This window comes from Shinella agrisoli, from assembly GCF_046557955.1.
Classification (GTDB): Bacteria; Pseudomonadota; Alphaproteobacteria; order Rhizobiales; family Rhizobiaceae; genus Shinella.
Genome location: NZ_JBJIEP010000005.1, coordinates 219,799 through 275,910, shown reverse-complemented (window position 1 = coordinate 275,910; position 56,112 = coordinate 219,799). Strand labels below are relative to the sequence as shown.

The window sequence follows — 56,112 nt, the reverse complement described above, 5'->3', positions numbered from 1 at the left end:
AAGTTGAGGATCCGACCGACGTCCACCAGCGGGCAAAACGAGTTGCGGATCGAGATGAGCCGCTGGGAGGCGCCGAAGGAATGGATGGCGGAGGCTTCCGGCTGGAGCGTCTCGACGATGGCCGTCAGCGGCACGACGAGCGTCTGGCCGGCGACCGTGACCACCATGCCGTCGAGCACGGCCAGCGTCAGCGGCAGGCTCATGGTGAAGACGGAGCCCTGGCCGGGTTTGGAGGAGATCGAGATGCGGCCGCCGAGCGCCTGGATCGAGCGCTTGACCACGTCCATGCCGACGCCGCGGCCGGAAAGGTCCGAGACCTTGTCGGCGGTGGAGAAGCCCGCATGGAAGATCAGGTTGTCGATCTCCTCGTCCGAGAGGTTCGCATCGGCCGCGATCAGGTCGTTGTCGATGGCCTTCTGGCGCACCTTCTCGCGGTTGATGCCCGCGCCGTCGTCGGCAAGCTCGATGACGATGCGGCCGGAACGGTGCTTCGCCGTCAGGCGGACCGTGCCTTCCGGGTTCTTGCCGAGAGCTTGGCGCTTCTCCGGCATTTCGAGGCCGTGGTCGACCGCGTTGCGGATCATGTGCGTCAGCGGCTCGGCGAGCTTGTCGATGACGGTCTTGTCGACTTCGGTGTTCTCGCCCTCCGTGATGAGGCGGACCGACTTGCCGGTGATGTCGGCGATTTCGCGGACGGTGCGGGCCATGCGCTGGAAGACCGGCTTTACCGGCTGCGCACGGATCGCCATCACCGAATCCTGGATCTCGCGGGTGAGCTGCTGGAGCTCTTCCAGGCCCATGTTGATGGAGGACGTGCCGTTCGTGTCGTTCTCCACGACGCTCTGCGAGAGCATCGCCTGGTTGATGACGAGCTCGCCGACGAGGTTGATCAGGCGGTCGACGCGGTCGAGGTCGACACGGATGGTCTGGCCGGCCGCCGCGGCCTGGTTGGCCTGCGCGCTGGCCGCCGATGCGGCAGACTTGGCGTTCTCGGCGGCGCGGCTTGCGGCCTGCGCCACCCTGCTGGCGGTTTCGGCCGCGGCCACGGCGGCAGCGGCGTCGCTTTCGCTGGCGACCGGCTCCTCGTCGGCCGACGCGGCAGGGCCGCTCTCGTCGAGCAGCGACAGGTCGAACGGCACGGGCTGCATCGGCAGTTCCTCGTCGTCCGTCGCCTCGCCGATCACTTCTTCCTCGATCGTGCGGATGTCGAGGTCGCAGTCCCACTCGGCGAATTCGAAGACGGCGCGAACGCCATCCTCGCCCCTGTCGGTCGTCACCGAGATCTTCCAGGAGAAGTAGGCCTCCTCCGGGTGCATCTTGTCGAGCGGCGGCAGGCTGTCCATGTCGCAGTAGACGCTCATCTCGCCGAGGCGGGAGAGGTCGCGCAGCAGGAGAACCGCCTCGTTGCCCTTGGCGTAAAGGTCCCTCTTCGGCTTGAAGACGACCTGGCAGGTCGGAACGTAGCGGGCGGCAGGCTCCTCGTCGAAATCGCCGAAGGAGAAGGGGATCGGCTGGAATCCCTCCTCGTTGACGGGCGGCTTTTCGATGGCCGGCGCCGGTGCGGCCGCCTTGGGAGCTGCGGCGGCGGGCTTGGGCGCGGGTGCTTCGGCGGCCGCGGGCGCCTCGCCGCTTGCCAGCGCTTCGAGCTCGCGGATCAGGGCGCGGCTGCGGGCCTCGTCGACGCTGCCGCCGTCACGCGCCGCGTTGGTCAGGTCCGCCAGGACGTCGGCGGACTTCAGCATGACCTTCAGGACGTCCTGGGTGGGCTCCAGCTTGTTGGATCGAACGCAATCCAGTGTCGTCTCGAACACGTGGGCGAAGGAGACGAGATCGTCGAGACCGAATGCACCGGCACCGCCCTTGATCGAATGCACGGCGCGGAACACGGCATTGACCGTTTCCGGGTCGCGGTCCCCGTCGTTCAGCTTCAAGAGACCGGATTCCAGTTCCGCGAGCTGTTCCTCGCACTCCTGGAAGAAGATCTCTTTGATTTCGTTCATATCCATCGGGAGAATCCTGGATTTAGGCGGTTACGCGCTCGATTGCGTCGATCAGCTTGGTCGGATCGAAGGGTTTCACGATCCAGCCCGTAGCGCCGGCCTGGCGGGCGCGGTTCTTCTTCTCGGCGTCGCTTTCGGTCGTCAGCACGAGGATCGGGATCGCGCGGTACTTCTCGTTGCGGCGCACGCCCTCGATGAAGCCGAAGCCGTCGAGGCGCGGCATGTTGATGTCGGTGACGATGACGTCCGGGTTGGCCGACTCCAGAACCTCAAGCCCCTCGACGCCGTCTTCCGCCTGGATGGTCTCGAAGCCTGCATTGTTGAGGGTGACCAGAAGCATGTTCCGGATCGTCCGGGAATCATCCACGGTCAGGACTTTTTTCTTCATTGCCTAGCCTCCTGTGCCAGCAAGTGATCGATGTTCACGCCGATGAGTTGCATTGTCTTCATGAAAGGCTCGGAGACCTTGCCGAAGGTGAAGGGCTGCCTGTCCTCCTGCCAGCTCCTGGCTCCAGCCATCAGGACCTGGGCGCAGAGCGCGCCGACCCGTTCGACCGCCGAGGCGTCGATGACGAGCGGATTGCCCTTGAGGCTCATCAGCTGCGCATGGAGCGCCGTCGCCTCGTTGAGGTCGAGAACGGGGGCAAGGCTTAAACTTTTCTGAGCGGCTTTCTTGCTCGCCATTACGATGTTCCTCGTCTGCGTCTGGGCAAAACCATGGTTGTGTTGCTTGGAGCGATCCTCGGCGCGCCTTCCTGCGAAAGCCGGCTGCGTGGCGTCGAGAACCAGTGCCGGGGCCGTCGGTTCGTCATCTCAGCCTCCAAAGCCCGCGGCGCGCGGGGACAGGAAATCGAGAGGAGAAGGCTGCGCTTGTTCGCGTTCGGCTGCCCCGCGCGGCTCTGCCGGTGCGGGGTGGGCCGGCCGGCGCAGCTCGCGCTGCGATGAAACGCGGAATTCCCGGATCGTGCGGCCGAGTTCGAGAATGACCGTTTGCAGGTCGCTGCCCGTCCCGCCGAGACGATCCGCATCCGCGGCGTCGGCCTCGAGCGCCCGGCCGGTGCGATCGATTTCTCCGGCAACCCCCTCCAGACCTTCCGCGTCGACCGCGCTCGCGCGCGCGATGCCCGTGATGGCCTCGTTGATGCCCTCAACCTGACGCACGATGTTGCCGATCGCGTCCTGGGTACGGTGGACATGTTCCACACCGGCCTCGACCTGCGCCTTGGTGCCGGTGACGAGCTGCTTGATCTCGCGCGCCGCGTCCGCCGAGCGCTGGGCGAGCGCACGCACTTCCTGCGCGACGACCGCGAAGCCGCGGCCGCTGTCGCCGGCACGGGCGGCCTCGATGCCGGCGTTGAGCGCGAGCAGGTTGGTCTGGAAGGCGATCTCGTCGATCACGCCGATGATCTGGCCGATCTTCTCGGCCGATGCCTCGATATCCGCCATGGCCGACATCGCTTCGCCGACGATGCTGCCGCTGAGGGCGACGGATTCCTGGGTGGAGGCGGCCGCGGACTGGGCCTTGCGGGTCTCGGCGAGCGTCTGGCGTACACGCTCGACGATGGCGCCGAGGGCATTCGCAGTCTCGATCAGGTTCGCCGATTGCTCCGCCGAACGGGCGGAAAGCGCATTGGCGCCGGAGGCCAGCCTGTCCACGAGGCGATCGCCTTCCGTTGCGCCGTCGGCGACGGCAAGGAGCCGCGACTGGATCTCGTCCAGGGCGCCGTTCAGCGTGTCGGCAAGCTCGCGCCAGGCCTCCGGCATCTCGCCGGAAACACGCGCCGACAGATCAAGCTGCGAGAGGCTGCGGATCGTATCGCCGAAGACGCGGTCGAGCTCGGCACGGTCCTCCCGGCGCTGCTCGCCGAGCGCCCGGTGGTGGGCATGGCGCAGTTCGTTGAAGCGCAGCGAGACGCCGATTTCCGCATCGACCATGGCCGTGCGCAGGAAGGCCGAGACGAGGTCGGTCAGTTCCTTGCGACGGGCCTTGCCGCCCGGCAGGATGGATTTCGGCCAGTATTCCTCGATGAGGCCATTGACCACCGTTTCGACGACGATCGAATGGCCGGCGATGCGCCAGCGCGGATCGAGGCCCATCTGGCTCTCGCTGTCGGAGAGGACCTTCACGCGCTCGGCATAGAGCCCGTCGAACCGCGCGTCGGTCAGCACGCTCCAGTGGGAGCTCTGGAGGTCGTGCAGGCGGTCGATCTGGCGCTCGCTCTGGAAGTGGCGCGCGGCGTCGGGAAAGGTCTGGAAACGTTGGAAGAGATCGCGAAGCGCCGTTTCGACATGCCGCTCCAGCGTCTGGCGGTGGCGGCGGAGCAGCTCGCCCTGGGCGCTTTCCACCCCGGCGAAGCGCAAACGGTCGCGCAGGCTGGCCGCCTGTCCCGTTCGAGCCTGTTCTGCCGGCATTTCCTGCACCAATCTGCTCCCAAACCAACGATGCCCGATCACCCGGGCGGGTGATCGACTGAATTCTCGCATGGAGGAGAGGTTGGCTGTCCGAGCCGTGCCCACGAGGCGGAGCGCTGCCGGCAGACCGGCATGCGGGGTGCCACCCGTCGATCCATGATCAAATTCGGTGAAACTCGAATACCGGCTCGGTTCCGGTACGGCGGTTCGGCATCATGCCTGGGTGAGAAACGGCGAATTTCCCATTCCGACGTGTAGAGCAATGTTTATGGTTAATTCCTTGCCTGAAGGTTAATAGTTCATGGCGTGCTTATGGCTTTGCTAAAATTAAAGCCGCCCGGCCGCGCGCAAGCTACGGGCAAGCTCGCGCGCGTAGGGTCGTGCCATGGACTGACAATGATGTCAGGAGGAACGGGCAATGATTGTTCTGGGACTGGGCGCCACGCTGATCGCTTCTGCAACGCTTGCCGCCATCTATCTTCTTCTCGATATCCAGGCGGAGCACGCCACGGCGAAAGCACGGGTTTTCTGAGCACGCACGCCGATATCCTCTTGCTTTCCCGAAATCGGCTGCCACATTCAGCACTGACAGAACGATACTGTCAAAGGGAGCACATCATGGGCATTGAAAGCATTCTCGTTTTCCTCATCGTCGGCGCCATTGCGGGCTGGCTTGCGGGCCTCATCGTTTCGGGCTTCGGCTTCGGCCTCGTCGGAAATATCGTCGTCGGCATCGTCGGCGCCTTCATCGCCGGTTTCCTCTTTCCGGCACTCGGCATCAGCCTCGGCAGCGGCATCGTCGCCGCCATCATCCATTCCACGATCGGCGCCGTGATCCTGCTCGTGCTCATCAAGGTCGTCAAACGCGCCTGACCGCGCGGCACGCCGCGGCGCCTGCCGCCGCGGCCTTCCCGTTTCAGTTGATGTCGACCGGCCTGGAGCGCATGCGCGAGACGGTCTCACGCTCGGCCCGCTTGCAGCGCATCGGCGGCAGGCCGCGGTCCATCAGCGCCATGTCCTCCAGCACCATGTCGCCCATCTTCTTGAAGGCGCTGTCGAGCGCGCCGGCGCGATGCGCCGAGCGCAGGAAGCCGGAAAGCCTGCGCACCGGATGGTCGAGCGGCAGCGGCTCCTCCGGATAGACGTCGCTCGCCGCGACGATGTGGCCGGACCGGACGGCGGCCATCAGCGCCGGGAAGTCGACGACATCGGCCCGGCTGAGCAGGATGAAGGCCGCCCCCTTGCGCATCGAAGCGAAGGCCTCCGCGCCGAGGAAACCCCTGTTTTCGCTCGTCACCGCCGCAACGACGAAGACGAAATCGCTCGTCGCCAGCACGTGCGGGAGCGAAGCCGGCTCGACGCCCGCCTCCCGCAGCATCGACGGCGGCAACCAGGGATCGAAGACGCGGATCCTCGCGCGGAAGCCGGAAAGCACGCGGTTCAGCGCCCGGCCGAGATCGCCGAAGCCGACGATGCCGACCTCGGAGCCGGACAGGAGTCGCGCCGAGCGGTTGCCCTCCCCGCCCCACAGCTCGCGCCCCTCGCGGAAGGCAAGATCCGCATCGACGATGCCGCGGGCAAGATTCAGCGCCATGGCGAGGCCCAGCTCGGCGACCGGCTCGGCAAAGACCTGACCCGTCGTCACGACATGAATGCCCCGCTCGAACAGAACCTCGTAGGGCATGTTGTTGAGAAGATTGCTCTCGACATTGAGAATCGCGCGCAGCTTCGGCATGCGCGCGAGCGTTTCGGCCGAAAGCGGCGGCTGGCCGATGATGTACCGCGCCTCGGCGAGCACCGCATCGCCGAGCCCGGCAATGTCTTGCGGGTCGGCCTCGACGACGCGATAGGTCCTGCGAAGCTCGGCTTCGGCGGCGGGCGTGAAGATGAGGTCGAGCGTTCGCGGCTCGGGCGCGCTGATCACCAGCGGCAGGGTTTCGTCGGTCATGGCTCCTCCGGATCGGCTACCACCAAGTGGTAGCACGGCGGCCGGAAGCCTGCGACTACCAGTCCAAGCCGCGCAGGGCGCGTTCGCTGGACGGCGGCAGGCGCGTGCTGCTCGTCGTTATGCCGTTGCGCTCGCAGACGTAGATGTTGCGCGGCATCCAGCGGGAATTGCTGCTGCGCGGGACGTGCACCCTCTGCTCGCAGACGACCGCATCCCTGCCGCTGTACTCCTCGGTGGCGTCGGAGGGGACGACGCCGGGAAGGTCCTTGAAAACCTGCGCCTGCCCGGCGGAGGCGGACATCAGGACTGCCAGGAGGGCGAGGACGGTTCGTGTCTTCATCGTCATTCCCGGCAAAGCCGGCCTTTCGCAATTCATAAAGAGATACCGCTGGCCGGAAACATGCGCTATAGGCCTGCGGATTATCCGACAGCTAGGACATAGATGGGGTTTTTCATGGCAAGTGCAATCCGGTATCACGAAGGCGACATCTCGGCAGCGGATGCTGCCCGCTATACCGGCGCGATCGCCATCGACACCGAGACGCTCGGCCTGATCCCGCGCCGCGACCGGCTCTGCGTGGTGCAGCTTTCGCCGGGCGACGGCACGGCGGACGTCATCCGCATCGCCGCCGGACAGAAGGAGGCGCCGAACCTCGTCGCCATGCTGGAGGATCCGTCCCGCCAGAAGATCTTCCACTACGGCCGCTTCGACATCGCCGTCCTGTTCCATACCTTCGGCGTCACCACAACGCCGGTCTTCTGCACCAAGATCGCCTCGCGGCTGACCCGCACCTACACGGACCGGCACGGCCTCAAGGACAACCTCAAGGAAATGCTCGACGTGGACATTTCCAAGCAGCAGCAGTCCTCCGACTGGGCGGCGGAAACGCTTTCGCCGGCGCAGCTCGAATATGCGGCCTCGGACGTTCTCCATCTCCACGCGCTGCGCGACAAGCTCATGGCCCGCCTCGTGCGCGACGGCCGGCTTGCCCATGCCGAGGCCTGCTTCGCCTTCCTGCCGACCCGCGCCAAGCTCGACCTGCTCGGCTGGGAAGAGACCGACATCTTCGCCCATAGCTGAGGCGAACCCCTCAAATCCGGCAGGGACAGGCTTAACGCCCGGTTAACGCCCCCGGCACTATCCTCCGCGAGACTGGAGGTTTGCCATGTTGACACCCCTGCAGAGCGCGCAGTCCACCGCCGCCGTCTCGGCAATGCAATCGATCGTCGACACGATCGAGGAGCGGCGCCGCGAGGACGAGGAGAAGGCGAGCGGCCGCAAGGACGACATCCTGCGGCGGGTGCACCTGCAGCCGGACGACACCGCGCGCCAGGCGAACACCCGCATCAACGAGCATTTCTTCGGCAGCAATGCCCGCAACGGAGACACGCTCGCCAAGCTGATCTCCCGCTTCAGCGAGACGCTCGGCGTCGCCCAGCAGGAGGGCGAATCCGCGCGTGCCTTCGCACAGCGTCTCGCCGACAAGCTCATCCTTGTCGACAGCGTCGCGCCTGCGGGCAAAGGCAGCACGCCCGGCGTCACGCTCCGCTCGCTCGGCACGACCCTCTCGGCCGTCAAGCAGGCGACGGGCGGCCCCTCGGACGACGCGGCCGCCAACCTTGTCGCCCGCCTTGCCCTCACGGCGGGCGTGTCGCAGGGCGAGAACGAAGCGGATGCAGACTTCGAGCAGCGCCTTTCGGCCATGCTGACACGCCAGCGCGGCGAACTGCCCGCCGACGTCGCGACCCTGGAGAAGACGTCGGGGCTCACCGACCTCGGGCTGGCCGCGACCGAGCTCATCGCCGCGATCCGCAATCCCTACGGATCGGAAGCCCAGCGCGTGAAGGACGCGCTGGCCGAGAAGGCGGACGCGGAGAAGGCGCTCACGCCCGAAATGCGGAAGGTCCTTGCCCGCCTGGAAGATGTGGCGGACCCGAAGTCGATCGAGGAGCTCAAGCTCGACCGCACCAGACGGGATCCGACACGCGTCGAGGATGCGGAAACCCGCAAGGAGCGCGAGGAAACGATCCGCAAGCTGGAAGCAGGCGAGAAGCTTGAGGACGTGGCGGAGCTTCAGAACGCCGTCGGCCGCGCCCGCGAGGAAGCGGCGAAAGGCAGCGCGGACGGCAAGGAACCGGGCGAACCACAAGGCGATGCGCTCGACACGATCCAGCTGCTCGCCGCCGGCGCCGAGGCGACCGCGTTTGCCGAAAAGGCACCGGCCAAGCCCGATGAGGCCCCGTTCAGGAACAAGGAGGCGCCGGCCGAAACCACCGGCGAGGCGGTCCGAAACCTCGACGCGGCAAGCACCCGCGAGCGGGACGAACGGGAAGAGGCGAAGAAGGAAATCTTCGCGTTGCGCATCGACGACAACGGCATCTACGACCTCATCACGCGCCAGCTCGTCGCCTGACGGCTACGCCTTCCGCCGCACGATGCCGAGCCTTGCCATGACCGCCGGCGGAATGCCGTAGCGGCGGATGGCGTCCTTCTGGCTGCGCAGGCCGCACATCTCCCGCTGGATGAAGAAGGCCCAGACCTTGTCCGCCGCATCGTCGAGGAGATTTTCCCGTTCCGCCTCGCCGCAGCCTGCGGCCATGCGCTCGGAAAGCAGCGCCAGCGCCTTTTCGACCTTCAAGCCGTGCCGGCCGAGCGAATCCGCCCGCTCGGACATCAGCTCGTATTCGAGGATGTTAAGGCCCGTTTCCCTGGTGGAGGAAGGGGCAAGCGCCTGCGGCGGACGAACCGTCATCTCCTGTCTCCCGTCATGGGACCAAGATGGAGCGGCGGATGCCTCGCTGCAAGGGGTCAGGCGGCGCGGGCGCGCACCTGGTCGAACGTCCAGTCGAAAAGGAGCTCGCCATCGCGCCAGACCGGCTGCAACAGGTTCTTGCGGCCCGCGAGCTGATCGATGCGGGCGGCCTCAAGGCCGATATAGCCCTCGACCACCGCCTGCCGGCCGGCCTTGGAGGCCTTGAGGTTCATGGTCGCCGGGCGCTTGTAGACGTCGTGCCAGGCCCCAGCCGCATCCTGGCGGGCATTGGCCTTCATGGCGAACGAATAGGTGTCGCGGTTGACGCGCTGGAGCAGGCCCGCGCCCATGCCGAAGGCTATGTTCTCCGCGGAGAAGCCGAAGGCTTCCAGCCTGCCGAGGATGAGGCCGATGTCGGCGGGCGAGATGCCGTCGCCCTGGATGACGCGCACGCTGTCGTCGAGCACCTTGTAGCCCTTGGCGTTGAGATGCGTGCCGAAGGCATAGGCGAGCTGGCGCACGACCTGCACCGGCGTTTCCACCGGATCGCCGCTGTCCGGCCTGACGACGAGCGTGCCGCCGGCCGTCTGCACCCGCTCCTTGAGCTGCTTGCCCCAGATCTCCGCGACGGCGTTGTTGATGTCGTAGCTGTCCGACACGACGGCATAGAGGCCCTTGCCGCCGAACCTGTCGATCATGTTGCCGTAGGCTTCCGCCTCGCGCTCCTGGCCCCAGGAGGTCATGGTCGAATGCTCGGAAGCCGGGATCGAGAAACCGGCCATCTGCGCGCCGTAGTAGCGGCGGGCGTAGAGCACCCCGCTCACCGTATCCGTGCCCATGAAGTTGACGAGGTGCGCGGCGCCGCCGATGCCCGCCTGCTCGAGGCTCGTCGTCCCGCGAGCGCCGAAATCGTGCAGGCGGAAGGGCAGGACGGCGGCGGGATCGTCGCAGGTCTTTTCGAGGATCGGCTGGATGATCTGCTTCACCTTGCGCGAATTGGAAGCGACCGTGCTCGGATACCAGATGGCGCGCAGAAGCGCCGTCTCGATGTAGGAGGTCAGCCAGAAGCAGGCCGGATCCGTGTTGACGACCTGGGCCACCGGAACACCGCGCCGCACGAGCGTGCCCTCCGGCAGTGCCTCGATCAGCAGCGGCAGGAAGCCGCCGTGCTTCTTGACGATATGCGTCCAGCCCTCGCGGTTGAACGGCAGGCCGTGCGCCGTCACGATCGCCTCGGCCTCGTCCACGTCCTCGATCGTCACCGGTTTCGACAGGTATTCCTTGAGGAACATCTGGAGACCGAAGAACAGCACTTCCGGATGGTCGGAATGGCCCCGCGCCTCCACGTAGGAGGAAATGGCGCAGGTTTCCGGCGGATATTGCAGGTAATGGCTGAACTTGTAGCTGTCGGTGTTGAGGATGAGGTTGGTGAGGTTCATCGCGAGGTCTCCGCCGCATCCGCGGCCCGCAAATACCCGGCGGCCGACAGTGCCGGCAAGATTTACGCGAGCCGAGCATAAGGGGCAAGGCCGTGATGAACGGATAATCCGGCCTGCCGATGCTGCATATGCGAAGGTTTCCCGCCCGTTAGCATTTCGTTAACCATAAGATGCCAATCGTAAGATCAGGCAAGTTGTTCGGAGTTCCGGGTTTCCCGTCCGGCACGGTCAGCGGTTCAGTGCTTCGCCGGTTTACCCGCCGCCTTCCGCATGAATGCCCGGCACCCCGGGCCGAAAGCTCATCATCTCGCAGCGTCGCGCATGATGCGCCATCCGACGGACGATGGAACATTGGCAGGCCTTGCGATGCGGGCAGCATCGGCGGCGAACAGGAGGCAGGCATGCTGCCGCGTGTGGCAACGACGACCGGGACATTGCAGCCGTCCCTCGCCCTTCAGGCGGGCGCACCGGTCGATGCCGCAGCCAAGCCGCAGCTTTCCGCAGCCGCGCTCGCCAATCTGCGGGCAGAGGTGCTGCTCCGCCTCATCGAGACCATGCTGAAGCACATGCCGCGCACCGGGGAGCCGAACCCGGGCCGCGACCTCCTGGAAACGCTCTTCGCCGCGCTGAAGGCGGTGCCGGGGCGGGAAGGCGACAATGCCCGCAGGCTGGCCGACATCATCGCAAAGCTGCCGCCGGAACTTCGCCCGAGCGTCGAGAAGCTGATCGGCACCGTGCTCTCGGCCATGCCGACGCGCAGTCTCGTCGAGATCGTGCGCAATCCGAACGGGCCGGAGGCCCAGAAGCTCGCCACCCTCCTGGCGACGAGCCTTCAGCTCGGCGACCTTCCCGCCACGGAGCGCCAGCAGAAACCCGTCGGTCTCACCGCCCAGCAGCTCGCCGCCGTCGGCCGCCATGGCGGCGCGCAGCACACCGCACAGGCGGCGCAGGTGCTCGGCGATGCCCGTCTCCTCCAGGTCGCGTTGAAACGCACCTTCGACATCGACGGCGGCAGCAAGTCCAAGCCCTCGAACAGCCAGCAGCCGGCCGAGGCGAGGACGCACCATCAGGCCTTTGCCGGACCGAGCCGTCTGCCAATCGGGACGAACGACGCCGCGCGTGCGGACGGGCGCCTTCCCAACCCGGCCGCCAAGGCCACCGACCAGCAGCCGATGAGGGTGGCCGACGCGGCGACCCGCCACAATGGCGATGCGGAGGAGGCACAAGCGGCGGCACCGGCCGCAAGACGGGAAGACATGCCCGTGAAGGCGCAGGTCGCCAACGCGGCCGGGCAGGCGCTCGCCCGCAGCGTGCTGCAGGCCGTGACGCGCGATGTAGCCCCTGGCCTGCTGGTGCAGGCTGTCGCACAGCTGATGGAAAACCTTTCGCCGGAAGAGGCGAATTTCCTCCGGGCACTCCTCGAACGGCCGCTCGATGCGGCGATGGAGAAGGAATTCGCACCCATCGTGCAAGAACAGTCCGAGGACGGCACGGAACGGATCGCCGATCCCGAGACCGCAGCGCAAACCGGCAAGGCCCGGCCCGAAACCGCCCAGCCGGCGTCGGTCTTGCAGCGTCCCGCCGAAACCCAGGACGATGCCCTCGCGATGCCGCAGGCGCGGGAGGCAGCGCAGCCCGCTGCCCTTGCCGATGCGGTGCCGGACAGGCTGCTTCCGGCCGCCACGCTGCGCGAGGGCGCACCGCTCGCCTTCGTGCCCTACCTGCCGGCCGAGGAAGACGCCGACTGGCCCGAGGCCCGCGAAGAGGAAAAGGACGAAGCGGAGGACGAGCCCTCCGCCGGCGGCGAGAACGAAGAAGGCGGCGACGCGCAGGCGCAAGCGGACGGCGAAGCTGGCGACGGGGAACCGGAAAGCGCCGACATGGCACGCCGGCGCGAGAAGACGGCGGAGATGGTCGGCGTCATGGAACCCGGCCTCGTCTTCTACCAGAAGCTCGGCGACTACTGGACCTGACCATCCCAAGAAAAAGCCCGCGGAGATCGCTCTCCGCGGGCCCTTCATTTCAAAAGCAAGCGAGGCTTACTCGGCGTTGTTGCGGTTCTTCAGGGCCGCGCCGAGGATGTCGCCGAGCGAAGCGCCCGAGTCGGACGAACCGAACTGTGCGACGGCTTCCTTCTCTTCGGCGATTTCGAGCGCCTTGATCGAAAGCTGGATCTTGCGATCCTTCTTGGAGAAGTTGACGACGCGGGCGTCGACGGTCTGGCCGACCGAGAAACGCTCCGGACGCTGCTCGTCACGGTCACGCGAAAGGTCCGCGCGGCGGATGAACGAGGTGATGTCCTCGTGGTTGACGAGCTTCACCTCGATGCCGCCATCGTTGATCGCGATGACTTCAGCCGAGACGACGGCGTTCTTGCGCAGGTCGCCGGAAGCGGCAGCTTCGCCGACCGAGTCGCGGCCGAGCTGCTTGATGCCGAGCGAGATGCGCTCCTTGTCGACGTCCACATCCAGAACGACGGCCTTGACGACGTCGCCCTTGTTGTACTCCTCGATGACCTGCTCGCCCGGACGGTTCCAGTCGAGGTCGGAGAGGTGCACCATGCCGTCCACGTCGCCGTCGAGGCCGATGAACAGGCCGAACTCGGTCTTGTTCTTGACTTCGCCTTCGACTTCCGTGCCGGCCGGGTGGCTGTGCGCGAAGGCCTGCCACGGGTTCTCGAGGGTCTGCTTGAGGCCGAGCGAGATGCGGCGCTTCGTCGGGTCGACTTCGAGAACGACCACGTCGACTTCCTGGCTCGTGGACAGGATCTTGCCGGGGTGAACGTTCTTCTTGGTCCAGGACATCTCGGAGATGTGGATCAGGCCTTCGATGCCCGGCTCCAGCTCGACGAACGCACCGTAGTCGGTGATGTTCGTGACGGTGCCGGAGATCTTCTTGCCGACCGGGTACTTCGTGCCGATGCCATCCCACGGATCCGACTCGAGCTGCTTCATGCCGAGCGAGATGCGGTGGGTTTCCTGGTTGATGCGGATGATCTGGACCTTGACCTGCTGGCCGATGGACAGGATCTCCGACGGATGGTTGACGCGGCGCCAGGCCATGTCGGTGACGTGCAGCAGGCCGTCGATGCCGCCGAGGTCGACGAACGCACCGTAGTCGGTGATGTTCTTGACGACGCCGTCGACGACCTGGCCTTCTTCGAGGTTCTGGACGATCTCGGAACGCTGCTCGGCGCGCGACTCTTCGAGGACCGTGCGGCGCGAGACGACGATGTTGCCGCGGCGCTTGTCCATCTTGAGGATTTCGAAGGGCTGCGGGTTGTGCATGAGCGGGGTGACGTCGCGGATCGGACGGATGTCGACCTGCGAACGCGGCAGGAAGGCGACGGCGCCGTCGAGATCGACGGTGAAGCCGCCCTTGACCTGGTTGAAGATGACGCCTTCGACGCGCTCGCCGGCCTCGAACTTGACTTCGAGCTTGGCCCAGCTTTCTTCGCGGCGCGCCTTCTCACGCGACAGGACGGCTTCGCCGAGTGCGTTCTCGATGCGCTCGACGTAGACTTCGACTTCGTCGCCGACCTTCAGCGAGCCGTCCTTCGACTTCGCGCCGAATTCCTTCAGCGGAACGCGGCCTTCAACCTTGAGGCCGACGTCGACGATGGCGACGTCCTTCTCGATGCCGGTCACGATGCCCTTGGCGACATAGCCTTCGGCGAGATCGTTAGCGGCGAAGGATTCCTGCAGAAGGGCTGCGAAATCTTCGCGCGTGGGGTTTGCTTGAGACATTGAAACTCCTGAATGTGCCTCTCGGGCACGGGCGCCGGGGGTTAGCGTTGATGATGAACGAGGCGATGTCCGCTGCCTTGTGAAGCAGCAAATCCGGCGCGGGGACAGGCCTTGCTCTTATGTCTTGCAGTTCCGGACGGAAAACCGCGTCCGCACTTTTCCTGGAACCGCTAGTGCTTAAGCGCGGCGTCGATGAACGACTTTGCCGCCGAAAACGCCGCCTCTATACTCATTTCCGAGGTATCGAGCAAGTGCGCATCGTCCGCAGGCTTCAGCGGGCTGTCCGCCCGGCCCATGTCACGCTCGTCGCGCCGGCGGATATCGTCGAGGATCGTTTCATAATCGGCCACCCCGCCGCCGGCGAGGATCTCGTCGTGGCGGCGCCTCGCGCGGACCTCCGGCGAGGCGGTGACATAGAGCTTCACGGGCGCATCGGGGCAGACGACCGTGCCGATGTCCCTCCCGTCGAGCACCGTGCCGGGCGCGCGCGCCGCAAAGCCGCGCTGCGCCTCCACCAGCGCCCGGCGCACCGAGGGCATGACCGCGATCTTCGAGGCCGCCTCGCCGATGGCATGGGCGGAAAGCACCGAACGGTCGAGCCCGGCGAGGTCGAGATTGCGGGCCACCTCGGCGGCCACCGCCTCGTCGTCGAGCGGCAGGCCGCGGTCGAGCAATGCCTTTGCCGTCGCCCGGTAGGTAAGGCCCGTATCGAGATGATGGAAGCCGTATTCCTCCGCGATGCGGCGCGAGAGCGTACCCTTGCCGGCAGCGGCGGGGCCGTCGATGGCGATGGTGAACGTCATCAGGCGGCCTTCGTGTCGGACAGGTCGATCTTCGCACCGAGGCCGGTCATGAGGTCCATGAACTCCGGAAAGCTCGTGGCGATCATCGTGGCGTCGTCGACGGTCACGGGATGTTCCGAGACGAGGCCCATGACGAGGAAGCTCATCGCGATGCGGTGGTCGAGATGCGTGGCGACGGCGGCGCCGGAAGCATTGCCGAGCCCCTTGCCGTCCGGGCGGCCGCGCACGACGAGCGAGGCCTCGCCCTCGTCGCAATCGACGCCGTTGAGCTTGAGGCCGTCGGCGACGGCGGAGAGGCGGTCGCTTTCCTTGACGCGCAACTCCTCGAGGCCGTTCATCACCGTCGCGCCCTCGGCGAAGGCGGCCGCCACGGCAAGCACCGGATATTCGTCAATCATCGACGGGGCGCGGTCTTCCGGCACCGTCACGCCCCTGAGCTCGGAGAAGCGCACGCGCAGGTCAGCCACATCCTCGCCGCCGGCAAGGCGCGGGTTCAGGATCTCGATATTCGCGCCCATTTCCTGCAGCGTCAGGATCAGGCCGGTGCGGGTCGGGTTCATCAGCACGTTGAGGATCGTCACGTCCGAGCCCGGCACGAGCAGCGCCGCGACCAGTGGGAAGGCGGTCGAGGACGGGTCGCCCGGCACGTCGATGACCTGGCCGGTGAGCCTGCCGCGGCCCTCCAGCCGGATGGTGCGGACGCCGTCGGCATCCGTATCCACGATGAGATTCGCGCCAAAACCCTGCAGCATCTTTTCCGTATGGTCGCGCGTCATGACCGGCTCGATGACGGTCGTGATACCGGGCGTGTTGAGGCCGGCGAGCAGAACGGCGGACTTCACCTGGGCCGAGGCCATCGGCACGCGATACGTGATCGGCGTCGGCGTCTTCGGTCCGCGCAGCGTCACCGGCAGCCGGTCGCCCTCGGCGGATGTCACCTGCACGCCCATTTCGCGCAGCGGATTGAGGACGCGGCCCATCGGACGCTTGGTGAGTGAGGCATCGCCAATGAAAGTGGAATCGAAATCGTAGACGCCGACGAGGCCCATGGTCAGGCGGCAGCCGGTGCCGGCATTGCCGAAATCGAGCGGCGCCTCGGGCACCAGCAGCGCGCCGTTGCCGACCCCGTCGATGATCCAGGTGTCGCCCTCCTTGCGGATCTTCGCGCCCATCGCCTGCATGGCCTTGCCCGTGTTGATGACGTCCTCGCCCTCGAGCAGGCCGGTGATGCGCGTCTGGCCGCTCGCAAGCCCGCCGAACATGAAAGAGCGGTGGGAAATCGACTTGTCGCCGGGAATGCGGACGGTCCCGGAAAGGCCGGAGGATTTGCGGGCGGTTGCGGGCCGGCTACTTGCGCCGTGCGACATGGGTGTCTTCCTTGTATATCCACGGCTCCCCGGCGGGATCGCCCGGGAGAACGCGGGCTTGCTATCATAAACGATTTAAAGCGTCATCATCCCGTCTGAAAACATTCGCCGGCGCGCCGCGGTCATGTCCCCCCGAAGTTAGGCTTTGACAGGATAGCCCAAGACGATTATGGGGACCGGCTAATCATTTTCCCCTTCAACGCGCCGGAACCCCGGCCCCGCCGGGAACAAACGGCACCTGAGAGGCTTTGACAGTGGCAAAACCGGAACTCGGAACCAAACGCATCGATCCGGAAACGGGCAGGAAGTTCTACGACCTGAACCGCGATCCGATCGTTTCCCCCTATACGGGCAAGTCCTACCCGCTCTCCTTCTTCGAGGAGACTTCGGCGGCTGCGGTGCTCGAAAAGGATGAGGACGAGGACGTCAACGAAGTCGATACGGAGAACACGGAAGTCGAACTCGTCTCGCTGGAAGATGCCGACGACGATGCGGCAGGCGGCGACGACCTGCCGGACCTCGGCGACGACGACGTGGAGATCGACGGCGACGACGACGATACGTTCCTGGAGCAGGACGAAGACGACGACGATGACGACATGAGCGATCTCATCGGCGTCACCGGCGACGAAGACGAAGCTTAAACCCTTGATTTTCCGGCCGGTTTCAAAAAAATCGGCCGGATGTCATTTTTCGGCTTGCCATCTTTCGGGACCGGAAGTAATAAGCCGCACACCGAACGGCAACACCGCTTCGGTTCCCGGAAACCGGCCTTGGCCGGACCCTTCATGGGGCTATAGCTCAGCTGGGAGAGCGCTTGCATGGCATGCAAGAGGTCAGCGGTTCGATCCCGCTTAGCTCCACCAAATCCCCTTGAGACAAACCGCAAAAAGCCGGTTCGGCTTCGACCTTGCGTCCTGCCGGAAGGCGCCGACGCGAAGAGACCGGCTTAAAACTTCACGCCGACGCTCAAACCTGCGTGGGTGAGCCCGTCGTTCGGGCCGTCGCAGAGATCGGCGCTCGACGAGTGGTCGACGGTCGCCATGACGCTGACGTTGTCGGTGACGCGCACGCCGAGCGCGGCGTGCTCGCGAAACAGGAAACGGCATCCGAGAAGCGGGCCGGGGCCGCTGTCCAGGCTGCCGTTGTGCACGGTGCCGCCGGCGCCGACCTCGGCAAAGAGGGTTTCTGTTATCGGCAGATGCCAGTTGAGGCCCAGATAGGCCTGGTCCGTTGCATCGGCGCCACCCGAAACGCCCACCTGCACCCGCGGCTCGAGCAGAACCTTTGCGAGGCCGGTCTGCGAGGACTGGAAGGGTGCGATATACACCTCGGCCGAGCCGACCACGCCCTTATCCTCGGAGGAGCCGCCGTTCAGGCCGCCGCTCACACCAACGCGAACCTCATCGATGAGGTCGCCGGCCGCGGCCGGCGAAGCGTGCAGGCCGATCGACACCGCCGCCAGCGCGGCTGCCAGAAAAATCTTCATCGCATCCCCCGAATCATCAAGGCGAGTGTCGGCACGCCAGCGCTTTTTGTACAGCCGCAAAATCGGCTGCACATCAAACTGTCCATCCGATGCCCGCCCCATGCGGGCGGGGCCTCTTCCACGCTAGGGCTGCTCGCGCGTGCCGGGCGCCGCTTCGCGCTGGTCGGCGTCTTCCAGATCGGTCTTGACGATGAACGTGTCGTTGTGCTGCCGGACGGCCTCGCGCAGGGCGGCGAGGTTCGGCTCGTCGTCGCCCTCGACCTCGCCGTCGCCCCGGTCGATTTCCCGCTCCGCCTGATACCAGTGGTCGTCCGGCTTGCCCTCGGGCGAGCCTTCCTGCTGCCAGAGTTCGTAGGCGCGCTTGCGGATGCGCTCTTCGCGTTCGTCGGTCATGGACGTGCTCCCTTCTTCACGCGCAATGAACGGGCATCCGGCACCGGATGTTCCCGGCATGCGCGGCCAAGTACCCCCCGCCGGCATTGCGCTTGCGGCGGGCATCCTCTATCTGCGGCGCGGCAGGACGGCGGCCCGGCGCCCGCACGGGCGTGACGACAGGATAAGGATGAGCGACGCGTGACCTTCTATATCTCGAAGATTTTCTGGCTTCTCGCCCAGCCGCTCTCGCTCGCCCTCCTTTTTCTCCTCGCCGGCCTCATCGCCGGCCTGCTGCGCTGGAACCGCCTCAGGACCTGGGCGAGCGTGACCTCCGCGCTCGTGCTCTTCCTGACGCTGTTCACCTCGACCGGCGCCGTGCTGCTGCAGGTCTTGGAAGACCGCATCGCCCGCGCCGAGCTTCCCGCCGGCGGGCCGGCCTGCATCATCACGCTCGGCGGCGGGTTCGAATCGGAGGTCGTCGCGGCGCGCGGCGGCTTCGAGATGACCCAGGCCGGCGACCGCTTCGTCGAGACCCTGCGCCTCGCGCAGCAGTTTCCGCAGGCCCGCATCCTGATCTCCGGCGGCGACGGCTCGCTGAGCGGTGCCTACAAGGGCGACGCGGTCGTCGGAGCGCGCTTCCTCGAGGCTTTCGGCGTTCCCGCCACGCGGCTGATCCGCGAAACGGAATCGCGCGACACGTTCGAGAATGCAGGAAACACACAGGCGCTTCTTGCGGCAAACGGTCTCGAACGCTGCCTGCTGGTGACCTCGGCGTTCCACATGCCGCGCTCGGTCGGCCTCTTCCGCAAGCTCGGCCTCGACGTGCTGCCCTGGCCGACGGACTACCGCACGACCAGCCGCGCGAGCCTTGCGCTCGACCTCACCCAGCCCTCCACGAACAGCCAGCTGATGACGACGGCGCTCCGGGAATGGACGGGGCTCCTGTTCTACTACCTGGCAGGCCGGACGCACGCCCTCTTCCCGCAATAGCGGGCAGATGTCATTTCCTGGAAATCGTCTCGAAGCGGGCACCGCGCACGCGGATCGTCATCGTGCAGTATTCGTCGTCGTCGCGTCCGCAGCTTGCGGCATTGGCCTTCAGTTCCAGCACCATGTTGCCGAAGCGCTTCTTCATGCCGTAGCCGTAAAGATCGGCATTCGCGGCGAGGAAATAGCCGCCCTCGGCCACCCGGATGTAGAATTCGTGCGGGCAGCCGACATTGCCGCACAGGCCGCCGGGCACGCCGTCGCAATTGACCGCGCCGAGATTGAAGATCGCATCGACGAGGCGGTCGTTGTTGAAATCGACATTGTCGGCAAAATCCTCGCCGTAGATCGCCGTCTTGCAGCGCTTCGCCACCTGCGCCTGAACGGTCGCCAGCGCATCCGGCACGATCTCCGCGGCCCGGGCGGGCAGCGCGGTCGAAACGAGGACAACGGAGAGGAGCGCGCGGAAACTCATGCGGATGGCCATCTCTCAAACCTTTCCATGGCAAGCGATTCGGTCATTATGCGGCCGGGGCGGCGAGCGGCATGATTCTGCCGGCGCGCGCATTCTACCGCGGCAAAGCTGTCGCGAGGCTTGGCCCGCAAGGGCCCCGTGAGGGAGGGAAACGCGTGTCGATCCTGGAACTGCTCGACTATACGGGCGTTGCGGTCTTCGCCGCGACCGGCGCGCTTTCGGCCTCGCGCAAGCAGCTCGACATCATCGGCTTCCTGTTCCTGGCCGCCGCGACGGGCATCGGCGGCGGCACGTTCCGCGACGTCATCCTCGGCGCGACGCCCGTCTTCTGGGTCGTGAACCCGACCTATCTCATCGTCTGCGTGGCGGTCGCGCTCGTCGTCTTCGTGCTCGCCCACCGCATCGAATCCCGCTACCGCCTGCTTCTCTGGCTCGATGCCATGGGGGTTTCGGCCTATTGCGTGATGGGAGCGGCCAAGGGCTTCGCCGCGACGGGCTCGCCGACCGTCGCCATAACCACCGGCGTCCTCACGGCAAGCTTCGGCGGAATCATACGCGATCTTCTCGCAAACGAACCTTCCGTGCTGCTGCGGCCGGAAATCTACGTCACGGCGGCGCTCATCGGCGCGGCGGCCTTCACCGCCGCAACGGTCGCCGGCATACCGCTCTGGGCGGCGTCGGCCATCGGCATCGGCGCGGCTTTCGTCGTGCGCGGCGGGGCGTTGCGATTCGGATGGCGCTTTCCGGTCTACAGGCCGCGGCCGGGACGGCATCCCGACGACGTGATGTAACGAGGGCTCAGCCCTTGCGCGGCCTAAGGCGGATGATCACATCAACGTGAGCGATCTCCATGCCTTCCGGCGGCTCCGGCAGGTTGCCGATCGCGATGTTGCTCACCGGAATGTCGAGCACGTGGTTCTCGCCCTCGACGAAGAAGTGGTGATGGTCGGAGATGTTGGTGTCGAAATAGGTCTTGGAACCCTCGACCGCCAGAACGCGGATGAGGCCGGCTTCGGTGAACTGGTGCAGCGTGTTGTAGACGGTTGCAAGCGAAACCGGAACGCCGGCAGTGACGGCTTCCTCGTGCAGTTCCTCCACCGTCAGGTGGCGATCGCCCTTGGCGAACAGAAGGTCGGCGAGTGCCACGCGCTGGCGCGTCGGGCGCAGGCCGGAATGGCGCAGGCGCTCTTCGATGGGCATCTCGTGTGCATGCGTCATGGGCGACGGATCCGCTTGTCTGGCCTTGAACAACAATCTTGAGCTTTCGATATAACTTTAGCGCTGCCGGGATTCAATAGGATTGCGGCAGTCCAAAGGCGTACAACATGCGGAAAACCGGGGCCTTGGGCCCTCCCACACCAATTTGCACTGGCTGTCACCGCGAGCATCATGTATGCGGACTGCTGAATTAACGTCTCGCCCGTGCCGGGTGCGGCGACAAAGGGAGGAGGCCCGGGGTGCTTCAATTCACGCCTCGCCTCCTCTAAATCTAACGCGGCAAGCGTTGTTCAAGACCGGGATGAGACATTCGATGACGACCAGGCAATCCAGCTACAACTACGAGGAAATTCTGGCCTGCGGCCGCGGCGAGCTGTTCGGTCCCGGCAACGCCCAGCTTCCTCTGCCGCCGATGCTGATGGTCCACCGCATCACCGACATTTCCGAGACGGGCGGCGCCTTCGACAAGGGCTATATCCGCGCCGAATACGACGTGAAGCCGGACGACTGGTACTTTCCCTGTCATTTCCAGGGCAATCCGATCATGCCGGGGTGCCTCGGCCTCGACGGCATGTGGCAGCTCACCGGCTTCTTCCTCGGCTGGCTCGGCGAGCCCGGCCGCGGCATGGCGCTCTCCACCGGCGAGGTGAAGTTCAAGGGCATGGTCCGCCCGGAGACGAAGCTCCTCGAATACGGCATCGACTTCAAGCGCGTCATGCGCGGCCGCCTCGTGCTCGGCACGGCGGACGGCTGGCTGAAGGCCGACGGCGAGACCATCTACCAGGCGACCGACCTGCGCGTCGGCCTGTCGAAGGACAAGGAAGCCTGAGGGCGGCGCGCCGCCCTCAAAACGAGACGTTCCAGAAAAGGTCAGGAATTATGAGACGGGTTGTTGTCACGGGTCTGGGGATCGTATCCTCCATCGGGAACAATGCTGACGAGGTGACGGCGTCGCTGCGCGACGCGCGCTCGGGCATCAGCTTCTCGCAGGACTTCGCCGACCACGGCTTCAAGTGCCAGGTCTGGGGTTCGCCGGACATCGACACCACCGACCTGGTCGATCGCCGCGCGGCCCGCTTCCTCTCGCAGGGCGGCGCGTGGAACCACGTCGCCATGAAGCAGGCGATCGCCGATTCCGGCCTTGAGGAATCCGACTACTCGGCCAATCCGCGCGCAGGTATCATCATGGGGTCCGGCGGCCCTTCCACCCGCACGCTGATAGAGGCGGCCGAGATCACCATCAAGAACAACTCACCCAAGCGCATCGGCCCGTTCGCCGTGCCGAAGGCGATGTCATCCACGGCCTCGGCGACGCTCGCCACCTGGTTCAAGATCCACGGCGTCAACTACTCGATCTCGTCCGCCTGCTCCACCTCGGCGCACTGCATCGGCAACGCCGCCGAAATGATCCAGTGGGGCAAGCAGGACCTCATGTTCGCCGGCGGCCACGAGGACCTCGACTGGACCATGTCGAACCTCTTCGACGCCATGGGCGCCATGTCCTCCAAGTACAACGACACGCCCGCCACCGCCTCGCGCGCCTATGACGTCAGCCGCGACGGCTTCGTCATCGCCGGCGGCGCGGGCGTGCTGGTGCTCGAGGAACTGGAGCGCGCCAAGGCCCGCGGCGCCAAGATCTACGCGGAAATCGTCGGCTACGGCGCGACCTCGGACGGCTACGACATGGTCGCCCCGTCCGGCGAAGGCGCGATCCGCTGCATGCGCCAGGCGCTTTCCACGGTGAAGGGCGACGTCGACTACATCAACACGCACGGCACCTCGACGCCCGTCGGCGACTCCAAGGAGATCGGCGCGATCCGCGAGGTCTTCGGCGAGAAGATCCCGCACATCCAGTCGACCAAGTCGCTGACCGGCCATTCGCTGGGCGCGGCCGGCGTGCAGGAATCGATCTACGGCCTCCTGATGATGCAGGCGGGCTTCATCGGCGAGAGCGCCCACATCACCGAGCTCGACCCTGAATTCGAAGGCGTTCCGATCGTGCGCAAGCGCATCGACAACGCCAAGATCGACACGGTTCTGTCCAATTCCTTCGGCTTCGGCGGCACGAACGCCACGCTGGTCTTCCAGCGCTACAACGGATGACACGCATGACGGGGATCATGAACGGCAAGCGCGGCCTCATCATGGGGGTCGCGAACAATCACTCCATCGCCTGGGGCATCGCCCAGAAACTCGCCGGTGCCGGCGCGGACCTCGCCTTCACCTACCAGGGCGAGGCGCTCGGCAAGCGCGTGAAGCCGCTGGCCGCCGAACTCGGCTCCGACTTCATCCTGCCCTGCGACGTGGAGGACATCGCCTCGGTCGATGCCACGATCGCGACGATCAAGGAAAGGTGGGGCACGCTCGATTTCGTCGTGCACGCCATCGGCTTCTCCGACAAGAACGAGCTGAAGGGCCTTTACGCCAACACCTCGCGCGAGAACTTCTCCCGCACGATGATCATCTCCTGCTTCTCCTTCACGGAGATCGCCAAGCGCGCGGCGGACCTGATGGCGGACGGCGGTGCGCTGCTGACGCTCACCTATGGCGGCTCGGTGCGCATCATGCCGAACTACAACGTCATGGGCGTCGCAAAGGCCGCGCTCGAAGCGTCCGTGCGCTATCTCGCCGGCGACTACGGCCCGCGCGGCATCCGCGTCAATGCGATCTCGGCCGGCCCGATCCGCACGCTGGCCGGCGCCGGCATCTCGGATGCGCGCGCCATGCTCTCCTGGCAGCAGAAGAACGCGCCGCTGCGCCGCACCGTCACCATCGAGGATGTCGGCAATTCGGCGCTCTACCTGCTCTCGGACCTTTCGAGCGGCGTCACCGGCGAAATCCACTACGTGGATGCCGGCTACAACATCACGTCCATGCCGACGCTCGAACGGCTGCGGAACGCCGACAGCGAGTAAATCGGCAAAAGCCCTCTTGCCGTGCCCTTCTCCTCCCTTTGCGGGAGAAGGACACGGCGGGGTAATGAGGCAATTTCCCTACAGCAATGCCAGAACGAGGAGCAACGCCGCCACCGCCGCCGCGACGGCGATGAGAAGGGCGCGCACCCGCGCATTCATCTCGAGCGGCTTGCCATCCGCGCCGCGTCTCAAGAAGGCAAGCGGCACCTCGGACGTCGGCGTATGCCCCTCCGCTTCCTTGACGTCCTTTGCGATGACTTCCGCCACGTCTTCCATCATCGGCGGTCTTGCAGGTCCAAAAGCCATTGCGGGTCTCCTGAACGAGAACGATCCGGTGATCGTGGACCCGTTTCAGGAAAATGGCAATGCGGTGCGGCAATGTGCCGGTGAGGCGGGCGGAAAACCTGTCAGCGCCTGCCCCAGAGAACCTTGAAACGGGCGTTGCGGCAGAGCTCGCCGCTCTCCTTGAACGCTTCCTTCAGCACCGGCTCGTAGGGCAGGCCCCGGTTGGCGACCATCAGCAGGCGGCCTCCGGCCTTCAGCGATCTTGCCGCCATGCGGATCATGCCCGCGCCGAGCGAGTGGTCGGCTGCGTGTCCTTCGTGGAACGGCGGGTTCATGACGATGAGGTCGTAGTGGTCGCGCGGCGTCTCGGCGGTGAGATCGAACCAGTAATAGCGTGCCGGGATGTCCGGGCAGTTCTCCGCCATGTTCTCCTTGGCGGCCTCCAGCGCCTCGTAATGCGCCTCGAAGAGGTCGATGCCCTTCACCTGCGGCGCGCGGCCGCCGAGCATGACCGAAAGATAGCCCCAGCCCGCGCCGAAATCGGCGGCATGGCCGTGGAAATCCTCCGGGATGCGGGTGGCGAGGAGTTCGGAGCCCTCGTCGATCCGGTCATGCGAGAACATGCCCGGTGCGGCGGTGAAGCGGCCGACGATGCGCACCGGCTTCGCCGCGAGCTTGGCGATAGCCCCGGCCGGGTCTTCCGGACGGGCGAACCAGATGGCAAGGCCATGATACTTCGGCATGGAACCGCCGGTGAGGCCGAGCTGGTCGAGGCGCTTGCGCATGGACTGCACGCCGTCCTCCTTGCCGCCCGCGACGACGATGAGGCCGCCCGTGCGCACGCGGCGCAACGCCTCGGCGATGCGGTTCTCGTTCTCGCCCTTGTGCTTGGTCATCAGGATGAGCGCGCCGTCGAAATCCTCGCCCTCGACGACCGGCCTTACCGGAGCGCGCGCGGCTTCCAGCCCGCGATAGAGCGAGCGCAGCGGCTGCACGGCCTCGATCGCCGCGTCGAAGCCTTCCGGCGGCCGGTGGCCGGCTTCCGCTCCGAGAAAGAGATAACGCTCCCCTTCGCCGGGCAGGCCGAGCGCGCTGGAGGCAAAGGGGTGGAACAGGGTCTTGAGGGCGTCGCGGGTCATGACTGGTTTCCGGTGTCCAAAAGAAAGGGGCGCGGAACATGCCGCTCCGCGCCCCTTCGATACGTAAGTACTTACTTATTCTGCAGCTTCGCCGTCGCCCTTCTTGTCGGCGGCGATTTCCTTGCCGGTCGCCTGGTCGACGACCTTCATGGACAGGCGCACCTTGCCGCGCTCGTCGAAGCCCATCAGCTTGACCCAAACCTTGTCGCCTTCCTTGACGACGTCGGAGGTCTTGGCGACGCGCTCCTGGGCGAGCTGCGAGATGTGCACGAGGCCGTCGCGCGGGCCGAAGAAGTTGACGAAGGCGCCGAAGTCGGCGGTCTTGACGACCGTGCCCTCGTAGATCTGGCCGACTTCCGGTTCCGCGACGATGGAGTGGATCCACTTGCGGGCGGCTTCGATCTCCTTCGCGGACGAGGAGGCGATCTTGATCGTGCCGTCGTCTTCGATGTTGATCTTCGCGCCGGTCTTCTCGACGATCTCGCGGATGACCTTGCCGCCGGTGCCGATGACTTCACGGATCTTGTCGACCGGGATGTTCATGACTTCGATGCGCGGAGCGAATTCGCCGAGGTGGCCGCGGCTTTCGGAGATGGCCTTGGCCATCTCGCCGAGGATGTGCAGGCGGCCGCCCTTGGCCTGATCCAGCGCGACCTTCATGATCTCTTCGGTGATGCCGTCGATCTTGATGTCCATCTGCAGCGAGGTGATGCCGGCGTCCGTGCCCGCGACCTTGAAGTCCATGTCGCCGAGGTGGTCCTCGTCACCCAGGATGTCGGAGAGAACGGCGAAGCGTTCGTCTTCCTTGATCAGGCCCATGGCGATACCGGCGACCGGCTTTGCCAGCGGCACGCCGGCGTCCATGAGGGCGAGCGAGGTGCCGCAGACGGTGGCCATGGAGGACGAACCGTTGGACTCGGTGATCTCCGAGACGACGCGCAGCGTATAGGGGAACTGCTCCGCCGTCGGCAGCATCGGACGGATGGCGCGCCAGGCGAGCTTGCCGTGGCCGATCTCGCGGCGGCCCGGGGAGCCCATGCGGCCCGTTTCACCGACCGAATAGGGCGGGAAGTTGTAGTGGAGCATGAAGCGCTCCTTGTACATGCCGGTCAGGCTGTCGACGAACTGCTCGTCTTCGCCGGTGCCCAGCGTGGCGACGACGATCGCCTGCGTCTCGCCGCGGGTGAAGAGGGCGGAACCGTGCGTGCGCGGCAGCAGGCCGACTTCGGCGACGATCGGACGAACCGTTTCAAGGTCGCGGCCGTCGATGCGGCTCTTGGTGTCGAGGATGTTCCAGCGGACGATCTTGGCCTGCAGGTGCTTGAAGACCGCGGCGATCTCCTCGGGGGTGTACTGCGGGTTTTCCACGCCTTCCGGCAGGAAATGCGCCTTGACCTTGGTCTTCACCGCGTCGACGGCGGCGTAACGCTCGGCCTTCTGCGTGATCTTATAGGCGGCGCGCAGTTCGGCCTCGGCAAGGCCGAGCATCTCGGTCTCGAGCGCGGAGAAGTCTTCCGGCTGGAAGTCGCGCGGTTCCTTCGCGGCGACTTCGGCGAGCTTGATGATCGCGTCGATAACCGGCTGGAAACCCTTCTGGCCGAAGACGACGGCGCCGAGCATGACGTCTTCCGGCAGTTCCTTGGCCTCGGACTCGACCATGAGCACGGCTTCCTGCGTGCCGGCCACGACGAGGTCCAGGCTCGATTCGTCCATCTCGTCGAGATGCGGATTGAGGACGTATTCACCGTTGATGTAGCCGACGCGCGCGCCGCCGATCGGGCCCATGAACGGGACGCCGGAAAGGGTGAGCGCTGCGGAAGCGGCGACCATCGACAGGATGTCCGGGTTGTTCTCGAGGTCGTGCTGGATGACGGTGACGACGACCTGCGTGTCGTTCTTGTAGCCTTCCGGGAAGAGCGGGCGGATCGGGCGGTCGATCAGGCGGGAGACGAGGGTCTCGTTCTCGCTCGGGCGGCCTTCGCGCTTGAAGTAGCCACCCGGGATCTTGCCGGCGGCGTAGGTCTTTTCCTGGTAGTTGACGGTGAGCGGGAAGAAATCCTGGCCCGGCTTCGGCGCCTTGGCCGAAACGACGGTGGCGAGAACGACGGTCTCGCCGTAGGTGGCGAGAACAGCGCCGTCAGCCTGACGGGCGATCTTGCCGGTTTCCAGCTTGAGCGGGCGGCCCGCCCATTCGATTTCGACCGTATGGGTATCGAACATATGTCTTGTCCTTCTTGGCGGATACGCGCACCGCCGCCGGAAGGCGCAGGTGGTCTATCCGCGTTCGTGACGCATCATGGGCAAGACAACGGGAGGCTTCAGGAAGGTGGCTCGCGATCCTGGCGGGCGGTTCGCCCGGCCGACGACAGGCGCGCGCCTGAAGCATCCTGCAATCCTGCCCCATGACAGGTCATCGGTTGGTTCCGCAGGACCGGCCCATCCGGCCTGCTGGAAATCCGTTTCGCGAGGCGGTCGCAACCGGCACATGCGAAACGTCTGGCGGAGCTTCTGCTCCGCGAAAGAAAGCGGCGGGCGCCCGCAAGGAACGCCCGCCGAAGTGGTTAGCGGCGAATGCCCAGCGAAGCGATCAGCTTCGTGTAGCGGGCTTCGTCCTTCTTCTTGAGATAGTCAAGAAGCGAGCGGCGGCTGGAGACCAGCGTCAGAAGGCCACGACGGGAGTGGTTGTCCTTCTTGTGGTCCTTGAAGTGGCCGGTCAGGTTGTTGATACGCTCGGTCAGGATCGCGACCTGAACTTCCGGAGAACCGGTATCGCCTTCCTTGGTGGCGTATTCCTTGATCAGCGCAGCCTTGCGCTCAGCAGTGATCGACATCGTATGTCCTTTCATGAATGGAGAACCGGTGTCGCCAAAAGCCGGGATGTCGTCCAGCGATGGCCGTGAAGGCAAGCGGGCAGACCCGCATTGCTGGCGGTGCCTATAAACCATTCGCTGCCGAAATGGAAGGGCCGTGATGAATGACAGAAAGGGCCGCCTAGCGCCGGTCCGCGGGCTGGCCCGGCGCCGCGTCGCGCGTGCCGCCCGCCTGCTTGCAGACGACATAGGCGCCGAAGACCCACCCCAGCCGCTCGCCTTCCCGCGAAACGAAAAGCCAGCGCTTCGTGCCGGTCTTCATCTCATCGACCACCTCGACCCGCGTGCCGTTCCGAAGCGTCGTCAGGACCGCTCCGTTCGGCGCGGAGCGCACGTTGAGCGGCGTGCCCGTCGGGTCGTCGATGAGGCATTCGCCGGCAGCGAGGGCGGGCAGAGCGGCAAAGGCGCTCGGAAGGAGGGCCAGGATCGCGGCCGCATGCCGATTGAACGTCATGAAATGCACCTGTCGCGATACGCGTGTCCGGAAAGAGCCGGCGCCGTCACTGCGCGGCACCCGGCTGATGGGCCTCCTCGTCGCGCAGCCGGGCGAGCGGGATCGTCACCCGCCACTCGATCCCGTCGTCATGCACGATGAAATCCAGCTTGGCATCGAGCGCCATCCCGAGCATGCGCTCCAGCACCACGCTGCCGAAGCCCTTGCGGCTTGCGGCGATGGCGTCCTTGTCGATCGTCGCCCGGCTTTCGCGCCAGACGAGGTTCAGGTTCTCGCCAGACGTCACCCAGCTCAGCGAGACGACGCCGGTCTCGTTGGCGAGCGCGCCGTATTTCGTGGCGTTGGTCGACAGTTCGTGCAGCGCCATGCCGAGCGTCTGCGAGGCCTGCGGGTCGAGCAGCACGGCCGGACCGGCAATGCGCACGCGCGTCGCGTCGTCCGGCGTGAAGGGTTTCAATTGGTTCCTGGCGAGCTCCGCAAGGTTCACGCCCTGCGTCGCATTGGCGATCATCAGGTCCGTCGAGCGGGCAAGGCCGGCGACGCGCTTGCGGAACGTTTCGGCGAACTCGCTGGCATTCTCCGCGCCCGCCGCCGACTGGTTGAGCATGGCCTGGATGACGGTGAGCTGGTTCTTCGAGCGGTGTGCCACCTCGCGCATCAGGAAGCGCACCTCGTTTTCCGATTTCACGCGCGCATCCGCCGCCTCGGCAAGCGCCCGGGATACGGTCTCCAGTTCGGATATGGCATAGGGACGCGGCGCGACCCGCTCGCCCTGGCCGAGGCGGCGCGCGTCATGGGCGAGCAGCCGCACGTCGCGCGAGAGCACGCGGGCGATGCCGACCGCGCTGACGGCGGCAAGCAGCGCGAAGACCGCGCCGCCGATCGTCAGCCACAGGAAGGAGGAGACGGCCGGGGCCTGCACATCCGACGACTTCGCCCAGGCGATCATGCGCCAGCCGGCAAGCGAGGAGAATTCGGTCACGACCTGATAATTGACGCCCTCGTGCCGCATCGCGCTGACGCCGAGGCGAAGCGCCGGCACGACGCGCAGGAAGAAGGGTTCGCCCGTCTTCTGGTTCTCGTCCGTCGAGACGATGACCGCACCCTCGGTGTCGAGCACCGCCGCATTCCAGCCGGGCGAAAGAATATCCGGGTTGACCGCCCGCCGAAGCGCCTCCGCGTTCTTCGTGAGCGTCAGCAGCACGTGCTGGCCATTGGCAAGGCGCATCGGCAGGTAGACGTTGAACACCCATTGCCGCGCGGTCCTGCCGAAGAAGAGGTTGGAGACCATGCGTTCGCCCCGCGCGAGCGCGAGGCCGGCGGAGACGGGCTCCGAGGCGGTATTGAGCGGCGTGCCGTAGGGCACCCGCGTGTTGAGCAGCTGGCGCATCGTCTGGTCGATGACGATGAAATAGATGTCCGTGCCCTCCAGCGCCTTCGTCGCCTGTCCATGCAGCGCCGCATAGTCGCCCTTCTGCAGGCTGTCGGAGGTCGACAGGAAGTTGAGCGTCGAGAACATGCCGGAGATTTCGCGCTCGACGGCGCGGTTGACGGCCCCCGTGGACGTGCGCAGCAGCGATTCGAAGATGCGCTCCTGCGCCTCGTTGGTGCGCTTCAGCACGACGATCGAGAAAAGGAAGGCGGGGATGACGATGACGAGGATGAGGCAGACGAGGTAGAAAACGACCGGATGATTCATGCGCCGGCGGGCCTGACCGGGGCTCGCCCCCATATCCGCATCCCCGGCGGATACCGTTCGGTCACTCGGCATGATTGTCAACGGCCAGCCCTTTCCACCCTTCGCACGGAGGCGGCCGCGACGGCCATGCGCCGCCCGGCCCGTCCTCGAACGAACCTCGCCGGCACATAAAGCCTGCAGCTTGTGGTGAAATCAAGTCGGCAGCGATTGGTTCCGCCCCGGGATGGTCAGCCTGCGAAGACCCGCTTCGGGCGGAATTCCCCGCCGCCGATCTCGCCGATGGCGACCAGCTTGCCGCGCGCCGTGGCATAGGCCTCGTCGGCCGCGACCGGGGCGTCGCGGCCGCGCAGGATGATCGGATTGCCCATGCGCAGCCGGTGCGCCTGGTCGTCGTTGACGACGATCTGCGGCAGGCTGGAAAGCGCTTCGCCCGTATCGATCAGGAACGCGTCGAGCGCCGCCAGCCGCTCGGCATCGTCCTCGATCGTCTCCAGCGCCGTCAGGTCGGCGAGCGGTACCATGTCGTCCTCGCCGAAGGGCGCGACGAAGGTGCGCCGCAGCGCCGAGACATGGCCGTAGCAGCCGAGCTCGCGCCCGAAGTCGCGGGCGAGCGCGCGCACATAGGTGCCCTTGCCGCATTCGACCTCGAACCGGGCCGTGTTCTCGTCCGGACAGCCGATCAGCGTGAGGCGATGGATCTCCACCTCGCGCGAAGGGATTTCCACCGTCTCGCCGTCGCGGGCGAGGTCGTAGGCGCGCTCGCCGTCGATCTTGATGGCGGAGAACTGCGGCGGGACCTGCCGGATGACGCCGGTATAGCCGCCGAGGATCGCCTCGATCGCGCCCTCGGACGGGCGCTCCTGCGAGGTGCGCGTCACTTCGCCCTCGAGGTCGTCCGTCGAGCGTTCCTCGCCCCAGGTCACGGTGAATTCGTAGATCTTCCGGCCGTCCATGACATAGGGAACGGTCTTGGTGGCATCGCCCAGCGCGATCGGCAGCATGCCGGAAGCGAGCGGGTCGAGCGTGCCGGCATGGCCGGCCTTCTGCGCCTTGAACAGCCACTTGATCTTGGAGACGGCCTCGGTCGAGCCGAAATCGAACGGCTTGTCGAGGATCAGCCAGCCGGAAACCGGCCGGCCCTTGGGTTTGCGTGGCTTGGACATCGTTATCCCGGATTATTGCTTATCGTCGCCGTCTTCGGCGGAAAGATCGCGGGCGACTTCCGGCGAACGCAGGAGATCGTCGATCTTCTTGTAGTTGTCGAAGCTCGTGTCGTCGCGGAAGCGCACGTCCGGCATATACTTCATCTGGCGCAGCTGCGGGCCGAGACGGCCGCGGATGAACTTCGCGTTGCGGTTCAGCGCCTCGATCACCGCGTCATGGTCCTTGACGCCGAGCGGCGTCACATAGGCCGTCGCGTGCTTCAGGTCCGGCGACATGCGCACTTCCGAAATCGAGATCACGGTCTTTTCGAGAAGCGGGTCGCGCACCTCGCCGCGCTGGAGGACCTGGGTGATGGCCGCGCGCACCTGCTCGCCCACGCGCAGCATGCGTTGCGACGGCGCCGAGGATGTTGCTTTGGTCATGGTCGTCACCTTCAAAAAAATGCGAGCGCCGAAACGGTCCGGCGCTCGCATGATACTCTTTCCGCCGGACGCTTACAGCGTACGCGTGACATGCTCCACGCGGAAGCATTCGATCTGGTCGCCTGCGCGGATGTCCTCGTAGTTCTCGAAGGCCATGCCGCATTCCTGGCCGACATTGACTTCCGCGACCTCGTCCTTGAAGCGCTTGAGCGTCTTGAGCTTGCCTTCGTGGACGACGACGTTGTCGCGCACGAGGCGGACGCCCGCGCCGCGCTCGACCTTGCCTTCCGTGACGCGGCAACCGGCGACCTTGCCGACCTTCGTGATGTTGAACACCTCGAGGATCTCGGCATAGCCGAGGAAGGTTTCGCGGCGCTCCGGCGAGAGCAGGCCCGACATGGCCGCCTTCACGTCATCCACCAGGTCGTAGATGATGTTGTAGTAGCGGATCTCGATGCCCTGGCGCTCGGCGAGGCTGCGGGCCTGTGCGTTCGCACGGACGTTGAAGCCGATGATCGCGGCGTTGGACGCTTCGGCGAGCGAAATGTCCGACTCGGTGATGGCGCCGGCGCCCGAATGCACGATGCGCACCCGGACCTCGTCCGTGCCGAGCTTTTCCAGCGCGCCGGCAATGGCTTCGATCGAGCCCTGCACGTCGCCCTTGATGAGCAGCGGGAACTCCTTGAGGCCGGAGCTCTGGAGCTGGGTCATCATCTGCTCGAGCGAGCCGCGCGAACCCGTCTGGCGGGCGACGGCCTTCTCGCGGGCGAGGCGCTGGCGGTATTCCGAGATCTCGCGGGCGCGGCTCTCGTTTTCGACCACCGCGAACTTGTCGCCGGCGGCCGGCGTGCCGGAAAGACCCAGCACCTCGACCGGCATGGAGGGCCCTGCTTCCTTGACATGCTCGCCCTTGTCGTTGACGAGGGCGCGCACGCGGCCCCACTGGTCGCCGGCCACGATGATCTGGCCGGGCCTCAACGTGCCCGTCTGCACCAGAACGGTGGCGACGGCGCCGCGGCCGCGGTCGAGCTGGGCTTCGACGACGACGCCTTCCGCGGTGCGGTTCGGGTTCGCCTTGAGGTCGAGGATTTCGGCCTGCAGCAGGATCGCTTCGAGCAGCTTGTCGAGGTTCGTGCCGTTCTTGGCCGAGACTTCGACGTCCAGCGTCTCGCCGCCCATGGATTCGACGAAGACCTCGTGCTGGAGGAGCTCTGTGCGGACCTTCTGGGCATTGGCGGTCGGCTTGTCGATCTTGTTGATCGCCACGATGATCGGCACGCCGGCCGCCTTGGCGTGGTTGATGGACTCGATCGTCTGCGGCATCACGCTGTCGTCGGCCGCAACCACGAGGATCGCGATGTCCGTCGCCTGCGCACCGCGGGCACGCATGGCGGTGAACGCGGCGTGGCCGGGCGTGTCGATGAAGGTGATCTTGTGGCCGTTCTGCTCGACCTGGTACGCGCCGATATGCTGCGTGATGCCGCCGGCTTCGCCAGCGACCACGTTGGCATGACGGATGGCGTCGAGCAGCGAGGTCTTGCCGTGGTCGACGTGGCCCATGATGGTCACGATCGGCGGACGCGGCTGCAGATCGCCCTCGTCGTCGGCGACGTTGAAGATGCCTTCTTCGACGTCGGATTCGGAGACGCGCTTGACGGTATGGCCGAATTCACCGGCGATGAGCTCGGCCAGGTCGGCGTCGATCAGATCGCCGGGCTTCATCATCTGGCCTTCCTTCATCAGGTACTTGATGACGTCCACGGCGCGTTCGGACATGCGCTGCGACAGTTCCTGGATGGTGATGGTCTCCGGCAGGACGACTTCACGCGAAATCTTCTCGCGCGTTTCCTGCATCATGGAGCGCTTGAACTTCTCCTGGCGGCGGCGCATGGCCGAGAGCGAGCGGCCGCGCTGTGAGCCGTCCTCGTCGGTCGCGGCGGTCGTCAGCGTCAGCTTGCCCTGGCGGCGGCCTTCGTCGCCCTTCGGGCGGGCCGGAGCCTTGGCCGGTTCCGGCCGCTTGACGCCGGGACGGTTCGCCGGGGCACCGCCACGCGGGCGTGCCTCGTCTTCGTCGTCGGCATCGCGGCGGCCGCGGCCGGCGACGACGGAAGCGGGTGCGGAAACCGGCGCGCGGCCCGGCTGCGGGCGAGCGTCTGCGGCCGGCACGGCGGCGGGCTTTGCCACCGGCTGCGCGGCAACCGCTTCCTCGGCGGCCGAAGCCGGCGCGGCAGCCTCGACGGCGCGGCGTTCGGCCTCTTCCTTCTCGCGGCGCAGGCGCTCTTCCGCCTCGGCCTTTTGGCGGGCTTCCTCTTCCACCTTGCGGCGGGCCTCGTCCTCGGCGCGCTGGCGCGCTTCGGCGGCGTCGCGGATCTGCGCTTCGGCAAGCGCGCGGCGACGGGCCTCGACCTCTTCGGCGGAGAGCTGGTTCAGGACGACGCCGACGCGCGGGCGGCTCTGCTCGGCCTGGGGGGCCGGACGCGAGGGCTGCGCGGGACGCGACTGCTGCGGCTCCGGCTGGCGCTGCACCGGGGTGACGGGCGTCACCGGCCGTTCGTCTTCCGGACGGTTGATGCGGCGCTTGCGGGTCTCGACCACGACGGCCTTCGTGCGGCCACGACCCATGTCCTGGCGCACGGTCCCCTGCTGAACCCCCGAAGGCTTCAGGGTCAGGGTCTTCTTGCCCGCCACGCTGATCGTCTTGTCGTCTTTGTTGTCGGTCATTCCGTTCCGTTCCTAAGATCAGGGCCGGATGCGTATCACCAGACCCTGTCGTTCAATTGTGTTCGTCCAATGCGATTTCGGCCGGCGAAAAGCCGGTGACCGCGTCATTGGTTTGGCTGGCCAGCGCCGCCATGTGCCCCCAACCGGGCGCCGCCCCGGTATTTTTCGAGCATGATTGCGCGCTTCACTACACCCTCACCCGCCTGCCCTGCAAGCGCTGCGGCATGGATAAAAGCATTCTGGCCCAAAAGGCCCTCCAATTCGCCCTCGGAGAAGAGCCTGAAGGAGGGTATTTCCGTTTCGTCTTCGGTGAGGAAGCTTGCAGCCTTCCTCGCCTGGTCGATCTTCCTGACGCCGTCCTCGGCCGCATCCGTCGCGTGGAACACGGCAAGGGCGGCCAATGCGCGCACCGCCTGGTCGACCTTGGTGGCGCCGGTGACGAACTGGCCGGCCTTGCGCGCCATGTTCATCATGCCGCCGAGCTGGGCCGCCAGAAGCCGGTCCACCTCGGCGCCGAGGTCGGGGCTCGCCTTGGCATCCGTCTTCAGCGCGCGGCCGAAGAGCTTCCTGGCGACCGCCTTGTCGACGATCGCCCGTTCGGCCTTCACCCAGCATCCACGTCCGGGAAGTTGGCGCTTGAGGTCCGGCACGACGCTGCCGTCCGGGCCCGCGACGAAACGGATGAGATCATCCGCATCGCCGCTTTCGCGCGTCACGATGCACATGCGGTCGTTCACGCCGTCGTCCTTTTTTGCCATAGCCAACGGCGTCTCCGACCGATCAGGCGTCCTGCTCGGCGCCTTCGACGGCCGGCTCTTCGGCGGCAAGGTCCTCTTCCGTGATCCAACCGGCCGCAAGGCGGGCCTGGACGATCATGGCTTCGGCCTCGGCGCGGGAGACCTCGAACTTCGAGAACAGACCCTCGAACTTCTTCGTCTCGCCGTCCTTGCGCTCGGTCCAGCCGACGAGGTCGTCCGCGGCGCAGCCGGCGAAGTCCTCGATCGTCTTGATGCCGTCCTCGCCGAGGGCGACGAGCATCTGGCCCGTCATGCCGTCGATCTGGCGCAGTTCGTCGGAAACGCCGAGTTCCTTGCGCTTGGCATCCATCTCGGCCTCGATGCGGTCGAGATATTCGCGGGCGCGGGTCTGGATCTCCTGGGCCGTGTCCTCGTCGAAACCGTCGATCGAGGAGATTTCGTCGAGATCGACATAGGCAAGCTCCTCGACGGCGGCGAAGCCTTCGGAAGCGAGGACCTGGCCGACCATCTCGTCAACGTCGAGCGCATCCATGAAGAGCGCGGTGCGCTCGTTGAATTCCTTCTGGCGGCGCTCGGACTCCTCGGCTTCCGTCAGGATGTCGATGTCCCAGCCGGTCAGCTGCGAGGCAAGGCGGACGTTCTGGCCGCGGCGGCCGATGGCGAGCGAGAGCTGCTCGTCCGGAACCACGACTTCGATGCGCTCGGCGTCCTCGTCGAGGACGACCTTGGCGACTTCCGCCGGCTGCAGGGCGTTGACGATGAAGGAGGCCGGGTCCTGCGACCACGGGATGATATCGATCTTCTCGCCCTGCAATTCGCCGACGACGGCCTGGACGCGCGAGCCGCGCATGCCGACGCAGGCGCCGACAGGGTCGATCGACGAATCGTTCGAGATGACGGCGATCTTGGCGCGCGAGCCCGGATCGCGGGCGACCGACTTGATCTGGATGATGCCGTCGTAGATTTCCGGCACTTCCATGGTGAAGAGCTTCACCATGAACTGCGGATGGGTGCGCGACAGGAAAATCTGCGGCCCGCGCTGCTCGCGGCGCACGTCGTAGACATAGGCGCGCACGCGGTCGCCGTAGCGCATGTTCTCGCGCGGGATCATCTCGTCGCGGCGGATGATGCCTTCGCCGCGGCCGAGGTCGACGATGACATTGCCGTATTCGACGCGCTTGACCGTGCCGTTGACGATCTCGCCGATACGGTCCTTGTATTCGTCGTACTGGCGGTCACGCTCGGCCTCGCGCACCTTCTGCACGATGACCTGCTTGGCGGACTGGGCGGCGATGCGGCCGAAATCCATCGGCGGCAGCGGATCGGCGATGAAGTCGCCGATCTTGGCGTCCGGGTTGCGGTCGCGCGCCAGTTCCAGCGGGATCTGGGTGGAATAGTCCTCCGCGTGCTCGACGACTTCCAGCAAGCGCTGGAGGCGGATCTCGCCGGTCTTGGAATTGATGTCGGCGCGGATGTTCGATTCCGTGCCGTAACGCGAGCGGGCCGCCTTCTGGATGGCGTCGGCCATCGCGGCAAGCACGATCTCGCGGTCGATGACCTTTTCACGGGCCACGGCATCCGCGATCTGCAGAAGCTCAAGCCGGTTCGCACTGACTGCCATTGTCTCAGGTCTCCATGGTCAAGCCGGGGCCTTGCCTCCGGCATCGGGGAGCGGGATGCCCGCTCCGGTTCCGTCCTCTCCGCTCCGCCCCGGACGGGGCAAACGCCCCAGGGACGAAACGCACTCGCAATCTTATTCGTCGTCTTCGCCGTTCTGGTTGGCGGCCTGCGCGGCCTTCGCCTTCTTGTCGGCGGTCAGCGCGTCGCGGATCAGGTCGTCGGTCAGGATCAGCTTGCCTTCGGCGAGCGCCGTGAACGGTATGACGACCACCGGCTCCTCGCCATAGGCCGGCTGGTCCCGCTCGAGCGTGAAGCCGTTCTCGTCGGCTGCCGTGATCTTGCCGCGGAAGCGCTTGCGCCCGTCGACGAGGATCGACGTCTCGCATTTCAGCAAGTGGCCGAGCCAGCGGGTGAAGTCCGACTTGCGGACCATCGGCCTGTCGATGCCGGGCGACGACACCTCGAGATGATACGCCTTGTCGATCGGATCCTCAACGTCGAGCACCGGCGAAACGGCCATGGAGACCTTCTCGCAGTCCTCCACCGTCATCGTGCCGTCCGGCCGCTCGCACATGATCTGCAGCGTCGCGCCGTTCTGCGCCGAAAGCCGGACGCGCACCAGCCGGTAGCCGATCTGCTCGATGGTCGGCTCGATGATGTCGGCGACACGCCGGTCGAGGCCGGTCTCGACGATCAGCCGCGGCTCGACGGCGGCGTTTTCTGCCTGGGTCGTGTCAGTCATGACATGCCCTCCCGGGATAGTCGTTATCATGCGCTCGATCGGGCCAATAAAAAAGAGCGGGTCCTCGCGGGCCCACTCTTCATCTGACGATCAAGAATTTGAGGCTGATATAGACGCTGTTCGCCGCAAATGCAAGATCGCTCCCGCAAACGGGCTGCGGTCCGTCATTTTCGCCTTCCGCGGCCACCTCCGGCTTGCCGCTTCCGCTTCATGGACTAGATTGCTACCCAATGCTGCATCGAGAATGAGTACCCCACCGTGCCGGACCGGAAATCCCCCCTCGCCCCCTTCAGAAACGAGACCTTCCGGCTGATCTGGGCGGCGAGCCTCATCTCCAATTTCGGCGGGCTCATCCAGGCGGTGGGCGCGGCCTGGATGATGGCCTCGATCTCCTCCTCGGCCAACATGGTGGCGCTGGTGCAGGCCTCCACCTCGCTGCCGATCATGCTCTTCTCCGTCGCTGCCGGCGCGCTCGCCGACAACTTCGACCGGCGCAAGCTGATGCTGACGGCCCAGTGTTTCATGCTGACGGTCGCCATCGCCCTGACGCTCTGTACCTGGTACGGCGTCATCACGCCCTGGCTGCTCCTGACCTTCACCTTCCTCATCGGCTGCGGCACGGCGCTCAACAATCCCGCCTGGCAGGCCTCCGTCGGCGACATGGTGCCGCGCGAGGACCTGCCCGCCGCCGTCTCGCTCAACAGCATGGGCTTCAACCTCACCCGCTCCGTCGGCCCCGCCATCGGCGGCGCGATCGTCGCGGCCGCCGGTGCGGCGGCGGCCTTCGCGGCCAACGCGCTCAGCTACTTCGCCCTTCTCTATGCGCTTTTCCGCTGGAAGCCGGACGTCTCGCCGAGCGCGCTTCCGCGCGAGGATTTCGGCCGCGCCATCTCGGCGGGCCTGCGCTACGTCTCCATGTCGCCGAACATCGGCAAGGTCCTGCTGCGCGGCTTCGCCTTCGGCCTTGCGACAAGCTCCATCCTGTCGCTGCTGCCGCTGATCGCGCGCGACCTCGTCCAGGGCGGACCGCTGACCTACGGCATCCTGCTCGGCTGCTTCGGCCTCGGCGCCATCGGCGGGGCGCTGATGAATGCAACGCTGCGCGAGAAATTCACCAGCGAGACCATCGCCCGCCTCGCCTTCGCCGGCTTTGCCGTGAGCGCGGCCGTTTCCGCCGTCAGCGCCTCCGCGCTCCTCACCGGCGCGGTGCTCTCGATCGCCGGCGCGTCCTGGGTGATGGCGCTCTCGCTCTTCAACACGACGGTGCAGCTCTCGACGCCGCGCTGGGTGGTGGCGCGGGCGCTCTCGCTCTACCAGACGACGACCTTCGGCGGCATCGCGGCGGGAAGCTGGATCTGGGGCACGACGGCGGACACGCACGGCGCGGAAGCCGCCCTGCTCGCCTCCGCCGTGGCGATGATCGCCGGCGCCGCGCTCGGCCTGCGCTTCACCCTGCCCGAATTGCAGAGCCTCAACGTCGATCCGCTCAACCGCTTCAGCGAGCCGGACCTGCCGCTGGACCTCAAACCGCGCAGCGGCCCCATCGTCGTGATGATCGACTACGAGATCGCGGAGAAGGACATTCGGGACTTCCTGGAGGCGATGACCGAGCGGCGGCGCATCCGCATCCGCGACGGCGCGGGCCAATGGGCGCTGATGCGCGACCTCGAAAACCCGACGATCTGGACCGAGACCTACCACGTGCCGACCTGGGTGGAATACATCCGCCACAACCAGCGCCGCACCCACGCGGACGCGGCCAACGGGGAGAAGCTGCGCCTCCTGCACCGCGGCGCCGAGCCGCCCCGCGTCCACCGGATGATCGAGCGGCAGACGATCATCCCGCACGAATACGAGCGCTTCAAGCAGCAGGTGGAAATCCACTAGCAATTCCAGCAAAAGCGGTTCTGCGTCCGGAATTGCGGTATTCAAAAATCAGCGGAGCTTGGCCTTCAGCGAGGCGTCCGGATAGCAGGTCGGCGCCAGCCCGTTCTTCGCCTGCCAGTCGCCGAGCGAGCGGCGCGTCTTGTAGCCCGGCAGGCCGTCGACCTTGCCGACGTCGTAGCCCTTGGCGACGAGCGCCTTCTGCATGGCGAGCACGTCCGAGCGCAGCATCTTGCCGACATCGCCCCATTTTCCCCGGAACGGCCCGCTGCCATAGGCGATGCGGTCGGCGAGATTGCCGATGAAGAGGGCGTAGAGGTCGGAGTTGTTGTATTCCTTGAGCACGTAGAAATTCGGCGTGACGATGAATTCCGGCCCGTGCGTGCCGGCCGGAACCAGCATCATGCCCGAGGCCCCCGCCTCGCCGGACGGAAAGGCCTTGCCGGAAACGCGCGTGATGCCGCTCGACGCCCAGGCGGAGATCGGCTTGGCGAGATCCGGCCCTTCCTGCGCGCAGGAGACGCCCGCCGGAATCGAGACTTCGTAGCCCCATGTGCGGCCCGCCTGCCAGCCCTTCTTCGCGAGGTAATTGGCGATCGAGGCGAGGCTGTCCGGCACCGAGCCCCAGATGTCGCGCACCCCGTCGCCGTCGAAGTCGACGGCATATTGCAGGAAGCTGGTCGGCATGAACTGCGGCTGGCCGAGCGCTCCCGCCCACGAGCCCTTCAAGTCGTCGACCGACCGGTCGCCGCCGTCGACGATGTGCAATGCTGCGATCAGCTCCTTGCGGAACATGTCCTTGCGCGTCGACATGAAGGCCTTGGTGGCGAGCACCTCCACCGCCGAATAGGGGATCTTGGCGCTGCCGAAGCCCGATTCACGGCCCCAGACGGCGACGACGATCTCGCCCGGCACGCCGAAGCGCTGCTCGATCCTGCGCAGGGTCGAGGCATGCGTCCTGGCGAGGCGGCTCCCCGTTCCCGCGAGGCCCTGCAAGCGCTTCTCGGAGAAGTAGGCGCCGGGCGAGGAGAATTCCGCCTGGCTCTGGGCCTGCTCCGTCTTCGGCTTCGAGCCGGGCGGCACGAGGTCGGGCAGGTCCCAGTTGAGCGTCACGCCCTGCATGGCCGCGCGGAAGGTCTTTTCGCTGATGCCGGTCTTCCGGGCGGACGGCCAGAGGTTGTCGTCGATCCAGGCGCGGAACATCCTTTCGACGTCGGCCCTGGAGGCGGCCTGGGCGGGGAGGGATGCGAAGAAGAGGGTCAATGCGAGGACGGTTGAGGGGAAGATGAAGCGCGTCAGCCACCGAAACATCATCAAACAATCCTTCCTCAGATCGCCGTGCGCGCCCTGAGCGCCGCCGTCAATGTGCCTTCGTCGAGGTAGTCGAGCTCGCCGCCGACCGGCACGCCGTGCGCGAGCCGCGTGATCTTCACGTCGAGCCCGGCGAGCTGGTCTGTGATGTAGTGGGCCGTCGTCTGCCCCTCGACGGTCGCGTTGACGGCGATGATCAGCTCGCGCACGCCGCCCTTCGCCACGCGGTCGACGAGACCGCGGATGTTGAGGTCGTCCGGCCCGACGCCGTCGAGCGGCGAGAGCGTGCCGCCGAGCACGTGATAGGCGGCGTTCATCGCGCCGGCGCGCTCCAACGCCCAGAGGTCGGAGACGTCCTCGACGACGATGATGACCGACTGGTCGCGCCGCTCGTCGGTGCAGACCGTGCAGGGATCGCTCGTGTCCACGTTGCCGCAGCAGGAGCAGATGCGCACCTTGCGGTGCGCCTCGCCCATCGCATCGGCAAGAGGCCCCAGGAGCTGGTCCTTCTTCTTGACCAGATGCAGCGCCGCCCGGCGCGCCGAGCGCGGGCCGAGGCCCGGCACCTTCGCCAGGAGCTGGATGAGTTTTTCGATTTCGGGACCGGTGACTCGTTTTGCCATTGCCGGTATCTAGCTCATATCCAGGGGAAACGGAATCCATCTCAGGAGACGTCGCTTGATCAGAATCCTTGCCGTGTGCACGGGCGTCGCCCGTCCGGTTCCCGGCAGAAGCTACAAGACCGGCATTTTCAAGACGCCGACAGATGCGGCGGTCGTCGTCGACCGCGAGGGGCTGCTGGGCGACGCCATCTGCAACAGAAAGCACCACGGCGGGCCGGAACAGGCCGTCTACGGCCTCGGCTCGATCGACCTCGACTGGTGGTCGAAGGAGCTCGGCCGCACCATCGAGCCCGGCACCTTCGGCGAGAACCTCGTCATCGAGGGCGTCGACAGCCGCAGCGTCTCGGTCGGCGACCGGTTCGAGACGGAGAGCGTGCTTCTGGAAGTGACCTCGGCACGCATCCCCTGCGCGACGCTCACCGCCCGCATGGGCGATCCGGCCTTCGCAAAGCGCTTCATGAACGCCGGCCGTCCGGGCTTCTACTGCCGCGTCCTGCGGGACGGCGTGATCCAGGCCGGCGACGCGGTGGCCTATACGCCTTTCGACGGCGAACCGGTCACCATGCCGGAACTCTTGCGCACCTACGGCAGGAACCTGTCCGAAGACGACCGCATCCGCTATCTCGCGGCCCCGATCAACGACAAGCTGCGCGCTGCGCTGACCGGCTGATCAGCGGGCGGCGATCGCCGCCGCGGCGCCGGCCATGGTGCCGGCGCTGACGCGGTTGGCGATGCGCACGGCACGCGGGCTCTTGAGGAAGAGGCGGGCACGCGACGCGAGAAAGACCCAGGCGAGATCGATCGCGACGAGCACGACGAACATGGTCGCCACCAGCTCCGCCCAGCCGACCAGCGTGACGGCGCCAAGGTCGATGATCGCCGGCAGCAGCGCGACATAGAACATCATGATCTTGGGATTGCCGAGCGTCACCGTCAGCCCGGCGAAGAACAGTTTGACACCGGAGCGCGCCTCGGGCAGCGCCTCATCGCCCGTCTCGGCCGGGGCGAACCACATTTTCCAGGCGAGATAGAGGAGATAGGCGACGCCGAGCCACTTGATGGCGACGAAGGCGGCATGGAAGGTTTCCGCGATGGCGGCAAGGCCGAGCACCGCGCAGGTGAGCCAGACGCCCTCGCCGATCCACATGGCGGCGAGGAAGGGCAGCACGTCCTTCGGCCCGCGCGAAAGAACGCGGGCGACCAGCGCGGCAATGCTCGGACCGGGCGAGCCGGCCGCCATCATCAGCGCGCCGGCAAAGACAAGCAGGGTCGTCAGGCTCATGGGAATTCCTCCTCGGGAACCCGGAGCCTACAGGATCAGAACGGCAGTTTGAAGCCGGGCGGGATCGGCAGGCCGGCGGTCAGCGCCCTCGTCTTCTCCGCAGCCTCGGCTTCCGCCTTCCCCTTGGCATCCTTGTGGGCGGCGACGATCAGGTCCTCGAGGATCTCGACATCGTCTTCCTTGAAGAGCGAAGGGTCGATCTTCACGCCCTTGAGGTTGCCCTTGCCGTCGAGCGCGACGGAGACGAGGCCGCCGCCGGAGGTGCCGCTCACCTCGAGCGCGGCGATCTCCTCCTGCATCTTCTCCATCTTGGCCTGCATTTCCTTGACCTTGCCCATCATGCCCATGATGTCGCGCATCGGCCTCTCCTCTGTAGCGTTATGTCAGTGTTCAATGTCGTCGCCGGGCAGGATGTCGCCTTCGGCGGATTCCGCGACGGCCGCGGCCTCGACGGCCTCGGGCTCGTCCTCCGTCTCCTGCACCTTGATGCGCACGTCGGTGATCCTGGCGCCGGGGAAGCGTTGCAGGATCGCCGCCACGTCCGGGTCCTGGCGCGCATCGGCGACGCGCGCCTCCTGCGCCATCGTCTCGGCCTCGGCCAGCGTCGGTCCGCCGGCTTCGCGCGACAGGATCACCATCCAGCGCGCGCCGGTCCATTCCTGCAAGCGGTTCTGGAGGTCGGTGACGAGCGACTTCGGCGCGTCTTGCGCAAGGCTGATCTCCAGGCGTCCGGGCTCGATGCTGACCGGGCGCACGAAGGCGCGCACGAGGGCGCGGAGGCGGATGTCGCGGTTCTTGGTGCAGAGGTCGGCGACGTCGGAGATGGACTTGACCGGCACCTTCGGCGCGGCCGCCGGCTGCTCGGCCGGCGCGGCTTCGATCCGGCCGACGGGCTGGGGCGCGGGCTCGGCCTGCGGCACGGGGCGCAGCATGGTGACCGTTCCGCCCGACTGGGCGCGCTGGGCCGGCGCGTCCGGCTGCCGCGACACGGCCGAGACGGAGGCCTGCGCCGTCGGCTGCCCGCCGTTGCCGCCATAGGCCTGCGGCATGCGGCCGCCATTGACACCGCCCTCGCCGCTCGAAAGCTCGGCAAGGCGACGCACGGCCTCTTCCGGCGACGGCAGGTTGGCGGCGTGGGCGAGACGGATGATGACCATCTCGGCGGCGCCGGCCGGGCGGCTGGAGGCCTCCGTTTCCGGGATGCCTTTCAGGAGCATCTGCCACATGCGGGAAAGCACCGTGACGGCGATGGACCCCGCGAACTCGACGCCGCGCACCCGCTCGATCTCGCTCAGCGACTGGTCGCCGGCCGCGTCGGGCACATATTTCATGCGGGTGACGAGATGGGTGAAATCGGCAAGGTCCGTCAGCACGACGGGCGGGCTGGCGCCGGCCTCGTACTGCGCGGCGAATTCGGCGAGCGCGGCGCTCGCATCGCCCTTCACGATATGCTCGAAGAGATCGACGATGCGCGCCCGGTCGGCAAGGCCGAGCATGGAGCGGACCGCATCCACCTCGACGCGCCCGCCGCCATGGGCGATCGCCTGGTCGAGCAGCGAAAGGCCGTCGCGGGCCGAGCCTTCGGCGGCGCGGGCGATCATGGCGAGCGCATCCGGCTCCGCCTCGACGCCTTCCTTGCCGAGGATGGTGGTAAAGAGGCCGACGAGGTCGGAGGCGCCGATGCGGCGCAGGTCGAAGCGCTGGCAGCGCGACAGGACGGTGATCGGCACTTTCCGGATTTCCGTCGTGGCGAAAATGAACTTCACATGCTCCGGCGGCTCTTCCAGCGTCTTCAGGAGGCCGTTGAAGGCCTGCGTCGAGAGCATGTGCACTTCGTCGATGATATAGACCTTGTAGCGCGCCGAGACGGGGCGGTAGCGCACCTGCTCGATGATCTCGCGGATGTCGTCGATGCCGGTATGGGAGGCGGCGTCCATCTCGATGACGTCGACATGCCGGCCTTCCATGATGGCCTGGCAATGCTCGCCGGGCACGCGAAGGTCGATCGTCGGCTTGTCGATCTCGGGCGTCTTGTAATTGAGCGCGCGGGCGAGGATGCGGGCGGTCGTCGTCTTGCCGACGCCGCGCACGCCGGTCAGCATATAGGCCTGCGCGATGCGGCCGGTCTCGAACGCGTTGGTCAGCGTGCGGACCATCGGCTCCTGGCCGACCATCAGGTCGGAGAAATCCTTCGGGCGATACTTGCGCGCAAGCACCCGGTAGGCGGCCGGTTTTTCGTTGGACGGATGTGGGGTTTCGTCGCTCATCGACCCTGCCGCTAATCGAACTTTAAGTCCCGACAGGACGGCCAGGATCAGGACGGTAGGTGGGAGGCTGGCACGATGACCCGTGCCGGGGCTCGTTAGGGCTGCTTCCTTCCGGACCTGACCCGGTTGGCGAGTGGCTCGTCCACCACCAACCTCCCGTCCCCCATATCGGCAATATTCCAACCGAATGCAAGCGGAGCCGATAAAAAACTGTTGGAGCGAGTTCCGATGCCGTGGCATGAATCGTCTGTAAGAAGCATTCCGGGAGAGGCCCCTTGAGCGATTTTCAACCCGACGAACGGCTGGTGCGCGAAAGCGATCTCCTGACGAGGATCGGCCTGTGCGAGCTGCGCCTGATGAAGGACGGGCGGTGGCCCTGGCTGGTGCTCGTGCCGCAACGGGCGGATGTCAGCGAGATCTTCGACCTGACGCCTCTCGACCAGACCATGCTGACCTTCGAGACCGTGCTGGTGGCGGAAGCCCTGAAGAAGGTGACCGGCGCGACGAAGATCAACACCGGCGCGCTCGGCAATGTCGTCCGGCAGCTTCACGTCCATGTCGTCGCGCGCAGCGAGGGTGACCCGAACTGGCCCGGCCCGGTCTGGGGCCATGGCACCGCCGAGCCGCGCTCGGCCGAAGAAACCAAGGCCTTCGCGGCCAAGCTCCTGGACGCGCTGACCCCATGAAGCCATCGCTTTTCGATCTCTACCGCCCGCATCCGGAACCCAGCACCATGGTGGCCTTTGCGGAAAACAGCCTCGACCGCCAGTCGGAGCACCGCGCACCCGACTGCTTGGAAAAGGCCTTCAGGGCGGAGACCGTGCACGCCTTCGCGATCGCCGGAGGCAAGCTCGTCGTCAAGCATGACGAGAAGATCATCGACCCGCTCTTTGCGCCCTACGAGCTTGCCGAGCTCGGCCCGGTGCCGGAGGATGCCGTCCTGCTCGGCTACCTCAAGAATGGCGAGCCGCGGCTGGCGATCCCGGTGCGCGCCGATCCCGACACCCTGCAGGAGCCGCTGAAGGCCGCCGACGGGCGCACGCTCTACCGCCAGCAGATGCTCGACGACGACCTGCTCGGCCAGTTCGCCCAGGCCTCCAGCCTGATGACCTGGAACATGAACAACCGCTTCTGTGGCAAGTGCGGCTCGCCGACGCGCCCGGAGATCGGCGGCTACCGCCGGGTCTGCGAGGCCTGCGGCCACACGATCTTCCCGCGCACCGACCCGGTGGCGATCATGCTGATCGTCGACATCGAACGCGACCTCTGCCTGCTCGGACGCTCGCCGCATTTCCCGGAAGGCATGTATTCCTGCCTCGCCGGCTTCCTGGAGCCGGGCGAGACAATCGAGCATACCGTGCGCCGGGAGACCTACGAGGAGTCCGGCATCAGGGTCGGGCGCGTGCGCTACCACGCCTCGCAGCCGTGGCCGATGCCGCATTCCCTGATGATCGGCTGCTACGGCGAGGCGATCTCCTTCGACATCCGCCGCGACGAGCAGGAGCTGGAGGACTGCCGCTGGTTCACCCGCGAGGAGACGGCGGCGATGATCGAGCGCAGCGCCATGTCCGGCGTTGCGCCCGGCGCCACGACCCCGCCGCCGAAGGGCGCCATCGCGCACCGGCTGATGCGCGACTGGCTGGATTGGGAAACCTGATCAGCGCCAGCCGAAATCCGGCTGATCGCCGGGCCGCGGGCGCAGCCTGAGGCTCGGCGCCATGAACCGGGCTATGACGGGGCTGACGAGGAAGGTGAAAACGATCCACGCCGGCAGCAGGTACTTCGCCTGCTCGCTCAATGCGGGAATGGAGAGGATCGCGATGGCACCGGCGCCGAAAACGACGGCGTTCACCATCAAGGATACCATTATCGTAATATATGTGATCGTGCGCATGGGCATCTCCTTTCCCTTGGAGAATGCCCGCGCCGCGGCACGGTTCCGCGCCGCTTGACGTTCGTCAAGTCAGAAGGCGCTGCGCATCGGATGGGCGCGGTAGGTGCCGAGGATGCGGACCTTTTCGGAGAAGAAGCGCAGCTCCTCCAGCGCCTGGCGCACATGCGGCTCGTCCGGGTGTCCCTCTATATCGGCATAGAACTGCGTGGCGATGAACTTGCCGCCGATCTGGTAGCTTTCCAGCTTCGTCATGTTGATGCCGTTCGTGGCGAAACCGCCCAGCGCCTTGTAGAGGGCGGCAGGGATATTGCGGACGTTGAAGACGAAGGTGGTGACGATGATCTCGTCGGCGGCGCGCTCGATCGGTACGGTCTCGCGCGACAGAACGACGAAGCGCGTCACGTTGCTCTCCGTATCCTCGACATTTTCCGCGATGATCGACAGGCCGTAGAGCTCGGCCGCCAGCCGGGGGGCGAGCGCGGCCATGGAACGGTCGCCCGCCTCGGAGACGAGCTTTGCCGCGCCCGCGGTATCGCCGGCGATCACCGGCTTCCAGCCGTTGAGGCGGACGATCTTGCGGCACTGGCCGAGCGCGTGGATATGGCTGTGGACCGTGCGGACCTCCTCCTTCGCCACACCGGGCAGCACCATCAGCTGGAAACGGATCGGCATGAAATACTCGCCGACGATGTGCAGGCGCGATTCCGGCAGCAGGTGGTGGATGTCGGCGACGCGGCCGGCGATCGTGTTCTCGATCGGGATCATCCCGAGGTCCGCATCGCCGTTCTCGACGGCGAGGAACGCGTCCTCGAAGGTCTGGCACGGCAACGGCTCCATGTCCGGGAACATGTCGCGGCAGGCCATGTCGGAATTGGCGCCATACTCGCCCTGGAAGGCGATCTTGTTGGTCTTCATGATCATGGCTGGGATCCGTCTCAGATGGGATTGGCCGCGAGCATCGCGCGGGCTTTTTCGAGGTCGGCGGGAGTATCGACACCCAGCGGAACGGTGTCAACGATCTCGGCGTCGATGCGCATGCCGGCTTCGAGGGCGCGAAGCTGCTCCAGCGATTCCCGCTTTTCCAGCGTCGAGGGCTTCAGCGCGACGAACGCCTCCAGCGCCTTGCGGCGGTAGGCATAAAGGCCGATGTGGTGATAGAGCGGGCCGTTGCCGTAGGGCGCGGTGGCGCGCGTGAAATAAAGGGCGCGCAGGCGGCTGTCGCCGAACGGCGAGCCGACGACCTTCACCACGTTCGGATTGGTCTTCTCGTCGGCGTCGCGGATTTCCGTCGTCAGCGTCGCAATGTCGGTCGAAGCGTTTTCCAGCGGGCGGAGGGCGGCGCGGATCGTCTCGGGATCGATGGTCGGCAGGTCGCCCTGCACGTTGATGACGACTTCGGCGCGGCCATCCGGATCGCCCTTCGCCAGCGCCTCGTGGATGCGGTCTGAGCCGGACTGATGATCGACCCGGGTCATCACCGCCGTGAAGCCCGCCGCCACAACCGCGTCAAAAATATCCTTATGATCGACCGCCACGACGATGCGGCCGACATCGGCCGCCGCCGCCCGGCGCGCCACCTGCACGATCATCGGCAGGCCGGCAATATCGGCAAGCGGCTTGCCCGGAAGCCGGGTCGAGGCCATGCGCGCCGGGATGAGCACGAGGGTCTTGTCAAAATTGGCGGGTTTCATCTCGGGCCCTTCAAAACCCCCGGGAAAAGTGTCAAAAGGTCTCAGTGCGGGGGCTACAATCACTGTTGCAACGAAGCAGCAAAAGACATAGGTTCCGCGCGATTTCAAGATTGGCCGGCGTCATGTCCGCCGGTCCCTAGGGGAGCGTATGGATGAACTCTTATGTGAACATGGGCGTGGGTGCCCTTTTGGGCACCGTATTCGTATTGATGTCCGTGTCGATCGCTTCTGAAGGCATTTTCCATTCGGGCGCTCCCGAGAAGGAAGGTTTCGCGATCGTCGCGGAGGAAACCGGCGGCGAGGAGGCCGGCGGCGGCGAAGCTGCGGCCGCTGTTCCGATCGCGACCCTGCTCGCCAGCGCCGATGCGGCAGCAGGCGAAACGGTCTTCAAGAAATGTGCGAGCTGTCACACCTCGGAGAAGGGCGGACCGAACAAGGTCGGACCCGGTCTCTGGGACATCGTGAACCGCCCGATCGCCTCGCACGAGGGCTTCAGCTATTCCGCAGCCATGACCACCTTCTCCGAAGGTCACAAGGTCGTCTGGGATTATGATCACCTCAACTTCTTCCTCGAAGCGCCGAAGAAGCACATTCCGGGCACCGCCATGGGCTTTGCCGGCCTGAAGAAGAATGACGAGCGCGCCAACCTGATCGCCTACCTGCGCACGCTCTCCGACAACCCGGCTCCGCTGCCGACCGCCTCGAACGAAGGTGCCGACGCCGGTGGTGCAGCGGCGACCGAAGGCGGCGCGGCCGCCACGGAAGGCACGACCACCAACGAGGGTGCGGCTCCGGCCGAGGGCGGCGCGACGGCAACGGAAGGCCAGGCCCCGGCCGGCGGCGCAACCACGACGGAAGGCGCGGCTCCCGCTGAAGGCGGCGCAACGGCGACCGAGGGCGCGGCCCCGGCCGAAGGCAACGCCACCGAGGGCACCACGACGGAACAGCCGGCCCAACAGTAAGAAAGGGCCAAGTTTCACGAACGACAAACCCGGCCTTCGCGCCGGGTTTTTTATTTATTGTCACCGGGACTTTTGGCCCGGCTCCATTCTCCGCCGCAGCGAACCGGGTTCAGCCGAGCAGCCAGGCCCAGAAGGAGACGGTGAAGACGCCGAGCGCCGTGGTCATGGTGATGGTCGAGGAGGCAAGCGCGTGGCCGACGCCGAAATGGTTGGCGAGCAGCCAGGCGTTGACGCCCGTCGGCACGGAGGAAGTCAGCACCATCGCCGCCGTCCATTCGGGACTGAGGCCGAGCAGCCGGCAGGCGACATAGACGGAGCCCGGCAGGAGCACGAGCTTGAGGCAGGTCATCGCCAGGGCGATGCCGGCATTGCCGCCGACCTTGTACTTGTTGAGCGCCATGCCGATGGAAACCAGGGCTGCCGGCGCGGCGGTCGCCGCGAGCTGATCGACCACCACCTTGACCGGCCCGGCAAGCGGCACGCCGCCCGTATGGAACAGCGCGCCGGCGACGAGGCCGATCACCAGCGGGTTGCGGACGAGGCTCCTGCCGATGCCGAGCAGGAGAGCGGCCAGGCTCTGCGGATCACGCGTGCCGTCTTTCCGCTCGGCCCGCTCCATGAGGACGGTGCCGGCGATCATCATGACCGGCAGGTGCACGGAGAGCAGGACCGAGATCGCCACGAGCCCGTCATCGCCGACGATGCGCGAGACGAGCGGCAGGCCGATGAAGACCGTATTGGCAAAGGCCGAGGACACGCCGGCCAGAACGCCGATCCGCCGGTCGCGCTTGAAGCCGAGCGTCGCCACCAGGTGGGCGATCGTCCAGGTGACGGCGACGCCGGCAAAATAGGCGATCCAGATGCGCAGGGGCGATTCGCCGGCGAAATCGGCCTCCGCGATCGTGCGGAAGAGCAGCACCGGCACGGCGACCCGGAAGACGAACTCGCCCAGCCCCTCGCCCAGTTCCTCCCGGAGATAGCCGGTGCGCACGAGCACCCAGCCGATCAGGATCAGCGCGAAGATGGGCAGGACATTGAGGGCGACGTCCGACATGAAACCGTCCGGAAAGCGATGGGGCGTGACAAGGCGGCGGCCTTGCGGCCCCATGGGTAGGACAATCGGGAGGAAGGGTCCAGCGGCAAGCGGTAAAGCGGAAATGAAAAAAGCGAGGGTCATCCCCCCGCTTCCTCATCCCGGCCTGGCCGGGGAAGTGTTCCGCGCAGTGCCAGTACATCCGTGGTCACCGCGATTGCGAAACACGACTTTCGTGTCTGACGAGGCTTCTACCGGCCCGCTGTAACAGCGGTATGACAGAACGGCGCTCATCGATGTCCTGGAGTCTGCGCGCATATGGTTAACAAAAGGTTAACGCACGGACGGCCAAAAATTTTCGCTTTCCGGCGATTGAACCGCATATCTCAAACGTCTTTCCCCTGGTTCCATGCGCCATCCCCTTTCCGGCCTTCCCGGCAGCGGCGTCTTTCGATTGACAAGCTGCATCCGGGCCTGGACAGTGGCGGCGGCAACGAGACGGGCAGCGGTAGGAGGACTTCATGTCTATGCGCGCAATCTTCGGTTTCTCGGCACTTCTTCTTTCCGTCGTCGCCTCTCCACCCCTGCCCGCCCATGCCGAAGAGACGCGCACCGTCGTGACGACGGAAAACAGCGACTATTTCGGCTTCGACCTGCGCACCGTGCAGGACGTGACGCTCGACCAGTGCAAGGCGGACTGCATCGACGACCTGTCCTGCCGTGCCTTCACCTATAATCCCAAGGTGAAATGGTGCTTCCTGAAGAGCGACTTCAACCAGCTCAACCACTTCCAGGGCGCCGTCGCCGGCAAGATCGTCAAGGCCGACAACGCCGCCGACATCGGTGCGCCGCCGCCGCTCTCCTTCCTCAGCGACTACATGATGAGCGATGCACGCTCCTTCCGCGACAACCTGTCGCCGGCAGCGGACCAGCAGGGCCAAGGCGCAGAAAGCCTCGCCTCGCTCGGCCGCATCGAGACGGCCTCGAGCCGCTTCGACCAGGCGCTCGCCGCCTACAAGGGAGCGCTTTCGCTCGCACCGGACGACTACTATCTCTGGATCGAGACGGCCGAATCCCTCAGCCGCGCCGTCAACAACAGCTATCTCGCCAGCCAGGGCGCGCTTGCCGCCATCAACGCCTACCAGCTTTCGCGCACGACGGAGACGCGGGCGCGGGCGCTCGCCGTCCTCGCCGACACGCTCGACAAGTCGGCGAACTATCGCGCCGGCATCAATGCCTACAAGGCGAGCCTTGCGCTCAAGGAGGACGTCGCGGTGCGCTCGGCCTATCTCGGCCTGCGCGCCCGCCAGGGCTTCCGCGTCGTCAACCACACGATCGATTCGGACAGCGCCAGCCCGCGGGCCTGCGTCGAATTCTCCGAGCCTCTGGTGAAATCCGGCGCCGACTACGCCTCCTTCGTCACGCTCTACGGCGCGGCGCCCAAGGCCGTCGAAGCCAAGGACCGGCAGATCTGCATCGAGGGCCTCGCCCACGGCCAGCGCTACAAGATCGCCTTCCGCCCCGGCCTGCCGTCCGCCGTCGACGAGCCGCTGGAATCGCCCGTCGACCTCGACATCTACGTGCAGGACCGCGCCGCGACGGTGCGTTTCACCGGCGACGGCTTCGTGCTGCCGGGCAGCGTGCGCCGCGGCATCCCGATCGTCTCGGTCAACACCGACAGCGCGGACCTCAAGCTCTACCGCGTCGGCGACCGGGCGATCGCCTCGCTGCTGGCCGAAAGCCGTTTCCTGACGCAGCTCGACGGCTATTCCGCCAGCAATATCGAAAACCAGAGCGGCGAACTCGTCTGGGAAGGCAAGATCGACATCTCGCCGGAGCTCAACAAGGACGTCGTGACCAGCTTCCCGGTCGACGAGGCGCTGCCGGAGCGCAAGCCCGGCGTCTACGTGCTGACCGCCGCCGCCTCGAACGGGCGCAGCAACGAATGGGACGCGAAGGCCACGCAATGGTTCGTCGTCTCGGATGTGGGCCTCACCACCTATGCCGGCACGGACGGCCTCAACGTCTTCGCCCGCTCGCTCGACAGCGCCGGCCCGCTCGAAGGCGTCGAGCTCCAGCTGATCGCCAAGAACAACGAGGTGCTCGGCACGGCGACGACCGATGCGGACGGCCGCGCGACCTTCACCGCCGGCCTGATGCGCGGCACTGCCGCCAACACACCCGCCGTCATCCTCGCGAAGAAGGGCGAAGGCGACTTCGTCTTCCTCGACTTGACGCGCGCCGGCTTCGACCTGTCCGACCGCGGCGTCACGGGCCGCCCGGCGCCAGGCGCCATCGACGTGCTCGCCTGGACCGAGCGCGGCATCTACCGCGCCGGAGAGACCGTGCATGCCACGGCGCTTGCCCGCGACATCGAGGCGAACGCGGTCGAGAAGCTGCCGCTCACCTTCGTCTTCAGCCGGCCGGACGGCGTGGAAGACCGCCGCATGGTCGCCGACGGCGCTTCGCTCGGCGGCTATGCGGTCGACCTGCCGCTGCAGGAAAACAGCATGCGCGGCACCTGGACCATGCAGGTCTTCACCGACCCGAAGGGCACGGCGATTGCCGAAAAGCAGTTCCTCGTCGACGATTTCGTGCCGGACCGCATCGAATTCGACATGACGAGCGAGGCGAAAGCAATCGAATCCGGCGTTCCGACGCCCGTTTCCGTCGAAGGCCGCTATCTTTACGGCGCGCCGGGCGCGGGCCTCGAAATCGAGGGCGACGTCGCGCTGAAACCGACGCGGCAGGATCCGGCCTATCCGGACTACGTCTTCGGCCTTGCGGATGAAGAGGCGATCGAAGAAAGCCGCATCCCGCTCGAAGGCCTCGACGTGCTCGACGACGAGGGCAGGGCGACCTTCGACGTGACCGTCACCGATCTTCCCTCGACGACCCAGCGCCTCGAAGCGCTCGTCACGCTGCGCATGATGGAAGCCGGCGGCCGCGCCGTCGAACGCAACCTTACCCTTCCGGTCAAGGCGTCCGGCCCGATGATCGGCGTGAAGCCGGAATTCAAGGGCGAGCTCTCGGAAAACAGCGTCGCCAACTTCCACGTCGTCGCCGTCGGTGCGGACGGCAGCAGGCAGGCGATGCAGGGCCTGCCCTGGAAGCTGCTCGCCGTGGAGCGGAACTACCAATGGTACCGCGACGGCAGCTCGTGGCGCTACGAGCCGGTGCTCTCGACGAAGCAGATCGCCAACGGCACGCTCGACGTCGCCGCCGATGGCGGGCGCATCTCGGTGCCCGTCACCTGGGGCCGCTACCGCCTCGAAGTGGAAAGCCCCGAGCCGGAGGGTCCTGCGACCAGCATCGAGTTCGACGCCGGCTGGTATGTCGCCGCGACCTCGACCGAGACGCCCGACGCCCTGGAAATCTCGCTCGACAAGGAAAGCTATGCGGTCGGCGACACGGCCAAGCTGAAAGTCTCGCCGCGCCATGCCGGCCAGCTTCTCGTCACCGTCGGCGCCGAGAGCCTGATCGCCACCCAGACCGCCGCCATCGGCGAGGAAGGCGGCGAGGTGGAAATCCCGGTCACCGAGGAATGGGGCGCGGGCTCCTACGTCACCGCCACGCTCTTCCGCCCGGGCGCCGACCGCGAAAGCCGCATGCCGATGCGCGCCATCGGCATCACCTGGCTGAAGGTCGACCCGGCCGAGCGTAAGCTCGATGTCGCGCTCGACGTTCCGGAAAAGACATTGCCGCGCCAGCCGCTCGACACCTCGCTCAAAGTCGCAGGCGCCGGGGCGAACGAGGAGGCCTATATCACGGTTGCCGCCGTCGACGTCGGGATCCTCAACCTCACGCGCTACGAGGCGCCCGATCCGGCCGGCTGGTATTTCGGCCAGCGCCGCCTCGGCATGGAGATCCGCGACCTCTACGGCCGGCTGATCGACGGCTCGCTCGGCGCCACCGGGCGGCTGCGCACCGGCGGCGACGGCGGCGAAGGAGCCCTCCAGGGCAATCCGCCGACCGAAAAGCTCGTCGCCTTCTTCGCCGGCCCGGTGAAGCTCGATGCGGACGGCAACGCGAAGGTCAGCTTCGACATTCCGCAGTTCAACGGCACCGCCCGCGTGATGGCCGTCGCCTGGACGAAGACAGGCGTCGGCAACGCGACTAAGGATGTGGTCATCCGCGATCCCGTCGTCGTGACGGCGAGCCTGCCGAAGTTCCTCGCCCCCGGGGACCGTGCGGACCTGAGGCTCGACATCGCCAACACGGATGCCCCGGCCGGCGATTACGCGGTCGAGATCACCCACAATGCATCCGTCATGGTCGAGCAGACCGGCGCGGGCCGGACGGTCAAGCTGGAGCCCGGCGGCAAGACGGCGCTCACCCTGCCGCTCGTCGGCGGCGAGGTGGGCGACGGCCTCGTCACGGTCAAGCTCTCGAACGGGTCCGGCCTGTCGCTGGAACAGGCGCTGAACGTTCCGGTGCGCCCGGCCGCCATGCCCATCACCACGCGCCGGCCGATCGAGATCGCCGCGAACGGAAGCCTCACCATCGACGACCAGCTGCTCGCCGACAGCCAGCTTGCCGGCGCCTCCGTCAGCCTCAGCGTCTCGCGCGCGGCCGCCTTCGACATCCCGGGGCTGCTGATGGCACTCGACCGCTATCCCTACGGCTGCACGGAGCAGACGACGAGCCGCGCCCTGCCGCTGCTCTATCTCAGCGAGCTCTCCAGGCAATCCGGCCTGCCGGAGGACGCGGAGACGCGGAAGCGGGTGCAGGACGCGATCTACCGCGTGCTCGCCAACCAGTCGTCCTCGGGCAGCTTCGGCCTCTGGTCGCCCGGCTACGGCGACCTCTGGCTCGACGCCTTCGTCACCGACTTCCTGACCCGCGCCCGCGAGCAGAAGTTCGACGTGCCGGAACAGGCCATGCTGCAGGCGCTCTCCAACCTGCAGAACGCCCTCTCCTATGACGTCAACGTCTCCAGCCAGGGCAACGAGATCGCCTATGCGCTCTATGTGCTCGCCCGCAACCGCAAGGCCGCGATCAGCGACCTGCGCTACTATGCCGACACGAAGCTTTCGGAGTTCACCTCGCCGCTCGCGCGCGCGCACCTTGCCGGGGCGCTCGGCCTCTATGGCGATGCCCAGCGCTCGATGACGATCTTCTCCAATGCGCTCGGCCTTTCCCGCGACAGCGTCATGACGGCCAGCCTCTCGCGCACCGACTACGGTTCGTCGCTGCGCGACGGCGCGGCCATCCTGGCGCTTGCCGCGGAGAGCCGGCCGGTTCCCGACATCATCCCGGAGCTGACGAAGCTCGTCGCCAGGCAATGGGAGGACAAGCGCTGGACCAGCACGCAGGAACAGACCTGGATGCTGCTGGCCGCCCGTTCCGTGAAGGATGCCGACA

The 56,112-nt window shown here is 66.3% G+C and carries 52 protein-coding genes, 1 tRNA gene and 1 other RNA gene (2 of these 54 cut by a window edge); 17 read left to right on the top strand and 37 right to left on the bottom strand.

Annotated elements, in window-relative coordinates:
* The 4 genes from ACIIOY_RS07085 to ACIIOY_RS07070 all read right to left on the bottom strand — a co-directional run.
* Window positions 1–2,006, bottom strand: the 5' portion of a protein-coding gene (locus ACIIOY_RS07085) for a chemotaxis protein CheA (protein WP_411033927.1). 274 nt of this gene lie to the left of the window's left edge; the window shows 2,006 of its 2,280 coding nt (coding positions 1–2,006); the start codon lies at window positions 2,004–2,006; the stop codon falls past the left edge of the window.
* Between the two features lie 16 nt (window positions 2,007–2,022).
* A complete protein-coding gene (gene cheY1 / locus ACIIOY_RS07080; protein WP_411033926.1) occupies window positions 2,023–2,388 on the bottom strand; it encodes a chemotaxis response regulator CheY1 in 366 nt (121 codons plus the stop codon).
* Window positions 2,385–2,684: an STAS domain-containing protein gene (locus ACIIOY_RS07075; RefSeq protein WP_411033925.1), complete on the bottom strand. Its 300-nt coding sequence runs from the start codon at window positions 2,682–2,684 to the stop codon at window positions 2,385–2,387. The genes cheY1 and ACIIOY_RS07075 overlap by 4 nt, the downstream gene beginning before the upstream one ends.
* 129 nt (window positions 2,685–2,813) lie before the next feature.
* Window positions 2,814–4,412, bottom strand: a complete 1,599-nt coding sequence (locus ACIIOY_RS07070) for a globin-coupled sensor protein (RefSeq protein WP_411033924.1) — start codon at window positions 4,410–4,412, stop codon at window positions 2,814–2,816.
* Window positions 4,413–5,030: 618 nt separating this feature from the next.
* Between ACIIOY_RS07070 and ACIIOY_RS07065 the strand changes: the two genes are divergently transcribed.
* A complete protein-coding gene (locus ACIIOY_RS07065; RefSeq protein ID WP_254692228.1) occupies window positions 5,031–5,285 on the top strand; it encodes a GlsB/YeaQ/YmgE family stress response membrane protein in 255 nt (84 codons plus the stop codon).
* 43 nt (window positions 5,286–5,328) lie between these two features.
* Here ACIIOY_RS07065 and ACIIOY_RS07060 read toward each other — a convergent pair whose 3' ends face one another.
* Together ACIIOY_RS07060 and ACIIOY_RS07055 are read right to left on the bottom strand one after the other, a co-directional pair.
* On the bottom strand, window positions 5,329–6,360 hold the full coding sequence (locus ACIIOY_RS07060; RefSeq protein WP_411033923.1) for a hydroxyacid dehydrogenase: 1,032 nt from the start codon (window positions 6,358–6,360) through the stop codon (window positions 5,329–5,331).
* Between the two features lie 55 nt (window positions 6,361–6,415).
* A complete protein-coding gene (locus ACIIOY_RS07055; protein ID WP_411033922.1) occupies window positions 6,416–6,700 on the bottom strand; it encodes a hypothetical protein in 285 nt (94 codons plus the stop codon).
* A gap of 114 nt (window positions 6,701–6,814) precedes the next feature.
* Between ACIIOY_RS07055 and ACIIOY_RS07050 the strand changes: the two genes are divergently transcribed.
* Together ACIIOY_RS07050 and ACIIOY_RS07045 are read left to right on the top strand one after the other, a co-directional pair.
* Window positions 6,815–7,441: a ribonuclease D gene (locus tag ACIIOY_RS07050; RefSeq protein ID WP_411033921.1), complete on the top strand. Its 627-nt coding sequence runs from the start codon at window positions 6,815–6,817 to the stop codon at window positions 7,439–7,441.
* Between the two features lie 85 nt (window positions 7,442–7,526).
* Window positions 7,527–8,774 carry a hypothetical protein gene (locus ACIIOY_RS07045; protein ID WP_411033920.1) on the top strand — a complete coding sequence of 416 codons (1,248 nt, stop codon included), beginning with the start codon at window positions 7,527–7,529 and terminating at the stop codon, window positions 8,772–8,774.
* A 3-nt stretch (window positions 8,775–8,777) separates the two neighbouring features.
* Here the strand turns inward: ACIIOY_RS07045 and ACIIOY_RS07040 are convergent, their stop codons facing one another.
* Together ACIIOY_RS07040 and ACIIOY_RS07035 are read right to left on the bottom strand one after the other, a co-directional pair.
* On the bottom strand, window positions 8,778–9,113 hold the full coding sequence (locus tag ACIIOY_RS07040) for a DUF6665 family protein (RefSeq protein ID WP_411033919.1): 336 nt from the start codon (window positions 9,111–9,113) through the stop codon (window positions 8,778–8,780).
* A gap of 56 nt (window positions 9,114–9,169) precedes the next feature.
* Window positions 9,170–10,552: a nicotinate phosphoribosyltransferase gene (locus tag ACIIOY_RS07035; protein WP_411033918.1), complete on the bottom strand. Its 1,383-nt coding sequence runs from the start codon at window positions 10,550–10,552 to the stop codon at window positions 9,170–9,172.
* A 401-nt stretch (window positions 10,553–10,953) separates the two neighbouring features.
* Between ACIIOY_RS07035 and ACIIOY_RS07030 the strand changes: the two genes are divergently transcribed.
* Window positions 10,954–12,525, top strand: coding sequence for a hypothetical protein (locus ACIIOY_RS07030; protein ID WP_411033917.1), 1,572 nt, complete (start codon window positions 10,954–10,956; stop codon window positions 12,523–12,525).
* Between the two features lie 66 nt (window positions 12,526–12,591).
* On the opposite strand, the gene rpsA is transcribed toward ACIIOY_RS07030, so the two are convergent.
* The 3 genes from rpsA to aroA all read right to left on the bottom strand — a co-directional run bounded on the left by rpsA (window position 12,592) and on the right by aroA (window position 16,468).
* A complete protein-coding gene (rpsA, locus tag ACIIOY_RS07025) occupies window positions 12,592–14,298 on the bottom strand; it encodes a 30S ribosomal protein S1 (protein WP_411033916.1) in 1,707 nt (568 codons plus the stop codon).
* A 170-nt stretch (window positions 14,299–14,468) separates the two neighbouring features.
* Window positions 14,469–15,101, bottom strand: a complete 633-nt coding sequence (gene cmk / locus ACIIOY_RS07020) for a (d)CMP kinase (RefSeq protein ID WP_411033915.1) — start codon at window positions 15,099–15,101, stop codon at window positions 14,469–14,471.
* Window positions 15,101–16,468, bottom strand: coding sequence for a 3-phosphoshikimate 1-carboxyvinyltransferase (gene aroA, locus ACIIOY_RS07015; protein WP_411033914.1), 1,368 nt, complete (start codon window positions 16,466–16,468; stop codon window positions 15,101–15,103). Before aroA ends, cmk begins: the two co-directional genes overlap by 1 nt.
* A 254-nt stretch (window positions 16,469–16,722) precedes the next feature.
* Here aroA and ACIIOY_RS07010 point away from each other — a divergent pair, with 254 nt between their 5' ends.
* Window positions 16,723–17,112 (top strand): TIGR02300 family protein, encoded by a 390-nt coding sequence (locus tag ACIIOY_RS07010; RefSeq protein ID WP_411033913.1) that lies wholly within the window; start codon window positions 16,723–16,725, stop codon window positions 17,110–17,112.
* A 146-nt stretch (window positions 17,113–17,258) separates the two neighbouring features.
* Window positions 17,259–17,334, top strand: a tRNA-Ala gene (locus ACIIOY_RS07005).
* A gap of 83 nt (window positions 17,335–17,417) precedes the next feature.
* Here the strand turns inward: ACIIOY_RS07005 and ACIIOY_RS07000 are convergent.
* Window positions 17,418–18,059 (bottom strand): acyloxyacyl hydrolase, encoded by a 642-nt coding sequence (locus tag ACIIOY_RS07000; protein WP_411033912.1) that lies wholly within the window; start codon window positions 18,057–18,059, stop codon window positions 17,418–17,420.
* Between the two features lie 21 nt (window positions 18,060–18,080).
* Entirely contained in the window at window positions 18,081–18,350 is a 270-nt protein-coding gene (locus tag ACIIOY_RS06995) for a DUF2934 domain-containing protein (RefSeq protein WP_411033911.1), read from the bottom strand.
* Window positions 18,351–18,530: 180 nt separating this feature from the next.
* Here ACIIOY_RS06995 and ACIIOY_RS06990 point away from each other — a divergent pair, with 180 nt between their 5' ends.
* On the top strand, window positions 18,531–19,322 hold the full coding sequence (locus tag ACIIOY_RS06990; protein ID WP_411033910.1) for a YdcF family protein: 792 nt from the start codon (window positions 18,531–18,533) through the stop codon (window positions 19,320–19,322).
* 10 nt (window positions 19,323–19,332) lie between these two features.
* Here the strand turns inward: ACIIOY_RS06990 and ACIIOY_RS06985 are convergent, their stop codons facing one another.
* On the bottom strand, window positions 19,333–19,806 hold the full coding sequence (locus ACIIOY_RS06985; protein ID WP_411033909.1) for a hypothetical protein: 474 nt from the start codon (window positions 19,804–19,806) through the stop codon (window positions 19,333–19,335).
* A gap of 143 nt (window positions 19,807–19,949) precedes the next feature.
* On the opposite strand from ACIIOY_RS06985, the gene ACIIOY_RS06980 reads away from it, so the two are divergent.
* Window positions 19,950–20,585, top strand: a complete 636-nt coding sequence (locus ACIIOY_RS06980; RefSeq protein WP_411033908.1) for a trimeric intracellular cation channel family protein — start codon at window positions 19,950–19,952, stop codon at window positions 20,583–20,585.
* Window positions 20,586–20,592: 7 nt separating this feature from the next.
* Here the strand turns inward: ACIIOY_RS06980 and irrA are convergent, their stop codons facing one another.
* Window positions 20,593–21,012: an iron response transcriptional regulator IrrA gene (irrA, locus tag ACIIOY_RS06975; protein WP_411033907.1), complete on the bottom strand. Its 420-nt coding sequence runs from the start codon at window positions 21,010–21,012 to the stop codon at window positions 20,593–20,595.
* A gap of 313 nt (window positions 21,013–21,325) precedes the next feature.
* On the opposite strand from irrA, the gene fabA reads away from it, so the two are divergent.
* Genes fabA through fabI form a run of 3 tightly spaced genes read left to right on the top strand, consistent with a single transcriptional unit; the run spans window position 21,326 to window position 23,927 of the window.
* On the top strand, window positions 21,326–21,841 hold the full coding sequence (gene fabA, locus ACIIOY_RS06970) for a 3-hydroxyacyl-[acyl-carrier-protein] dehydratase FabA (RefSeq protein WP_411033906.1): 516 nt from the start codon (window positions 21,326–21,328) through the stop codon (window positions 21,839–21,841).
* A gap of 50 nt (window positions 21,842–21,891) precedes the next feature.
* Window positions 21,892–23,115, top strand: a complete 1,224-nt coding sequence (gene fabB / locus ACIIOY_RS06965; RefSeq protein WP_411033905.1) for a beta-ketoacyl-ACP synthase I — start codon at window positions 21,892–21,894, stop codon at window positions 23,113–23,115.
* Between the two features lie 5 nt (window positions 23,116–23,120).
* Window positions 23,121–23,927: an enoyl-ACP reductase FabI gene (gene fabI, locus ACIIOY_RS06960; protein ID WP_411033904.1), complete on the top strand. Its 807-nt coding sequence runs from the start codon at window positions 23,121–23,123 to the stop codon at window positions 23,925–23,927.
* 78 nt (window positions 23,928–24,005) lie between these two features.
* On the opposite strand, the gene ACIIOY_RS06955 is transcribed toward fabI, so the two are convergent.
* From ACIIOY_RS06955 to rimP, 12 genes are all read right to left on the bottom strand, one after another.
* Complete coding sequence (locus ACIIOY_RS06955) at window positions 24,006–24,206, bottom strand: hypothetical protein (RefSeq protein ID WP_411033903.1); 201 nt, start codon at window positions 24,204–24,206, stop codon at window positions 24,006–24,008.
* 128 nt (window positions 24,207–24,334) lie between these two features.
* Complete coding sequence (locus ACIIOY_RS06950; RefSeq protein ID WP_411033902.1) at window positions 24,335–25,351, bottom strand: class I SAM-dependent methyltransferase; 1,017 nt, start codon at window positions 25,349–25,351, stop codon at window positions 24,335–24,337.
* A 75-nt stretch (window positions 25,352–25,426) separates the two neighbouring features.
* Entirely contained in the window at window positions 25,427–27,571 is a 2,145-nt protein-coding gene (pnp, locus tag ACIIOY_RS06945; RefSeq protein WP_411033901.1) for a polyribonucleotide nucleotidyltransferase, read from the bottom strand.
* Window positions 27,572–27,912: 341 nt separating this feature from the next.
* Complete coding sequence (gene rpsO, locus ACIIOY_RS06940; RefSeq protein ID WP_411033900.1) at window positions 27,913–28,182, bottom strand: 30S ribosomal protein S15; 270 nt, start codon at window positions 28,180–28,182, stop codon at window positions 27,913–27,915.
* Between the two features lie 160 nt (window positions 28,183–28,342).
* Window positions 28,343–28,675 carry an SH3 domain-containing protein gene (locus ACIIOY_RS06935; RefSeq protein WP_411033899.1) on the bottom strand — a complete coding sequence of 111 codons (333 nt, stop codon included), beginning with the start codon at window positions 28,673–28,675 and terminating at the stop codon, window positions 28,343–28,345.
* Between the two features lie 46 nt (window positions 28,676–28,721).
* On the bottom strand, window positions 28,722–30,407 hold the full coding sequence (locus ACIIOY_RS06930) for a sensor histidine kinase (protein WP_411033898.1): 1,686 nt from the start codon (window positions 30,405–30,407) through the stop codon (window positions 28,722–28,724).
* A gap of 194 nt (window positions 30,408–30,601) precedes the next feature.
* A complete protein-coding gene (gene truB, locus ACIIOY_RS06925; RefSeq protein WP_411033897.1) occupies window positions 30,602–31,537 on the bottom strand; it encodes a tRNA pseudouridine(55) synthase TruB in 936 nt (311 codons plus the stop codon).
* A 12-nt stretch (window positions 31,538–31,549) separates the two neighbouring features.
* Window positions 31,550–31,960: a 30S ribosome-binding factor RbfA gene (rbfA, locus tag ACIIOY_RS06920; protein ID WP_411033896.1), complete on the bottom strand. Its 411-nt coding sequence runs from the start codon at window positions 31,958–31,960 to the stop codon at window positions 31,550–31,552.
* 72 nt (window positions 31,961–32,032) lie between these two features.
* Window positions 32,033–34,681 (bottom strand): translation initiation factor IF-2, encoded by a 2,649-nt coding sequence (gene infB / locus ACIIOY_RS06915; protein ID WP_411033895.1) that lies wholly within the window; start codon window positions 34,679–34,681, stop codon window positions 32,033–32,035.
* A gap of 104 nt (window positions 34,682–34,785) precedes the next feature.
* The gene (locus tag ACIIOY_RS06910; protein ID WP_411033990.1) at window positions 34,786–35,439 is read right to left on the bottom strand and encodes an RNA-binding protein; all 654 of its coding nucleotides are present in this window, start codon (window positions 35,437–35,439) and stop codon (window positions 34,786–34,788) included.
* Window positions 35,440–35,461: 22 nt separating this feature from the next.
* Complete coding sequence (nusA, locus tag ACIIOY_RS06905) at window positions 35,462–37,060, bottom strand: transcription termination factor NusA (protein WP_411033894.1); 1,599 nt, start codon at window positions 37,058–37,060, stop codon at window positions 35,462–35,464.
* A 132-nt stretch (window positions 37,061–37,192) separates the two neighbouring features.
* Complete coding sequence (gene rimP, locus ACIIOY_RS06900; protein WP_411033893.1) at window positions 37,193–37,801, bottom strand: ribosome maturation factor RimP; 609 nt, start codon at window positions 37,799–37,801, stop codon at window positions 37,193–37,195.
* 258 nt (window positions 37,802–38,059) lie between these two features.
* Here rimP and ACIIOY_RS06895 point away from each other — a divergent pair, with 258 nt between their 5' ends.
* The gene (locus ACIIOY_RS06895; RefSeq protein ID WP_411033892.1) at window positions 38,060–39,688 is read left to right on the top strand and encodes an MFS transporter; all 1,629 of its coding nucleotides are present in this window, start codon (window positions 38,060–38,062) and stop codon (window positions 39,686–39,688) included.
* A gap of 48 nt (window positions 39,689–39,736) precedes the next feature.
* Here ACIIOY_RS06895 and ACIIOY_RS06890 read toward each other — a convergent pair whose 3' ends face one another.
* Both ACIIOY_RS06890 and recR read right to left on the bottom strand, forming a co-directional pair.
* The gene (locus ACIIOY_RS06890; RefSeq protein ID WP_411033989.1) at window positions 39,737–40,984 is read right to left on the bottom strand and encodes a lytic murein transglycosylase; all 1,248 of its coding nucleotides are present in this window, start codon (window positions 40,982–40,984) and stop codon (window positions 39,737–39,739) included.
* Between the two features lie 29 nt (window positions 40,985–41,013).
* Window positions 41,014–41,619 (bottom strand): recombination mediator RecR, encoded by a 606-nt coding sequence (gene recR, locus ACIIOY_RS06885; protein WP_411033891.1) that lies wholly within the window; start codon window positions 41,617–41,619, stop codon window positions 41,014–41,016.
* Between the two features lie 58 nt (window positions 41,620–41,677).
* On the opposite strand from recR, the gene ACIIOY_RS06880 reads away from it, so the two are divergent.
* Window positions 41,678–42,289 carry an MOSC domain-containing protein gene (locus tag ACIIOY_RS06880; RefSeq protein WP_411033988.1) on the top strand — a complete coding sequence of 204 codons (612 nt, stop codon included), beginning with the start codon at window positions 41,678–41,680 and terminating at the stop codon, window positions 42,287–42,289.
* Here the strand turns inward: ACIIOY_RS06880 and ACIIOY_RS06875 are convergent, their stop codons facing one another.
* The 4 genes from ACIIOY_RS06875 to ffs form a co-directional block, all read right to left on the bottom strand.
* On the bottom strand, window positions 42,290–42,901 hold the full coding sequence (locus ACIIOY_RS06875) for a LysE family translocator (protein WP_411033890.1): 612 nt from the start codon (window positions 42,899–42,901) through the stop codon (window positions 42,290–42,292).
* Window positions 42,902–42,936: 35 nt separating this feature from the next.
* The gene (locus ACIIOY_RS06870) at window positions 42,937–43,260 is read right to left on the bottom strand and encodes a YbaB/EbfC family nucleoid-associated protein (protein ID WP_411033889.1); all 324 of its coding nucleotides are present in this window, start codon (window positions 43,258–43,260) and stop codon (window positions 42,937–42,939) included.
* A gap of 24 nt (window positions 43,261–43,284) precedes the next feature.
* Entirely contained in the window at window positions 43,285–45,168 is a 1,884-nt protein-coding gene (locus ACIIOY_RS06865; protein ID WP_411033888.1) for a DNA polymerase III subunit gamma/tau, read from the bottom strand.
* A 59-nt stretch (window positions 45,169–45,227) separates the two neighbouring features.
* Window positions 45,228–45,325, bottom strand: an RNA gene (ffs, locus tag ACIIOY_RS06860) — signal recognition particle sRNA small type.
* Window positions 45,326–45,443: 118 nt separating this feature from the next.
* Here ffs and ACIIOY_RS06855 point away from each other — a divergent pair.
* Together ACIIOY_RS06855 and nudC are read left to right on the top strand one after the other, a co-directional pair.
* Window positions 45,444–45,854, top strand: a complete 411-nt coding sequence (locus ACIIOY_RS06855) for an HIT domain-containing protein (RefSeq protein WP_411033887.1) — start codon at window positions 45,444–45,446, stop codon at window positions 45,852–45,854.
* Window positions 45,851–46,825 (top strand): NAD(+) diphosphatase, encoded by a 975-nt coding sequence (nudC, locus tag ACIIOY_RS06850; protein WP_411033886.1) that lies wholly within the window; start codon window positions 45,851–45,853, stop codon window positions 46,823–46,825. The genes ACIIOY_RS06855 and nudC overlap by 4 nt, the downstream gene beginning before the upstream one ends.
* Here nudC and ACIIOY_RS06845 read toward each other — a convergent pair whose 3' ends face one another.
* The 3 genes from ACIIOY_RS06845 to ACIIOY_RS06835 form a co-directional block, all read right to left on the bottom strand.
* On the bottom strand, window positions 46,826–47,062 hold the full coding sequence (locus ACIIOY_RS06845) for a hypothetical protein (protein WP_411033885.1): 237 nt from the start codon (window positions 47,060–47,062) through the stop codon (window positions 46,826–46,828). It lies immediately after the preceding gene.
* A gap of 69 nt (window positions 47,063–47,131) precedes the next feature.
* Entirely contained in the window at window positions 47,132–47,983 is an 852-nt protein-coding gene (locus ACIIOY_RS06840; protein WP_411033884.1) for a prephenate dehydratase, read from the bottom strand.
* Between the two features lie 14 nt (window positions 47,984–47,997).
* Window positions 47,998–48,753: a 3-deoxy-manno-octulosonate cytidylyltransferase gene (locus tag ACIIOY_RS06835; RefSeq protein WP_411033883.1), complete on the bottom strand. Its 756-nt coding sequence runs from the start codon at window positions 48,751–48,753 to the stop codon at window positions 47,998–48,000.
* Window positions 48,754–48,905: 152 nt separating this feature from the next.
* On the opposite strand from ACIIOY_RS06835, the gene ACIIOY_RS06830 reads away from it, so the two are divergent.
* Window positions 48,906–49,715, top strand: a complete 810-nt coding sequence (locus ACIIOY_RS06830; RefSeq protein ID WP_411033882.1) for a c-type cytochrome — start codon at window positions 48,906–48,908, stop codon at window positions 49,713–49,715.
* A 109-nt stretch (window positions 49,716–49,824) separates the two neighbouring features.
* On the opposite strand, the gene ACIIOY_RS06825 is transcribed toward ACIIOY_RS06830, so the two are convergent.
* Window positions 49,825–50,769 carry an AEC family transporter gene (locus tag ACIIOY_RS06825; protein ID WP_411033881.1) on the bottom strand — a complete coding sequence of 315 codons (945 nt, stop codon included), beginning with the start codon at window positions 50,767–50,769 and terminating at the stop codon, window positions 49,825–49,827.
* A gap of 506 nt (window positions 50,770–51,275) precedes the next feature.
* Here ACIIOY_RS06825 and ACIIOY_RS06820 point away from each other — a divergent pair.
* Window positions 51,276–56,112, top strand: the 5' portion of a protein-coding gene (locus ACIIOY_RS06820; protein WP_411033987.1) for an alpha-2-macroglobulin family protein. Its footprint extends 614 nt past the window's final position; the window shows 4,837 of its 5,451 coding nt (coding positions 1–4,837); its start codon is at window positions 51,276–51,278; the stop codon falls past the right edge of the window.

Bases quoted from the DNA above. Each gene is read 5' to 3' on its own strand.
- rpsA (WP_411033916.1), bottom strand. From the start codon at position 14,298: ATGTCTCAAGCAAACCCCACGCGCGAAGATTTCGCAGCCCTTCTGCAG.
- ACIIOY_RS06910 (WP_411033990.1), bottom strand. From the start codon at position 35,439: ATGGCAAAAAAGGACGACGGCGTGAACGACCGCATGTGCATCGTGACG.
- ACIIOY_RS07060 (WP_411033923.1), bottom strand. From the start codon at position 6,360: ATGACCGACGAAACCCTGCCGCTGGTGATCAGCGCGCCCGAGCCGCGA.
- rimP (WP_411033893.1), bottom strand. From the start codon at position 37,801: ATGACTGACACGACCCAGGCAGAAAACGCCGCCGTCGAGCCGCGGCTG.
- nudC (WP_411033886.1), top strand. From the start codon at position 45,851: ATGAAGCCATCGCTTTTCGATCTCTACCGCCCGCATCCGGAACCCAGC.
- ACIIOY_RS06985 (WP_411033909.1), bottom strand. From the start codon at position 19,806: ATGGCCATCCGCATGAGTTTCCGCGCGCTCCTCTCCGTTGTCCTCGTT.
- aroA (WP_411033914.1), bottom strand. From the start codon at position 16,468: ATGTCGCACGGCGCAAGTAGCCGGCCCGCAACCGCCCGCAAATCCTCC.
- cheY1 (WP_411033926.1), bottom strand. From the start codon at position 2,388: ATGAAGAAAAAAGTCCTGACCGTGGATGATTCCCGGACGATCCGGAAC.
- fabA (WP_411033906.1), top strand. From the start codon at position 21,326: ATGACGACCAGGCAATCCAGCTACAACTACGAGGAAATTCTGGCCTGC.
- fabI (WP_411033904.1), top strand. From the start codon at position 23,121: ATGACGGGGATCATGAACGGCAAGCGCGGCCTCATCATGGGGGTCGCG.
- ACIIOY_RS06870 (WP_411033889.1), bottom strand. From the start codon at position 43,260: ATGCGCGACATCATGGGCATGATGGGCAAGGTCAAGGAAATGCAGGCC.
- ACIIOY_RS07045 (WP_411033920.1), top strand. From the start codon at position 7,527: ATGTTGACACCCCTGCAGAGCGCGCAGTCCACCGCCGCCGTCTCGGCA.
- ACIIOY_RS07030 (WP_411033917.1), top strand. From the start codon at position 10,954: ATGCTGCCGCGTGTGGCAACGACGACCGGGACATTGCAGCCGTCCCTC.
- ACIIOY_RS07055 (WP_411033922.1), bottom strand. From the start codon at position 6,700: ATGAAGACACGAACCGTCCTCGCCCTCCTGGCAGTCCTGATGTCCGCC.
- ACIIOY_RS07050 (WP_411033921.1), top strand. From the start codon at position 6,815: ATGGCAAGTGCAATCCGGTATCACGAAGGCGACATCTCGGCAGCGGAT.
- rbfA (WP_411033896.1), bottom strand. From the start codon at position 31,960: ATGACCAAAGCAACATCCTCGGCGCCGTCGCAACGCATGCTGCGCGTG.
- ACIIOY_RS06950 (WP_411033902.1), bottom strand. From the start codon at position 25,351: ATGACCCGCGACGCCCTCAAGACCCTGTTCCACCCCTTTGCCTCCAGC.
- truB (WP_411033897.1), bottom strand. From the start codon at position 31,537: ATGTCCAAGCCACGCAAACCCAAGGGCCGGCCGGTTTCCGGCTGGCTG.
- ACIIOY_RS07075 (WP_411033925.1), bottom strand. From the start codon at position 2,684: ATGGCGAGCAAGAAAGCCGCTCAGAAAAGTTTAAGCCTTGCCCCCGTT.
- nusA (WP_411033894.1), bottom strand. From the start codon at position 37,060: ATGGCAGTCAGTGCGAACCGGCTTGAGCTTCTGCAGATCGCGGATGCC.
- ACIIOY_RS06995 (WP_411033911.1), bottom strand. From the start codon at position 18,350: ATGACCGACGAACGCGAAGAGCGCATCCGCAAGCGCGCCTACGAACTC.
- ACIIOY_RS06835 (WP_411033883.1), bottom strand. From the start codon at position 48,753: ATGAAACCCGCCAATTTTGACAAGACCCTCGTGCTCATCCCGGCGCGC.
- cmk (WP_411033915.1), bottom strand. From the start codon at position 15,101: ATGACGTTCACCATCGCCATCGACGGCCCCGCCGCTGCCGGCAAGGGT.
- ACIIOY_RS06830 (WP_411033882.1), top strand. From the start codon at position 48,906: ATGAACTCTTATGTGAACATGGGCGTGGGTGCCCTTTTGGGCACCGTA.
- ACIIOY_RS07040 (WP_411033919.1), bottom strand. From the start codon at position 9,113: ATGACGGTTCGTCCGCCGCAGGCGCTTGCCCCTTCCTCCACCAGGGAA.
- infB (WP_411033895.1), bottom strand. From the start codon at position 34,681: ATGACCGACAACAAAGACGACAAGACGATCAGCGTGGCGGGCAAGAAG.
- ACIIOY_RS07065 (WP_254692228.1), top strand. From the start codon at position 5,031: ATGGGCATTGAAAGCATTCTCGTTTTCCTCATCGTCGGCGCCATTGCG.
- ACIIOY_RS06955 (WP_411033903.1), bottom strand. From the start codon at position 24,206: ATGATGGAAGACGTGGCGGAAGTCATCGCAAAGGACGTCAAGGAAGCG.
- recR (WP_411033891.1), bottom strand. From the start codon at position 41,619: ATGGCAAAACGAGTCACCGGTCCCGAAATCGAAAAACTCATCCAGCTC.
- ACIIOY_RS06845 (WP_411033885.1), bottom strand. From the start codon at position 47,062: ATGCGCACGATCACATATATTACGATAATGGTATCCTTGATGGTGAAC.
- ACIIOY_RS07035 (WP_411033918.1), bottom strand. From the start codon at position 10,552: ATGAACCTCACCAACCTCATCCTCAACACCGACAGCTACAAGTTCAGC.
- ACIIOY_RS07000 (WP_411033912.1), bottom strand. From the start codon at position 18,059: ATGGGGCGGGCATCGGATGGACAGTTTGATGTGCAGCCGATTTTGCGG.
- ACIIOY_RS06935 (WP_411033899.1), bottom strand. From the start codon at position 28,675: ATGACGTTCAATCGGCATGCGGCCGCGATCCTGGCCCTCCTTCCGAGC.
- ACIIOY_RS06865 (WP_411033888.1), bottom strand. From the start codon at position 45,168: ATGAGCGACGAAACCCCACATCCGTCCAACGAAAAACCGGCCGCCTAC.
- ACIIOY_RS06840 (WP_411033884.1), bottom strand. From the start codon at position 47,983: ATGATCATGAAGACCAACAAGATCGCCTTCCAGGGCGAGTATGGCGCC.
- pnp (WP_411033901.1), bottom strand. From the start codon at position 27,571: ATGTTCGATACCCATACGGTCGAAATCGAATGGGCGGGCCGCCCGCTC.
- irrA (WP_411033907.1), bottom strand. From the start codon at position 21,012: ATGACGCATGCACACGAGATGCCCATCGAAGAGCGCCTGCGCCATTCC.
- fabB (WP_411033905.1), top strand. From the start codon at position 21,892: ATGAGACGGGTTGTTGTCACGGGTCTGGGGATCGTATCCTCCATCGGG.
- ACIIOY_RS06875 (WP_411033890.1), bottom strand. From the start codon at position 42,901: ATGAGCCTGACGACCCTGCTTGTCTTTGCCGGCGCGCTGATGATGGCG.
- ACIIOY_RS06825 (WP_411033881.1), bottom strand. From the start codon at position 50,769: ATGTCGGACGTCGCCCTCAATGTCCTGCCCATCTTCGCGCTGATCCTG.
- rpsO (WP_411033900.1), bottom strand. From the start codon at position 28,182: ATGTCGATCACTGCTGAGCGCAAGGCTGCGCTGATCAAGGAATACGCC.
- ACIIOY_RS06930 (WP_411033898.1), bottom strand. From the start codon at position 30,407: ATGGGGGCGAGCCCCGGTCAGGCCCGCCGGCGCATGAATCATCCGGTC.
- ACIIOY_RS07070 (WP_411033924.1), bottom strand. From the start codon at position 4,412: ATGCCGGCAGAACAGGCTCGAACGGGACAGGCGGCCAGCCTGCGCGAC.